The organism is Johnsonella ignava ATCC 51276 (assembly GCF_000235445.1).
In the GTDB taxonomy this organism is placed as follows: Bacteria; Bacillota; Clostridia; order Lachnospirales; family Lachnospiraceae; genus Johnsonella; species Johnsonella ignava.
In genome coordinates, this window is sequence record NZ_JH378830.1 from 214,638 (window position 1) to 272,308 (window position 57,671).

Genomic DNA, 57,671 nt, shown 5'->3' on the forward strand with positions numbered 1-57,671 from the left:
AGCACTTACAACACTTATTGTAAATAAGCTGAGAGGAACCTTCAATGTAGTTGCAGTAAAGGCACCCGGTTATGGCGACAGAAGAAAAGAAATGCTTAAAGATATCGCTATATTAACCGGTGGAGAGGTTATAAGTGAAGAGCTTGGTCTTGATCTTAAGGAAGTTACAATTGATAAGCTTGGAAGAGCAAAATCAGTTAAGGTTTCAAAGGAAAATACTATAATTGTAGACGGTGAAGGAAAGAAAGCCGATATTGATTCAAGAGTTGCGCAGATTAAAGCACAGATAGAAGAAACTACTTCTGATTTTGATAAGGAAAAGCTTCAGGAAAGACTTGCAAAGCTTTCAGGCGGAGTTGCAGTTATAAGAGTAGGTGCTGCGACAGAAACTGAGATGAAAGAAGCAAAACTTCGTATGGAGGATGCTCTTAATGCTACAAGAGCGGCAGTTGAGGAAGGTATAATAGCCGGAGGCGGCTCTGCTTATATACATGCAAGCAAGGAAGTTGAAAAACTCATTGGTACTCTTGAAGGAGATGAGAAAACCGGTGCAAGGATTGTGCTTAAAGCACTTGAATCACCGCTTTATCGCATAGTTGAAAATGCCGGACTTGAGGGCAGTGTAGTTGTAAGCAAGGTTAAAGAGTCCAAAAAAGGAGTAGGATTTGATGCTTATAAAGAAGAATATGTTGATATGATTAAGGCAGGAATACTTGATCCGGCAAAGGTTACACGTTCAGCACTCCAGAACGCTACTTCAGTAGCAAGTACACTTCTTACAACCGAGTCGGTTGTTGCAAATATCAAGGAAGATGCACCTGCTATGCCGCCGGGAGCCGGTATGGGCGGAATGATGTAATCAACTGATATATTGAAACTGTAATTTTTAATTATATGTAGTAAATAATATATATAATCATATTATCAATAAAAATATTTAAACCGACAGAGCTATGTATTTTAAAATGCATATACCTGTCGGTTTTTTATAATATATATTATAGAGATATTGTCATTTATAATATAGTATGTAGGGATTGCGAGAAGCGAAGCTGTAGCAATCCTGTATCAATAGGTGTCAAATACTTTTGAAACCTACGTCATAGTATTGCTGTACAAAATGCAGTTTTACATATGTAGAGCAGGGGGGATTTTCCTTAGATTTAAATTTATATATAATCTTTATTTCCAGATATGACAATTTTTTTAATAATTTTTCAAAAAATAATATAAAATCACTTGAGAAGAATTTAAAAATGTGGTACAATGAAATCACTCAAAGTATGGAAGTGAGGTTTAACTGTTTAAGTTAGGGCATGCTCGCCATATTCTAAGAGTATAAAGCAAATTCATTGTAGGAGGAGTGGATTAATAAATTTCCTGTTGAGGTTTTATTAATCTCTTCATAAAAATCTATAATTTTGCAGGGTATATCCTAAAAATACGCTGTTATAAAATTAGTTTATATTTTATCTGCATGTTTATAAAGGCATGCTGCTTTTGGAGGGATGTAGCCTGTAGCATTCATAAAGGGAGGAAAATGTATGCTGAGTAAAGGGGTTATTAAATGTGGATTAGTTAAAAACAGATCAGGTGCCGGAAGTTCTTTTAAAAGAAGAATGTCAAGACATATTAAAACAGTTATTGCAAACTGTCTCGTTCTTGGATTGTGCCTTGGTATAAGCGGTATTTCACATGCGGCTGAAACAAAGGTAAGTCCTAACGGTGAGACAAAGTCAAGCGTGTACAGAGAACCTAAGCCGACTTCTCCGAAAGAGACCGTTGCTAAAAAAGAAAAAGCGACAAAGGGTACAGTACAGGCTCCGACCAAGGAAAAAAAGGGTGCGACTTATCAAAATGTAAAGCATATTATTGTAATTGCCGGACATACCAATGACAAATCAAAAGTTACTCTGAATGATTATACACTTAACAGCGACGGAGTATGGCAGAAAAATTGGGCAGTAAACGGTGTATGCGGTGAAAAAGGTATTTCTGCCGAGAAAAAAGAAGGGGATATGAAAACTCCTGAAGGGTTTTTCTCACCTATTATGGCGTTTGGTATAAAGGACGATCCGGGAAGCAATATGAAGTACCACAAACTTGAAACAGGTGATTACTGGGTTGATGATTCTAAGAGCAAATATTACAATAAGCTTGTAAACAGCTATACTACAGCTAAGGACTGGAGTTCAGCTGAAGATATGCTCAATGAGGCACCATATTATAATTATGGAATTGCACTTGACTACAATAAAGAAGGTGTTCCGTACAAAGGCTCAGCCATCTTCATACACTGCATGAAGTCCGACAAGGATACAGGTTCGGCAGGCTGCATAAGGATACCTGAGGACTATATGATAAAGCTTATAAAAGAAACGGATGAAAACACAAAGTTCTTTATTATGTCAAATCAGCAGACCTGGTTTGATTACAGAGATAAAGGTAAATAATTATGCCGTCTGATGCTTTTAGTTTCCGGTACAAAGGCGTTGTTTTATAGAAATATTACGGCATTTATAATAAGCGGATAAAGTATAAGTAATATAATGTATAGTATAATAAACACACAGCTCCTTTCTGAAAAAAGGTTGATTTATTTTTGATATTTCAATTTTATTTCTAATTTCAGTAAGGAGCTTTTTTTAATATATAGACTAAGTTAAATATTGAATGTCTTGGACATAACTATATTATTGACATAAGAGTTGTCATTTGTTAATATATGAATGTTGAAACTATCTAGGGGATATGAGTAAGGTATGTATTGCGACAGGAAGCCGCATTGCATATCTTACTCATATCGTACTATATGGAGCAGTTTTTGCATAGAGTTTTATATCCTGTCGTAAAATCTGTGTTTTTAATAGACGGCATGATTTTTAAAAACATATGCAGTCATTATATTTTTTATTTTTCAGGAGGATTAATAATGGCAGTCATTATTGGCGAAGGTATTACATTTGATGATGTATTATTACAGCCCGCTTATTCAGAGGTTATAGGCAATCAGATAGATCTGTCTACCGATCTTACAAGACAGTTAAGACTCAATATACCGCTTATGAGTGCAGGCATGGATACAGTTACGGAGCATAGGATGGCAATAGCTATGTCAAGGCAGGGGGGTATAGGGATAATACATAAAAATATGTCAATTGAAGATCAGGCTGATGAAGTTGATAAGGTTAAACGTTCTGAAAATGGTGTTATAACAGATCCTTTTTCATTGGCACCGGACAATACACTTAAAGATGCCAATGAGCTTATGAGTAAATATCGTATATCAGGGGTTCCTATAACCATAGAGAAAAAACTTGTCGGTATTATAACAAACAGAGATTTAAAGTTTGAGGAAAATCCCGGCAAGAGAATTGCCGACTGTATGACAAAGTCCAATCTTGTTACCGCACTTGAGGGAACCACTATGGAGGAGGCTAAAAGAATACTTGCAAAGGCAAAGGTTGAAAAGCTTCCGATAGTAAATGAAAAGGGTGAACTTAAGGGTCTTATTACTATAAAGGATATAGAAAAGCAGATTAAATATCCAAATTCGGCAAAGGATGCTCAGGGCAGGCTTTTATGTGGAGCGGCACTTGGGATAACATCTGATGTGCTTGAAAGATGTGCCGCCCTTGTTGAGGTAAAGGTTGATGTCGTAGTAGTGGATTCGGCACATGGTCATTCTGCAAATGTTATAAAATGTGTAAGAGATATAAAAAGAAAGTTTCCAGGGCTTCAGCTTATTGCAGGTAATGTTGCGACTGCTGAGGGTACAAGAGCACTTATAGATGCGGGTGCGGACTGCATAAAGGTAGGTATAGGACCGGGTTCAATATGCACAACAAGAGTTGTTGCCGGAATCGGTGTACCTCAGATAAGTGCACTTATGGAGTGTTTTGATGCTGCAAGAGAATATAATATACCTATAATTGCAGACGGAGGCATAAAATATTCGGGTGATATAACAAAGGCGCTTGCAGTAGGTGGTAATGTATGTATGATAGGTTCGCTTTTTGCAGGCTGTGATGAATCTCCGGGAGATTATGAGCTTTATCAGGGAAGAAAGTATAAGGTTTATCGTGGTATGGGTTCAATGTCTGCCATGGAAAAGGGAAGTAAAGACAGATATTTTCAGTCGGAAGCAAAAAAACTTGTGCCTGAAGGAGTCGAAGGCAGAGTTTCATATAAAGGAAGTATTGAAGATACCGTATATCAGCTTTTAGGCGGAGTACGTTCAGGTATGGGATACTGCGGAGCTAAAAACATTCCTACACTTCAAAGAGAGGCGAGACTTATAAAAATTACCTCGGCTGCATTGAAGGAAAGTCATCCGCATGATATACATATTACTAAGGAGGCTCCTAATTATTCAATTGATGATGTATAATACTCATTATGGGTTTTTTACTGACGTAAATTAAATTAGGGATAACTATGAAGGAAAAAAATAATAACAGCGGAAGTATTAAAAATGGAGGTGTTATTGCCGCTGCAGCACTTATTATTATAATATTCGCTGCAGCACTTTTCTTTAATGGAGGGAAAAAAGGAAACAATATTTCTGAGGGTGTGTCAACAAATGCCGGGAGCGGTACGGACAGATCTGAATCCGGTAAAAATGTAAAAAAATCCGGTAAAAAAGGTAATGAACCTCTTGTAGGCAGTGAATTTGCACTTGATACGGCAATTACTGTTATGCTTTACGATTCAGATAATCAGGAGATTTTAGACGGAGCACTTGCACTTTGTTCAAAATATGAAAATATATTTTCAGCGACATTTCCGGAAAGTGAGTTGTATAAGCTTAATCATCGCACTACACAGACCGTAAAGGTTGACAGTGAACTCGCCTATGTTATAGACAGAGGACTGTATTATTCAAAGCTCAGCGGCGGGGCTTTTGATATAACTATAGAACCGGTTAAAAAACTTTGGGATTTTAAGGCAGAAAAACCAAGTTTGCCTGATGAGGGAAAACTGTCTGAAGCACTTGGTAAAGTAGGTTATGAAAATGTTGAAGTAAATCAGGATACCGTTACATTTAAAGATCCTGATACAAGTATTGATTTAGGAGCTATTGCCAAGGGATATATAGCTGACAGAATTAAGGAATATTTGGTTGAAAGGGGAGTAAAGAGTGCCATAATAAATCTTGGCGGCAATGTATTATGTATAGGCAGGAAACCGAACGGTTCGGATTTTGTTATAGGTCTTCAAAGACCCTTTTCTGAAAGTGTTTTTGAAACAATTGTTGTAAATGACATTTCCGTGGTTACTTCAGGTGTATATGAAAGGTATTTTACATATAACGGCAAAAATTATCATCATATATTAAATCCTGCTGACGGATATCCATATGATAACGGAGTTTTAGGCGTGAGTATAGTATGTAAAAATTCTATTGATGCAGATGCATTAAGCACTACATGTTTTTCACTTGGTGCAGAAAAGGGTATTGAACTGCTTGATTCAATACCTGATGCATATGGCTTTTTTATACTTGATGATTATAGTATTAAATATTCAAAGGGCACAGAGGATTTAATTGCAAAATGATTAAAAAAATTGTTGATAAGGTATGGGATTTAATAAAGAAGTTTACAAATAGAGAAACAGTTATGTACCTTATTTTTGGAGTATTAACTACGATAGCCGACTGGATTACATATCTTAAGCTTGAACCGACAGGACTTTCGGCTTCAACCAGAAGTTCACTGTCATGGTGTGTGGCAGTACTGCTTGCATTTATTACAAATAAAATTTTTGTTTTTGAAAGTATGAACTTTAAAGCAGGATTTGTTTTAAAGGAATTTATCTCATTTGTATCTTCAAGGCTTGCAACGCTTGCGTTTACATGGCTCGGAACGTTTATATTTGCAGAGAAACTTGGTATAAATGATTGGTTTGTAAAGGCTGTTTTAATGTGTATAGTTATAATACTTAATTATATTTTAAGCAAAGTCTTTATTTTCAATAAAAAGAGCCAGGATTAAAAAATTGGCAAGGGATTATTAACAATGTATAATGATAGCTCAATAAATATAAAACATCATTCTAAAAAAAATAGTAATGTATTATGGTTTGATGATACACATGGACTTATACTGTCCTTTGTCATTCCTGTTGTTATAATGCTTATAATTCTTATACAGAGAAAAATCTTTCCTTTCGGTGAAAACAGTTTTATGAGGACGGATATGTACCATCAGTATGTACCGTTCTTTTCTGAGTTCAGATATAAGCTTACCACCGGTCAGAGTCTTTTATACAGCTGGGATGTAGGCATGGGTGTAAATTTCCCGGCTTTATATGCATATTATCTTGCAAGTCCTTTAAACTGGCTTGTTGTGCTGTGCCCTGAAAACAGTATAATTGAATTTGTTACAGGTATGATAATATTTAAAATAGGATTATGCGGCTTAAGCTTTTCCTATTATTTAAAAAAACACAGCAAAAATCCGGGATTTGGAATAGTATTTTTCGGTATATTTTATGCACTTTCAGGTTATATGGCGGCATATAACTGGAATATAATGTGGCTTGACTGTATAGTTTTATTTCCTATGGTATGTCTTGGGCTTGAAAATATAGTCAACAAAAAAAGCGGGCTTTTATATGTAATAAGTCTAGGTATATGTATATGTTCAAATTATTATATATCAATAATGATATGTATGTTTATGATAATTTACTATATAATGCTGCTTATTTTAAAGGGAAAACAGAGTATATCCGATTTTATAAGGTCTGCACTGAGTTTTGGCATATATTCAATATGTGCGGGAGGTATGTCGGCAGCAATACTGCTTCCTGAGATTTATGCTCTACGGCATACAGCCTCAGGTGAGTTTGATTTTCCAGATGTATTTAACTCATATTTTTCAATATTTGATATGTTTGCGAGGCATATGGGAAATGTTGAAATAGAGATAGGGCTTGACCATTGGCCTAACATATACTGCGGTGTGGCAGTAATCATGTTTATGTTTTTGTATTTAAATAATGCAGAAATTAAACTAAAGGAAAAGGCAGTGTATATAACCGCCTCAGTTTTTATGCTTGCAGGCTTTTCAATAAATGTTCTTGACTATATGTGGCACGGACTGCATTTTCCGAATTCGCTTCCTGCAAGGCAGAGCTTTATATATATATTCCTTGTACTATTTATGTCTTACAGGGTTTATGATAAGCTTGGAGCAAATACATTAAAACAGGTAGGCAGAGCCTTTCTTATGAGTATGGCATTTATATTGCTGTGTCAGAAGCTGGTACCTGAGGAGGAAAATTTCCATTTTATGGTATACTACGGGGCGATGATTTTTACAGCACTGTATGCACTTATTATATATCTTTCAAAGCAGGGGTTTGTAAATCCGAATATAATTTTATTTGCCGCTTTTACAATAGTTTCAATTGAGGCGGCTGTTAATACGGTTATTACAAGTGTAGCAACTACAAGCAGGAGTGCATATACAGATGACAATGCCGATATAAAAAATCTTGTTAAGGAAATTAAGGCTGAGGATAAAGACTTTTACCGTTTTGATAAAACTGCAAGAAAAACAAAAAATGACGGGGCATGGCTTAATTTCCATTCTGCTTCAATATTTTCATCAACGGCAAATGCGGATTTAACTGATTTTTTAAAAAGTATGGGCTGTGAAGCTTCTACAAATGCATATTCAATTAACGGCGCAACACCTCTTGTTGACAGCCTTCTTTCAATAAAATATGCTATGTACCAGCTGCAGCCTTCAAATCCGGAGTTAAGGTATATATCAATATCGGGCACAACATATCTGTATGAAAATCCCTTTGTGCTTCCTCTTGGATATATGCTGCCTGATAATTTTGAAGAAAACTGGCTTTTAGATGCTCCAAACCCTGCGGATGTTCAAAATGATATATCTGAGGTACTTCAGGTTCCTCCTGTGCTTGATAGGGTTGACGGCGAGATTGCCGGGAATACATATACTTTTACACCGGACATTAAAGGTATCTATTATGTATATATTAATAATAAAAATATAAAAGATGTTGAGGTAAAGACCTCAGATACGGGAGAACCCAGGGAATTTAATGATGTAAACAGGGGTTATCTGATTGAGCTTGGTAACTGTGAAGCAGGTGTTGATGTAACATTAAGCACTGATGAAACCGATAAAGTTATGGATGCAATTGTATACAGGTTTAATTATAATGCTCTTAGGGAAATTTACAATATATTTTCACAAAATCCTATGACAATTGTCAGATATACTTCAAGACGTGTAACAGGCAGTATTAATGCACCGCAAGCCGGTGTTATGATGACATCAATTCCTTATGACAGCGGGTGGAAAATACATGTTGACGGAAAGCTGCAGTCTGCCAGAAAAGGATATAATGCTTTTATTTCTTTAAATCTTGCTCAAGGTGAACATACCATAGATATGGTATATGAGCCTGAGGGACTTAGGATGGGGTGGGCAGTTACGCTTGCATCACTTTTTGTAATTACATGCAGCGTAGCAGGAAGCCGTGTTATAAAATCATTTAATAAAGAAGATGCTGCACTTAAACGTTTTTTTGCAAGAAATAATATAAATCATAAATTTTTGAAAAAAGATATGATTTCGGATATTGAAAATTCCGCAAGAAAACTTGTAAATAAAGAACCGTCTATACAAAACGTCGCTACTAAAAATGCTGATGATGTCGATTCTGACTTTGAAATTCTTGATTTTGATGATTTTGATGACGGGAATTCCAATGATGACGGTGATTCCAATGATTATGACAGTAATTAGATTTACAGTTTAAATAATGGATATTTAATAAAGAGGGTTAAAAGATTTGATTAAATGAAATTTAAAAAAAATGAGATAATAGTAATACTGTGCATAGCCTGTATATCTCTTGCCTTTGTTATATATTCAAAAACAAATGCAAAAAGTGCGGCAACTGCACAGCTTACATATACATATAAATATGATGACGGAAGCGGCAGAACTGAAAAAAGAGAGGTTGATATACCCCTTAATAAAAATAAAACCTATGATTTTCAAAGCATGGATTATACTATACACATAGATGTAAAGGACGGGGCTGCCGCTTTTGTAAACAGCCCCTGTCCTGATCATAAATGTGAACATTACGGATATTTAAAACAGTCCGGAGAAAGTGCAGTATGCCTTCCGGCAAGAGCTGTTTTAGTTGTAAAATAAAATATTTGTTTATACCATTTCTTCGGGTTTAAATACCTCATCAAATCTTTCACCGCTTAAAAAACCTAGCTTTATGCATGCCGCCCTTAGTGAAATCCCTTCATTAAAGGCGGTTTTTGCAGTTGTGGCTGCATTATCATAGCCTATATATGGGCTTAAACAGGTTACAAGCATAAGTGAATTGTGAAGATTTGAGTTCATCTTTTCTTTATTTGCTTTAATTCCCGTGCAGCAGTTCCTGTCAAATGAGTCAATTGAATCGGTTAAAAGCCTTACTGACTGTAAAAAATTATAGATAATCACCGGCATGCATACATTAAGTTCAAAATTGCCCTGTGCCGCTGCAAATCCGACCGCAGTATCATTTGCCATAACTTGTATGGAAGTCATACATACCGCCTCACACTGGGTAGGATTGACTTTTCCGGGCATTATTGAGCTTCCGGGTTCGTTGGCAGGTATGGTTATCTCTCCAATACCGCATCTTGGACCGCTTGAAAGCCAGCGTATATCATTTGCTATTTTGAAAAGATCACATGCAAGTGCTTTAAGTGCTGAGTGTGTAAATACAATCTCATCTTTTGAAGTGAGTGAGTGGAATTTATTTTTTGAAGGTACAAAAGTCTTTCCGGTAAGTTTTGAAAGTTCCTGTGCTACAATTTTATCAAAAAATTTCGGAGAATTTACACCTGTACCTACTGCCGTACCGCCAAGTGCTATTTCTTTAAGATATTTGAGACTGGAGTTTATAAGCTGTTTGTCTCTTTCCAGAGAGCTCCTCCATCCGCTTATTTCCTGTGAAAATAAAATAGGTGTAGCATCTTGCAGATGTGTTCGACCTGATTTTATAATTCCGGCATTTTCCTTTTCAAGTTTTTTGAATGTTTTTATAAGATGCTCAAGCTTTAATATAAGATGGTCTTCGATTTCAAGTACTGCTGCTATATGCATTGCAGTAGGGAAAGTATCATTTGAACTTTGAGATTTATTTACATCATCATTCGGATGGAGTATATTTTTGCCTTCCTTTGAATTTACAATTATTGATATCACTTCATTAAGATTCATATTTGTCTGGGTTCCGCTGCCTGTTTGCCATACTGAAAGAGGAAAATTATCATTAAGTTTTCCTGATGCGATATCATCACATACATCAGATATACATTTACATTTAAACTTATCAATTAAACCCAGCTTGAAATTTGCAATTGCAGCTGCTTTTTTGATGTGTGAATATGCTTTTATAAATTCAACAGGCATTTTTTCACTGCCTATTCTAAAATTATCAAGACTTTTTTGAGTTTGTGTCCCCCAGTAAACATTTTGAATATCTATTTTTTTTTCATATTCTATATAATTTTTATTTTTTTTGATTTCAGCTTCTTTATTAAATGTAAAATCCGGGTTATCGTTTTTTTTCATAAAATTTATTATTTTTTATAAAATCCTTTCTGTAATTTTGAATTAATCCTCTTTAAGTATAGCAGATATTGTGATTTAGTGAAACCGTTAGTATTTAAAAGTATCGTTAAGGACTTAATATAAGATATTTTTTGCATAAATGGCATAATTATATAACATTCATTAAAAAAAGATTAAAAAAAAATTACAAAAGGATATTGCAACATGGCTTTAATTGTAGTATCATCTATATAGATGTCTGCTGAAGATTTATTGCAGGCTGACTCTTAGACTTTATTTTGGGGGTATGATATGGATGTTTTAGTACAGTTTTACTCAAACAGCAAATTGAGGAATATGATAGGAGAGATAGTGCTTAAAATCGCCGGAGGACTTATATTGCTGTTTGTACTCATGAATGTGATAAATAACAATATTCCTGCGGTTAAAGAATTAGTTGCTTACTTTAGAAATAACCAGATAACGGTACTTATAAAGCAGGAGCCCTACTGGTTGTATGACTCGGGAGCTTGGACTTTTTTGACAAGGATTATAGGTGAGGCTGGGCTTGTTGTAATTGCCTTAAAGATATTTTACTGGGTTGGTGAGTCTCATGACTGGGTATATATAAAAACTGCCGTTCCGTTCCTTATAGGTTTTAATGCAGGGCTTGAAGGGTCTGTAAATGTAAGTATAATTATATTTGCCATTATTGCGGCAGTAATCGGGGCTTTAATGCTTGATACAGGAAACGGATTTAATGTTGAAGCAATGGAAGATATGCCTATACATGCAATTATAGGCGGAACATTAATAGCACTTCACAATATTATACTGTCTATACTTTCAGGTGCAATAGCTTCAAGGGCGGTTCATCTGTTTGGAAATATGTTTGAAAAGAGAAATCTTGATACTATAAAAGCTATGCTTGGGCTGAATTTCGGCATTGTAATGCAGGTAGTTATGATTATAATTGCAGTATTTTTAAGCGCCGTAATACTTAAGGTGCCTGCCGGTCATTATGAAGCATCGGCATGGGATTATAATGATGATATAATAAAGACGGGAGTATTTGTTTTTCTTGCTTTTATTGTATATGCACTTGTTAAAGCGAGGGTGCCGCTGCTTGCCGCATCAATACCCATAGGGATATTATTTTATCTTTCAAGTCCTTTATACCTGGCAGGAGCGGTTCTTTTAAGAGTTGCTGTAAACATGGAAGGTGCAGGGCAGGATGAGATGGAACCTGATGATTATAATGTTTATCGTCGTCGGCGCTAACTGTTTATAAGTGGGCTTGTGAGGTAATTAAAGGAGGATTTATGGATACATTAAACATAGGTGTACTTGCACATGTGGATGCCGGTAAAACCAGTTTATGCGAAGCCCTTTTATTTGCCGGGAAAAGTATAAAAAGCCTTGGAAGAGTTGACCATAAAAATTCCCTGCTTGATATGTATGCTATGGAGAGGGAGAGAGGAATTACAATATTTTCTAAGCAGGCACGGATTATGCTTGAGAATCTTTGCATAAACCTTATTGACACTCCCGGTCATATGGATTTTTCAGCGGAAACTGAGAGGATACTTTCAGTTATTGATTATGCACTTATTGTAGTTAGTGCAAAGGAAGGGATACAAAGCCATACCAAAGTATTATGGGAGCTGCTTGGTCGCTATGATATTCCTACAATTGTTTTTGTTAATAAAATGGACTATACCGGCATCGATAAGATGGCGGTATTAGGTTTTTTACAGGGAATTAATGATAATATAGTTGATTTTACACAGTATAATCTTGATAAAGGTAATATGTCTTTCTTTGATGAGCTTTCGTATTGTGATGAAAAACTTATGGAGGAATATATTGAAACAGGTGGGATAAGTCCGGGAAGCATTAAAGATGCAATCTCAAAAAGGCTTGTCTTTCCCTGTTTTTTTGGTTCTGCTCTAAAATTTGAAGGGATAAGGCAGCTTCTTGAATTTATGGAGGAATACTGTCTGATTAAAGTATATGGTGATAAATTCGGACTTAAGGTGTATAAGATATCAAGAGACTCTGCAAATATAAAGCTGTGTCATGTCAAGGTAACAGGTGCAAGCCTAAGGGCAAAAATGCCTGTGGGTACTGAAAAGGTTAATGAAATCAGGCTTTACAGCGGCGATAAATATGAAACCGTAGCTGAAGTAAAGTCAGGCGGTATATGTGCCGTAACCGGTTTAAACAATTTGCAAACAGGTGATCTTGTGATAGCTGAAGACATTATAAAAAACAGATTATTTAGTAAACCGGTGCTTTCTTATGAAATGACATATCCGCAGGATATTGATAAAAACAGCTTTTTTAAATGGCTTAACGAACTGTCAGAGTCGGAACCGGAACTTGATATCAGAAAAGAATATTCTAACAATACTATAAGCCTCAAGCTTTTTGGAAATATACAGATGGAAATTTTAAAAAATAGAATCCGGGAACTGTTCGGAAGCAGGGTTTTATTTTCTGAAGGCAGGGTGGTTTATAAAGAAACTCTGGAGAATACGGTTGAAGGAGTGGGACATTACGAACCTTTAAAGAATTATGTGGAGGTACATCTTCTTCTTGAGCCTATTGAGCCTGAAACAGGGCTTGTATTTGATTCAAAGCTTTCTAAAGATATGATATCTGATAATGTTCAGAAGCATATTATATCGCATCTTTCACAGAACAAAGATATAAAAGGAGTTTTAACGGGTTCCGGACTTACAGGTATAAGAATAAGCCTGGTTGCGGTAAAATCAAATATGAAGCACCCGGAAATGGGATATTATTTACAGGCAGTATACAGGGCACTTAGGCAGGGACTTATGCAGGCAAAATGTTTACTTCTTGAACCTTTTTATAATTTTACAATAGAGGCGCCGCAGGAAAGTCTGGGAAGAATTTTATCAGACTTGCAGAACATGTATGCGGTTTTTAAATATGAATTTAAATCGGACATAGTGGAGATAAACGGCTATGCCCCAGTATCATGTATACAGAATTATTCTGAAAAGCTTATTTCATTTACAAAGGGAAATGGAAAAATTTTTTTAAATCCCAGAGGATACGGTATATGCCATAATGAAGAGGAGGTGATTGATACATATGCATATGAGCCGGAACTTGATACGGACAATCCCTCAGGTTCAATATTTTGCGAAAATGGGGACAGCTATTATGTACCATGGGATGAGGTTTTTTCGCATATGTATATCCCGCTTTATCTGGATGAGTTATTAAAGGATTCTATTAAGGATAAAGAGAATGAAGAAATTAAGACGGTAAAAAGTACATATAATGACATGGTTCTTGATGATGAGGAATTGACCGAGATATTTGAACGTACCTATGGCAGGATTAAAAGGCGTACTGCAGACAGGCAGCAAAAGAGAATTATATCTTCAAATAAAGAATATGTTTATAAAAAAATACCTGAGATCAAAGAATATATAATTATTGACGGTTATAATCTTATATTCGCCTCAAAGGAGCTTGGTGCACTTGCCGACTATAATTTGGGAGCGGCAAGAGAAAAGCTTAAAGACATGCTTGTAAACTATCGGGGATATGTACGGGCGGATATAATACTTGTATTTGATGCATATAAAGTAGAAGGGAATTATACACAAATAAATAATTACAGCAATATCTACGTTGTGTATACACAGGAAGCTGAAACTGCCGACCACTATATTGAGAGAACCGTTCATGAGATGTCGGATAAATATAATGTCTGTGTTGTAACTTCTGATTATACGGAACAGATTATAATAAGGAGCAAGGGTTGCAGACTTATGTCATCAAGAGAATTTATAGAAGATATGGAAAGGGTAAGCGTTGAGATAAGAAATGAGCTTCTGGCAGTCAGCCGGAGTAATAGAAAAAATTTTATATTTGATGCATTGCCTAAAGACATAATGGAAAAGATAAATGAAATAAGGGATACAAAGAAATAGGCAGAAAATATACAAAAATTTATTTATAAATGGTATAATAGCCGGGTAAAAATAAGAAAGGAGTTAAATATACGGCTGTTAAATTTAGTCGTATATTATGGCAGTATATACTGCTTTATCTGTATGATATCAATAGTGCTGCCGTTTATCAGGTATTTTATTGGATGAATGAAAAATTTAATATAAAAAAAATATTGAATATGACAACAAAAGAGATTATATACTCAATAATTTTAATTACAATAGGATGCGTAATATACTCATGCGGAATAAATGGCTTTATAATACCGAATAAATTTGCAACCGGGGGAATAGCCGGTGTATCGATAGTTGTAAAATATATAACACATATTCCTACCGGTAATACCAACTTTGTACTTAATACCGTGCTTTTAATAATAGGCTGGCATTTTCTTGAAAAACGTACACTTATATTTACAGGCTATACCCTTGTAGTTATAAGTATATGTCTTAATGTTGTACATCCGACTCCATTTGTGTCAGACAATATACTTATACCTGCAGTTGCGGGAGGTATACTTACAGGAACTGGCATGGGCATGGTAATTATAGGTAATGGGACTACCGCCGGCTCCGATATTATAGCAATGATTATGAAAAAGTATCTCGGCATAGGATTTGCTGCCGGAGTTATGATATGTGATGTTCTGGTAATGTTCTTTTCATGTTTTGTTATAGGTGTTGAAAAGATGATAGTAACCACAATGCTCCTTTTTATAGCAACACAGGTAATGGCATTTCTAACTGAAGGACTTAACAGGAAAAAATCTATTATTATAATAACTGATAAACCTGATGAAGTTGCAGACATAATCCTTACCGATATAAATCGTGGGGTAACTGTGCTTAAAGGCTATGGCTATTATACAAAGGAAGAAAAAAAGGTACTTTATACGGTAGTAAACAGTTATCAGATTATGACTGTACAAAGGCAGATATTACATATAGATCCGAAAGCATTTATATCTATTATGGATACTTATCAGGTTATAGGGCAGGGATTTACCTTCTTTAATCCTGATAATAAAAATAAGGATTTCTTTTTAAGATAGCAAACTGTATTATTTATGACATAAGAGGTTCAATACAGTATGTAAACCTTTGATTATATACCATTACATGAATGTAACAATTAAAATAAATTTAAATCAATATGGAGAAATAATATGGCAGTTAAAAGAATATTTTTTATAGTTCTTGACAGTTTCGGAATAGGATATGCACCTGATGCGGATAAATTTGGTGATTTTGGTTCAAATACATTAAAAAGTATAATGACTTCAAATGAATTTGAAACTCCAAATATGAAAAAAATAGGTTTTTTTAATATTGACGGTATTGATTTTGCGGAGGGGGTTTTAGAGCCCTCAGGAGCTTTCGGAAGGATGCAGGAGGCTTCAAATGGAAAGGATACTACAACAGGGCATTGGGAAATAGCGGGTATTGTATCACCTGAGCCTATGCCCACATATCCTGACGGATTTCCTGATGAAGTGATTGATGTTTTATGCAGACAGACCGGCAGGGGATATTTATGTAATAAACCGTATTCAGGTACGGAGGTTATAAATGATTATGGTCAGGAGCATATGGAAACCGGAAAACTTATAATTTATACTTCTGCTGATTCCGTGTTCCAGATTGCGGCACATGAGGATATAGTTCCTGTTGAAACGCTTTATAAATATTGTGAGATTGCAAGAGATATTTTAAAGGGCAGACATGCGGTAGGCAGGGTTATTGCAAGACCGTTTACAGGCAGTGAAGGAAACTTTACCAGAACTGCAAACCGTCATGATTTTTCTCTGACTCCTCCAAAACCCACTATGCTTGATGCACTTAGTGAAGCAGGTTTTGATACGCTTGGAGTAGGCAAGATTTATGATATATTTGCAGGCAAAGGGGTAAGTTACAGTGTAAGGACAAAGGATAATGATGACGGCATGAAAAAGACGCTTGAGCTTGCCGGCAGGGATTTTAACGGAATATGTTTTGTTAATTTAGTTGACTGTGATATGATTTACGGGCATAGGCGTGATATAGACGGATATGCACGCAGTATAAGTGCTTTTGACAGATGGCTTGGAGATTTTCTAAATATTATAAAAGAAGATGATATAGTTATGATAAGTGCAGATCATGGCTGTGATCCGGGATTTAAAGGAACGGACCATACAAGGGAATATGTTTTATTCCTTGCCTGCGGAGGCATGGTAAAACCCGGAGTTAATCTCGGCACACATAAAACTTTTTCAGATATGGCAGCTACGGTTCTTGATATATTCGGTGTAAAAAATATAACTGACGGTACAAGCTTTAAAGATTGTATTATAGGATAGGCAGGTTTTAGGGCGATACTGTTATAATTCTCAGGAAAACACTGTATAAGTGTTTCTCTTTCTAAAATCGTATTCTCTTTATGCAGTTTATATATGATTTTAGGAATATTCAATTACTTTAAAAACAGAGCTATATAATAAGTTTAAGTTAAGGTCAGGGGGAGATACCGTGGATTATATCATTGAAATGAATCATATAACTAAACAGTTCGGTGATTTTAAGGCAAATGATGACATAACACTTAAGGTAAAAAAAGGTGAGATACACGCACTTTTGGGTGAGAACGGTGCAGGTAAATCAACACTTATGAGTGTACTTTTCGGGCTTTATCGTCCGGAGCAGGGTGAAATAAAAATCAATGGGAAAAAGGTTGATATAAATAATCCAAATGATGCAAATAAGCTTGGAATAGGTATGGTACACCAGCATTTTAAGCTGGTGCATAATTTTACAGTGCTTGAGAGTATAATTTTAGGAAGAGAGGATACCTCTTTATTTGGTATACTTAAAACCGACAAAGCCAGAAAGAAAATCCTTGATTTAAGTCAAAAGTATAATTTCAAAATAGATCTTGATGCATATATATCTGATATAACAGTAGGTATGCAGCAGAGGGTTGAGATACTTAAGATGCTTTACTGCGACAATGACATTTTAATCTTTGATGAGCCTACTGCTGTGCTTACTCCGCAAGAGATAGAGCAGCTGATAAAGGTTATGAAGCAGCTTGCCGATGAAGGTAAATCAATTATATTTATAACCCATAAGCTTAATGAAATAAAGGCGGCTGCCGACAGGTGCAGCGTACTTAGAAAGGGAAAATATATAGGTACGATAGATGTAAAGACAACTACAAAGGAAGTCATGTCTGAGATGATGGTTGGAAGGAAAGTCAGCTTTACAGTAAAAAAGAAGGATATAAAGCCGGGAGCCTCAATACTTGAAGTAAAAAATCTTATATTAAAATCAAAACATTCAGGAAAAAATATACTAAATGATGTCTCATTTCAGGTTAGAGAAGGTGAGATAGTATGTATAGCGGGGATTGACGGCAACGGTCAGTCCGAGCTTATATACAGTATAACAGGTCTCAGGCAGCCTGATAGCGGACAGGTGTTTTTAAACGGCAGGGATATAACTAAGGAAAGTATAAGAAAAAAATCTGACAGCGGTATGGCACATATACCTGAAGACAGACATAAGCACGGTCTTGTACTGGATTTTAATCTTCAGGAGAATCTTATACTTAAGACATATTATTCAAAAAGATTTCAAAAAAATGGATTTTTAAAATTTGATGCTATTAATGAATATGCAGATGAGTTGATTAAAAATTTTGATATACGTTCAGGAAAAGGTGCATATAGTATAGTCAGGGGTATGTCGGGAGGAAATCAGCAGAAAGCCGTAATAGCAAGAGAACTTGACAGAAATCCGGAAGTTATAATAGCAGTGCAGCCGGTAAGAGGGCTTGACGTAGGTGCTGTTGAATATATTCATCATCGCCTTATAGAACAGCGTGATTCAGAAAAAGCCGTACTTTTGGTATCATTTGAACTTGATGAGGTAATGGATATAAGCGACAGAATAATTGTTATGTATGAAGGAGAAATAGTTGGTAACTTCAAACCTGGCGATATTACCGTGGAAGAGTTGGGGCTTTATATGTCAGGTGCGAAAAGAAGCGGTGGAAACGGGGAAAATAAAGTATGAAAAGGGCATTGAAAAATAAAGGAGCCAAAAAGAAGAGTATATTTGAAAATGAAAATACAGTTAATTTCATATCATCTGTGATGGCTGTAATTTGTGGACTCTTATTTGGTTTCATAATACTTTTTATAAGCAGTCCGTCCCAGGCGTATGGCGGATTTTCAATGATAATACAGGGGGGATTTGCAGACGGCATAAGCGGAATAGGAAGGATGCTTTATATAGCAGCACCTATAATAATGACAGGACTTTCAGTAGGATTTGCTTTTAAAACAGGGCTTTTTAATATAGGTGCTTCAGGTCAGTTTACTGCCGGTGCATTTGCTGCTGTATTTGTAGGTGTAAAATGTAATTTTCTTCCGTCAGGTATGCACTGTATTGCAGCACTTTTTGCCGCAATGGCTGCAGGAGCACTTTGGGGAAGTGTGCCGGGGCTTTTGAAGGCTTTTTTTAATGTAAATGAGGTTATTTCATCAATTATGATGAACTACATAGGCATGTATGGTGTAAATATGCTTATTAGGAGATATGTTTACGATAGGATAAAAAATCAGAGTATGCCTGTGAAATCAGCTGCAAATTTAAGCAAGGCAGGGCTTGATAAAATATTTCCGGGTTCAAATATAAATGTCGGTATACTTATAGCGGCAGTTTCCGTTATAGCGGTACATATAATACTGCATAAAACTGTATTTGGCTATGAATTAAAAGCCTGCGGAAAAAATAAAGATGCAAGCCGCTATGCCGGAATAAATGAAAAAAAGAATATAGTTCTTTCAATGGTGATAGCAGGCATGCTTTCAGGGCTTGGAGGTGCTCTCTTATATCTTTCGGACTCAGGCAAATATATGCAGGTACTTGATATTATAGCACCTGAAGGATTTCTGGGCATTTCAGTTGCGCTGCTTGGGCTTTCCGAACCTCTCGGTATATTTCTTTCAGGACTTTTTATAGGTCATATAACGGTCGGCGGAAGCAATATGCAGCTTTTTGATTTTGCACCTGAGGCGATAGATATGATAATTGCCGCCATAGTTTACTGCGGTGCTCTTTCACTTTTATTTAAAGAAATAATCAATAGATTTTATAAAAGAAGTCTTAAAAAAACGAAAACAAAGCAGGAGGATAAAGAAAAACTATGAATGTATTCTATTTTATTATACAACAGACTATGTACTTTGCTATTCCTCTGCTTATAGTTGCACTTGGCGGTATGTACAGTGAAAGAAGCGGTATTGTAAACATAGCACTTGAAGGAATTATGGTAATTGGTGCATTTGCAGGAATATTTTTTATAAATATGGCACAGGCAGGGCGTATAGCAAATTTACATGGAAATACACTGCTTTTGGCAGCGATTTTTGTAGCAGGTGTGGCAGGAGGTTTGTTCTCACTGCTTCATGCATTTGCAGCGGTAAATATGAAAGCTGATCAGACTATAAGCGGTACCGCCCTTAATATGTTTGCACCTGCTTTTGTAATTTTTTCAGCAAGGACTTTTCAGAGAGTGCAGCAGATACCTTTTAATGATGAGTTTCATATCAATAATGTGCCGGTGTTATCAAAAATACCTTGTTTAGGACATATGTTTTTTGAAAACTGTTATATAACAACCTATATAGGTATATTGATTTTTATATTTGCAGCCTTTATAATTCAATATACACGGTTTGGATTAAGGCTGAGATCTTGTGGAGAACATCCCGGTGCTGCGGATTCGGTCGGAGTAAATATTTATATAATACGCTATCTGGGTGTTATAATTTCAGGAATACTTGCAGGTATAGGAGGGCTTGTGTTTGTAGTGCCTACTTCAACAAACTTTAACGCAAGTGTTGCAGGATATGGATTTTTGGCACTGGCAGTTCTTATATTCGGGCAATGGAGAAGCAGAAATATATTTTTTGCTGCATTTTTCTTCGGTATAATGAAAACTTTGGCAAGTGCATATTCAATAATTCCGGTAATAAAGAATCTTTCTGTACCGAATGAAGTCTATAAGATGATTCCTTATATAGCGACGCTTATAGTGCTTGCATTTTCATCCGGAAATTCACAGGCACCTAAAGCTGAAGGCATACCATATGATCAGGGAGACAGGTAATTAAAATGAGAATGTATGATTTGATAATGAAAAAAAGAAATGGAGGCATACTTTCGGGAGATGAAATAAATGAGATTATAAAGGGTTTTGTTGAAGGAAGCATACCTGATTATCAGATGTCGGCACTTTTAATGGCAATATATTTTCAAGGAATGGATCAAAATGAAACCCTTGATCTTACACTTGCACTTGCCGCTTCAGGTGATATGACTGATCTGTCGGGAATTGAAGGTATTAAGGCTGATAAACATTCTACCGGAGGTGTAGGAGATAAAACTACTCTTATAGTTGCACCTATTGTTGCAGCCTGCGGTTTAAAGATTGCAAAGATGAGCGGGAGAGGGCTTGGACATACAGGAGGTACTGTTGATAAACTTGAATCCATACCCGGACTGAGGACTGAATTTACATCTGCAGAGTTTGCCGGTATAGTAAACAAAACAGGGTTATGCATCGCAGGGCAGTCAAAAAATCTTGCTCCCGGAGATAAAAAACTTTATGCCCTTCGTGATGTTACCGCAACTGTTGACAGCATACCCCTTATAGCAGCATCTATTATGAGCAAGAAGCTTGCATCAGGCAGCGATTGTATAGTGCTTGATGTAAAGACCGGAAGCGGTGCTTTTATGAAATCACTTAAAGACTCTTTGGAACTTGCAAAAGAGATGGTTGCAATAGGAACAAATGCCGGACGAAAGGTTGCTGCACTTATAACAGATATGGATATACCGCTTGGATTTAAAATAGGAAACAGTCTTGAGGTGATAGAGGCGGTTGACGTACTTAATAAAAAAGGTCCTGATGATCTTTATACCGTGTGTGAGGCATTGTCTGTCCGCTTACTTGAACTTGCAGGCAAAGGCAGCTATAAAGAATGCACCTGTATGGTAAAAGAAACCCTGGATACCGGAGCTGCACTTGAAAAGCTTATTGAAATGGTTAAGGCTCAGGGAGGAGATGCTTCATATATAAAAGACACATCAAAGTTCAAAAAGGCTCCCTATATGTATGAGGTGAAATCGGCAAAGTCAGGATATATAGCTTTTATGGATACGGAAAAAATAGGAACGGCTTCAACGATGCTCGGTGCGGGAAGGAAGACCAGAGAAAGTCTGATAGATTACAGTGCAGGAATAGTCTTAAAAAAGAAATATGCAGATAAGGTGGCTGAGGGTGAGACTGTGGCAGTATTATATGCTTCAGATGATAAATTGTTTAAAGAAGCTGAGGAAAAATTTATTTCATCAATAATTATAGAGTCCCAAAAGCCTGAAAAAAGACCGTTAATTGCCGCAAGTATAAGCGGTAACAAAGAGGAGGAAATTTATTTATGACGCAGAAGGAAATATTAAGCCATGTTGACCATACTCTTTTAAAGCCATATGCAACATGGGATGATATTCAAAATTTATGCAGGGAAGCTGTAAAGCATAAGACAGCTGCGGTATGTATAGCACCGAATTATATAAAAAGGGTAAGGGCAAAATTTAAAAAAAAGCTTAAAATCTGTACTGTTGTAGGATTTCCACTTGGATTCAGCTCAAAAGAGGCGAAACTTGTAGAAGTAATACAGGCACTTGAGGACGGTGCCGATGAGATAGACATGGTTATAAATATAAGCGATGTGAAAAACGGTGATTTTGATAAAGTGAGTCAGGAAATATCATTGCTAAAGAATGCTGTTGATGATAAAATATTAAAAGTGATTATAGAAACCTGTTACTTAAATGAGGATGAAAAAATCAAGCTGTGTGAGATAATCAAAAAACTTGGGGCTCATTATATAAAAACTTCCACGGGTTTCGGCACTGCAGGTGCCGTTATGGAAGATATACTGCTGTTTAAAAAACATATAGGAAAAGATGTAAAGATAAAAGCGGCAGGAGGTATAAAAACTAGAGAAGATATGGAAGCCTTTTTAAAAGCCGGCTGCGACCGTATAGGCACCAGTTGGGCAGTAAAAAATTTAAAAATGGAATAAATGCTTAGTTTTATATTTAAGTGATGATTTAAGTATCGTTTAAATAGTATAACGTACGGTGTATATTCGTATATAATTATATATATTATATTTAATATATATTTATATAATACAAAATCTGAATTATTCGTATCGTTTACCGGGCTATAATTCAGGCAAATTTTTTAAAATATGGAGGAAAGTTATATGAAAAAGAAAATCTCAGCTGTTATCGTAACGGCAGTACTGGCACTGGGTCTACTTGCAGGTTGTGCTTCAAAACCGTCAGGAGATGCTTCACAGCAGGGAGGAAGCAGTGCACAAGCTTCACAGCAGGAAAACGGTGGTAATGAATCTTCAGGAGGCAACTATGAGCTTGCACTTATAACCGATGTGGGGACTATTGATGACAAGTCTTTTAACCAGGGTTCATGGGAAGGTCTTGAAAAATATGCAAAAGAGCATAATATAACACATAAGTACTATAAGCCGGCTGAAAAATCGGATCAGGCATGTCTTGATGCTATTGATCTTGCAGTCAAGGGAGGAGCAAAGGTTATAGTAACACCGGGATTTCTTTTTGAAAGCCCTGTTTACAATGCACAGACAAAGTATCCAAATATTAAATTTATACTTATAGATGCAGAACCTAAGACTGCAGATTCTGCAGAAATAAAAGATAATGTGCTGTCTATATTTTATGCGGAAGAACAGGCAGGCTATCTTGCAGGTTATGCGGCTGTAACTGAGGGCTATCGTGAGCTTGGATTTATGGGAGGTTTGGCAGTTCCGGCAGTTGTGCGCTTTGGCTACGGTTATGTACAGGGAGCTGATGCCGCTGCAAAAAATCTTGGACTTGATAAGGGAGCAGTTAAAATAAAATATACTTATGTAGGAAATTTTGATGCTTCACCTGAGAATCAAACTAAGGCGGCAGCCTGGTATAATGAAGGTACCGAATGTATATTCGCATGCGGCGGCGGAGTAGGCAATTCGGTTATGAAAGCTGCTGAAACCGCACAAAAGGTTGTTATAGGTGTCGATGTTGACCAATCTGTGGAATCTGAAACGGTTATAACTTCTGCGATGAAAAATCTCGGCGATTCAGTATACAGTGCGATTGCAGACTATTATGACGGAAAATTTGAAGGCGGAAAGAAATTAACTCTTACAGCAAAGGAAAACGGAATTGAACTTCCTATGGAAACATCAAAATTTAAAAAATTTACAAAAGATGATTATGATAAGCTTTATAAGGGGCTTCAGGATGGTCTTATTGAGGTGAAGAAAGATACTGATATAAGTGATTTAAAATCATTAAATACGGAAGTTGTAGAAATTAATGAGATTAAATAACAGTTTAAGCTGAAGCCGGCAGCATACAGCAGCGGCTTATTATAAAGGAAGGCAGGTATATAATGCAGTCTCAAAAATGGTCCAATAATATAATGTCTTCCGGTGAAGTTTATGAAGATATGAAAAAAAGGATTGTAAATCTTGAGCTTGAGCCTAATCAGGTTATAAGTGAAAATCAGATGTGCTATGAATATGGTGTATCAAGATCAGTTATAAGAACGGTATTTTCAAAACTTCAGCAGATTAATTTTATAGATATATATCCGCAGAGGGGAACTTGCATATCACCTATGGATTTAAGCCATATATCGGATCTCTTGATGCTGCGTACAGCGGTTGAAAAAGAGGTTATATATGAGGTCTTTACCAATCTGGATAATTATGCAAAAAGTGCACTTGTAGAAAAGCTTTATGAAAATATTAAAAAACAGGAGCATTGCAGAAATGAAAAAAATTATAAAGGTGATTTTCCTAAATATGACACTGAATTTCATGATATTATGATAAATAGTGTAAACAGGTCCTCTTTATTTGAAATAATAAGTGATGGTATGCTGCATATAGCAAGGTGGAGAAATTTTGTAGTTCCGTATAATAACAGAATTCCTAAACTTATAGATGAACATAAGATGATATTTGAATCTATAAAGGAAGGTGATCTTGCAAAAGCCCAGCGTGCTATGGCGAATCATCTTGAAACTGTCTCGGAAATAGCAAGCAGAGCTACTTCGGAGTATCCCGGGTATTTTAAGATAAAGTAAAGTGCCTGTGTGGTATCTTAATTCTTTTAAACTTCGGGTTTATAAAATTAATTATTATAAAATATGAAGTAGGCAGGTTAATAAACGGTGGAAATCGGAATTATAGGTGCTGGCGCTTCCGGTCTTATGGCGGCTGTAAATGCAGCCGCCTCAGGTATAAGGGTAAGACTGCTTGAGCATAATGATCTTCCCGGCAGGAAGATTTTAGCTACAGGCAATGGTAAATGTAATTTTACAAACATGAACTTATCGCCACAAAACTATTACTCAAAAAAAGGCTCATTTGTTTCAAAAGTTATTGATATATTTTCAAATATTGATAGTATAAATTTTTTTAAAAACCTTGGAATAGAGCCTTTTGATAAAAACGGCTATGTATACCCGACTTCACAGCAGGCATCCAGTATACAGCAGGCTTTGCTGTATGAATGCAGGAGACTCGGTGCGGAGATAATAAATGAATGTAGTATAAATGATATAATGATTAACAAATATAGAGTAGAAAGTACAGCTAAAGTTAAAGATATCTCTGAGTCAAAAACTGTAATCAAAAATACTCCGCTAAAAAAATATAATTTTACACTCTCAACAAATAGAGGTTCATTTTATTTTGACAGGCTTATAATCGCTGCCGGTTTGAAGGCAGCTCCGGTTACAGGCTCTGACGGTTCAATACTTGAGATTATTAAAAGACTCGGCTATAAAATCATAACTCCGCTGCCTGCACTCTGTCCGTTGTTTTGCGAGAATAAGAGGTTTTTTAAAAAAGTGAGCGGTGTTCGTGTGAGAGCGGAGCTTAACCTTTTTATCAATGATAAATTTGTATTTTCAGATATAGGAGAGGTTCAGCTCACTGATTACGGTATTTCCGGCATACCGGCATTTCAGCTTGCAAGATTTGTTTCAAAGGCGCTCTCAAAAGGGGAAAAGACCGAGCTTTCAATGAATTTTCTGTATTTTGTTAAAAATCAGAAGGAATATTTTAAAAAGCGTGTAAACATGGAAACTTTAGAAGAGCTGGCGATGCTCGGAAACGGTCTTTTAAATAAAAAACTGTGGCTTGCACTATTGTCCGAGGCGAAATTAAGTCCTTCTTTAAAAACTGCTGATTTAAGCAGCGGGGCATTTAATGCACTGTTTCATATGCTTGTAGGTTTTAAATTTCGTGTTGTACGGACAGCTGATTTTGATAAGGCTCAGGTCTGCTGCGGCGGGGTGGATTTGTCGCAGATAGAGCCTTGCAGCATGGAGTCAAGACTCCATAAAGATCTGTATTTTGCAGGTGAGATAATGGATATTGACGGCATGTGCGGAGGATATAATCTCCAGTGGGCGTGGGCAAGCGGTTATATTGCAGGTAAAAGTGCAGGCGGTGCTTTAAAAAAAGTTTAATTTAAATAGTATTTTATTTTTTAATTAAAATAATTTAAATGATTTTAATACAATAAATACTGCAAGGTTGTATTGTTTATTATGATAAGAATTAACGAACTTGAACTTGAAGTAGGGCATAGTGAAGATGACCTTATAAATAAGATTTCAAAAATACTTGCCATACAAAGAACAGGTATTTTACATTATAATATTATTAAAAAATCAATAGATGCACGGGATAAATCCCGTGTAAAATTTTCTTATAAGATAGATGTAAAAGCAGATAATGAGGATTATGTGCTTAAACGACTGTATAATTCAAATAAAAAATATAAAAAGAAACTCAAAGACAGTACCGGTTTAAAAGGTTTTGATCTAAAGAGCAATGTATATAAGACTGAACAAATGTCTTATATATCCGATATATTATCTAAAGAGAAAATTATAAAAAATATTTCTGATATTCAAAATACATTCCATAGTGCCGGCAGGCTTAAATATCGCCCTGTTATAGCCGGTTTTGGACCGGCAGGCATATTCTGTGCTCTTATACTTTCAAGAGCCGGATTTTCACCACTAATAATTGAAAGAGGGGACGAGGTTGATAAAAGAGCTGCTGTCGTAGATGATTTCTGGAATGGAGAGACGGTTGATACAGATTCAAATGTTTCATTCGGGGAAGGTGGTGCTGGAACTTTCAGCGATGGTAAGTTAAATACTATGGTTAAGGATTATATGGGGAGAAGCGGTGCAGTTTTAAAGACGCTGGTTGATTTCGGTGCCGATACGGATATCCTTTATATAAATAATCCGCATATAGGAACTGACAAACTTAGAGGTATTATTAAAAATATAAGGAATGAAATAATAAGACTTGGCGGAGAGTTCAGGTTTTTGACAAGACTTGAAAAAATAAACTTTTTTGAAAATGATTTGGAAAATAATTCAAAAGATGTTTTTAAAAATTTACCATATAAAAAAAGACTTAAATCAGTTACGGTATCTTATGAAATTCCACAGGAAAAAAAAGGGCAGGACAAAAAAAGAAGGTATGAGGAGATTGATACCGACTGTCTTGTAGCAGCTATAGGTCATAGTGCAAGGGATACTTTTAAGATGCTTTATGAAAATCATGTATATATTGAACAAAAACCTTTTGCAGTAGGTATACGCATGGCACATAAGCAGGATTTTATAAGTGATTCACAATATGGACCTAAATATGCAAGGCTTCTGCCTCCGGCATCATATAAGCTTACCGCAAAAACATCAGGAAACAGGGGAGTATATTCTTTTTGTATGTGCCCTGGTGGATATATAGTAAACGCCTCTACTGAAAAGGGCATGCTTGCTATAAACGGTATGAGCTATCACGCAAGAGACGGTGAATATGCCAACTCCGCAATCATAGTTACAGTAAATCCTCAGGATTTTTTATCTGAACATCCGCTTGCCGGTATAGAATTCCAGAGAAAACTTGAGAAAAAAGCTTATGAAGCGGGAGAAGGAATGATTCCTGTACAGCTTTTAGGCGATTTTTTGAATAAAAAATCATATATGCGAGGCGGCATAGCGGATTTTGACTGTTTTAGGGGCAGGGCATGTTTTGCATCTGTAAATGAAATACTGCCGGATTTTATTTATAATGCAATCTGTGAGGCTGTTCCTATATTTGAAAGAAAAATCAAAGGCTTCGGTGCAAAAGATGTTATAACTGCCGGAATTGAAAGCAGAACTTCATCACCTGTGAGAATTTTAAGAGATAAATTATGTATATCATCTGTAAAAGGACTTTTCCCGTGCGGTGAGGGTGCAGGCTATGCGGGAGGTATTACCAGCGCTGCCATGGATGGTATAAAAGTGGCAGAGAGTATAATAAAAGATTTTTATTCTATTGATAATATATAGTTAGTCAAATACTTTTGATACCCACATCATACTATAATAAAAATCTCACATAGCTATTTTTTACTGTTACACCATTCAAATATAAAATCTCCCATTATTTTCATAAAATTAATAAGTTCCTTTTTATCTGCCGATTCATTATTTGAATGTGCTTCTTTTAATTCTCCGGGACCGAAACATGCCGCAGGTATATTGAAGCTGCTGAACCATCCGCTGTCATTAACCGTTGTTGACATGTTTACAACCGGATTTTTACCTGTAACATTATAATATGAAGCTGCAAGTGTTTTAAACCCCGGGTGATTTGTATCAAGTTCAAGAGAAGGAAATATCTCGCCTTTATCAGCAATCATGGAACGTCCGCCCCATTTTATGGAGGGAGGATTTTTTCTAAGCCACGGGTCCGCCATAGCTATAGCGTTTATATAACTGTCAATTTCAGATGTTATATCATCGACCTTTTCATCAGGATAAAAATGAACTGTGATCCATAGTGAACATTCATCTGCCATAAATGCGGGATTGGTGCCTCCTTTTATAAATGCAGGATTGATAGTATTTGTACCGCTTGGGAATCCGGGGTAGCTTTTTGTAACAGCCCAGTGCCTTTCAAGGCTTTGAAGCCCCTGTATTATATTTACCATCTTTTCCACTGCACCTGCTGAAAATATGCCGCCTCCTGCATGAACTATATTTCTTCTGTTTCCGTCATGATAGGTAACAGGACTTTTTATCGTGATCAAGCCTGTTATACAACCGCCCTGACCTTGGATTTCAAGTGATGAGGTATCTGATACAAGTGCGTAGTCGGCAGTATAGCCTTTTTCTAAAAGCTCACGTGTACCTGCTTCACCGGCTTCTTCTCCGACTGCACTTTGAAACAGTATATCGCCTTTAAGTACTATATTATTTTGATGAAACAGTTTTAGTAAAAGCAGGTTTGCCGCTATGGCGGATTTCATATCACTTGTTCCCCTGCCGTACAGTCTGCCGTTTTTTTCATGAAGCTTAAACGGATTGGTATTCCATTCATTTATATCTGTAATTGCAGCGACATCAACATGCCCGTTTAATATTAAACTGTTATATTTATCAGATTCACTGCCTTTTTTGATACCTGCCAGAAGTACATCATCCTTAAAAAAATCATAGGTATCAACATTAAAATCTATTTTTTCCAAATATCTTTTAATATATTCCTGTATATTTCGGGTATTTCTGGCAGGAGGGCTTACTGTTTCAAATTGTATCAGATCATCCAGCAGTTTAAGAAGTTCATCTTCACTGTTTTCTATAATTAAATGCAATTCCTTTTTATCCATGAATTTCACCGCCTTTTTATTATTAAAGATATATTATTATTTGGTGATATAATTTATCAGCAATATAATTTAATATATATAAATTAAAATAGTTTATATGCTATATATAGCATTTGTATATTAAATATATAATATATTAAAATGATTGACAGCAGCTTATTGCAAAATCAATCTGCCTTTTAACTTCATCAGGTGCAGGTCCTCCGGTTACATTACGGTTATTTACACATTCTATAAGTGAAACTGCCTTATATATGTCAGCATCAAAATAAGGGCTTGCCGCTTTATACTCATCAATATCCAGTGTCTCAAGAACTTTTGAATTTTTTATACAGTATTTTACAAGCTGCCCGACTATCCGGTACGCCTCTCTAAATGGAATACCTTTTTTAACAAGGTAATCCGCACAGTCGGTAGCATTTATAAATCCCTCTGCAGCTGCCGAATTCATATTATCCTCAAGTACCTTCATACTCTCAAGCATAGGAGCAGCCGCCTTAAGACAGGCACATACCGTATCAAAACAGTCAAAAAGTGCCTCTTTATCCTCCTGCATGTCTTTGTTGTAAGCAAGAGGAAGCCCTTTCATCATACATAATAATCCTTGGAGATTTCCAAAAACCCTACCGCTTTTGCCACGAATAAGCTCACATATATCAGGATTTTTTTTCTGAGGCATAATTGAACTTCCTGTCGCAAAGGCATCATCAAGCTCTATAAAATTAAATTCACGACTGCTCCACAATATAATTTCCTCACTAAAACGTGAAAGATGTACCATTATAATGCTTAATGCAGATGCCGCTTCAATTACAAAATCACGATCGCTGACTCCGTCAAGACTGTTTTGTGAAATTTGTAAAAAACCAAGCCGTTCCTTTACAAATTCACGATCTATATTATGTGTTGTAGCAGCTAAGGCTCCACTTCCCAGCGGCATAACGCTACACCTTTTTTGTGCATCATCAAGTCTTGAGATATCCCTTATAAACATTTGTACATATGCCATAAGGTGGTGTGCAAATGTGATTGGCTGTGCAGGCTGAAGATGTGTATAGCCGGGCATAATACTGTAAACATGTTTCTGTGCTTTATTGCATAAAATTTTTATGAAATCTTTAAGGAGGTCTTTTATACTGCCAAGCCTCTTTATAGTGTACATCCTTGTATCAAGTGCCACCTGATCGTTTCTGCTCCTTGCGGTATGCAGCCTTTTTCCAGCATCGCCGCATCTTTTAGTAAGCTCCTCTTCTATAAACATATGTATGTCTTCAGCATTTTCATCTATTATAAGAGTACCGTTTGCGATCTCATTTTTTATATCTGAAAGGTTTTTTACTATATCATCTAAATCTTTTTCGCTTATTATGCCCTGTGCACAAAGCATCTGTGCATGTGCCGTACTTCCGTCTATATCTTCTTCATACATACGGCTGTCAATATTTATTGAAGAATTAAAATCATTCAGCCTTTTATCAGCCTCTTTTTCAAATCTTGCTCCCCATAATTTCATTATTTAATTAAAAGATCCGGATGTATAGGCTAAAAATACAGTATATAAGTATAAATATATAAAATAAATACATAAAATATTATACTGTATTAATAGCCTGCATCAGGATCGTCCTTTCAAAATATATTTAAATTTTTTATAGTTCTATTTAATATCTTTATTTTTTAACTGTATTGCCCTTATTTTTATAGGCAGTCCAAAGAGGCTTATAAATCCTGCCGAATCATTATGATTAAATGAATCATCCTCACCGAAGCTTGCAATCTGTTCGGAGTAGAGTGAAGTAGGCGATGTAATGCCTGCCGGTATTATATTTCCTTTATAAAGCTTAAGTTTAACTTCACCGTTCACATTTTGACTTGCACTGTCAGCAAAGGCACTTAATGCCTCTCTTAATGGTGTAAACCATTGTCCGTTATATACAAGCTCACCGAATCTTACAGCTATAAGCTGTTTATAATGCATTGTATCTTTATCAAGTGTTATGCTTTCAATAAGCTCATGTGCTTTATATAATATTGTGCCTCCCGGAGTTTCATAAATCCCCCTGCTTTTCATACCTACAAGGCGATTTTCGACCATATCAACTATACCTATGCCGTTTTCTCCGCCTATTTTATTAAGTTCTAAAATAAGATCTACCGGCTCCATTTTCTTTTTATTAATTGATACCGGTATTCCTTTTTCAAAACCTATACTGATATAGCATTCTTTATCAGGTGCTTTCTGTGGAGTTACCCCAAGTTCAAGTATTTTATCGTATTCAGGTTCATTTTCCGGATTTTCAAGATCAAGCCCTTCATGTGAAAGATGCCATATATTCTTGTCTTTTGAATAATTTGTTTCTTTACTAATCTTTAAAGGTATATTATGACGTTTTGCATATTCTATCTCATCTTCACGGGATTTAAGCTCCCAGTTTCTCCAAGGTGCTATAACTTTCATTTCAGGAGCAAATGCCTTTATTGCAAGTTCAAATCTTACCTGATCATTTCCTTTTCCCGTGCAGCCATGGCATATAGCATCGGCACCTTCTTTTACAGCTATATCAACAATAGCTTTTCCAAGTGCCGGACGTGCAAATGAAGTACCAAGCAAATATACATCTTCATACTTTGCACCTGCCTTTAAGCACGGGAATATATAATCCTTTACAAAAGTTTCCTTAAGGTCTACTATATAACATTTTGAAGCTCCGGTTTTTTTTGCTTTTTCCTCCAGACCCTCAAGTTCATCTTCCTGTCCAACATCGCCTGATACAGCTATAATTTCAGCATTATTATAATTTTCTTTAAGCCATGGTATCATAACTGAAGTATCAAGTCCTCCTGAATAAGCAAGCACAATTTTTTTTATTGATTCATCATTTGATTTTTTCATAAACTTAAGCCTTTCTTTTATACTACTTTTTTAAATCTTATTGATTTATGTATATTTATAAACATAATAAACCTAAAACAGCGGATTGTCAAGGTATTTATTCAAAAATATGTATAAATATTCAATGGAGTTTTCATTAAAACCTTAGGTATCCAAAGTTGTAGGATCTTAAAAATAAATCATATATAAACCTAAAATCTCATAAAAATGGTGAAAAGAAATAGTGCCGGGCAGCTGCAATTATTGACTGTTTTTTAATTTTTATTAATATGAAAAAACTTAATCAATACTTATATAAATTTTATTAAAGTATATTATATTTAATATTCAATTATAGTATCATACCTGATTAGTTGCCATATATTCAATTATAGTATCATACCTGATTAGTTGCCATATATTCCATTATAATATCATAACTGTCATAGGGAATGTCGTATATCTGGAAATCAAATGCAATACCTACAAGTACTACATTGTTAAAATCACATGCTCCTTCAAAATATTTATCATAATAACCTGCACCATAACCCATTCTATGACCGTTTTTTGAAAATCCGACACCGGGAACAAGAACTATTACCGTATTGTTTTTATCTGCTGCAAGTGCCTTAAAGTCAATTTTATGTACATTATCATTTTGGATTACGGGTTCAAGTATGCCGAAATGCCCGGGAGCGAAATCATCTTCTGAGGCGGCAGTATAAAACTCCATCTTTTTATTTTCTATTTTAGGAAAGGCAAGTTGTATATCCGTATATCCGCTTTCTGAAAATATCTCCTTATTCCAAAGCTTCTTGATAAGCTGTATAAGATCAACCTCATTGCCCTTTGCCCTATATGCGAATATATAAAGATTTCTGATGTATTTTTTGCCGGAAAAATCGTTAATTACATTATTTTGATAAATTGTATCGTTGCCGGTGTTTTTGTTATCGATGTTTTTATTATAAGAGTTTTTATCTAAGATATTTTTAATAATATTTTCTGCTTTATTTATTATATTCAGTTCTTTTTCAGATTTCTTTGATATATCCATTCCGTCTCTTAAAGCTATAAGTTTTTTTCTTATTTTCTTTTTTAAATCATCTGATGGTATGTCATTTATTTTAGCATTATTATGATTTATCATCCTTTATACCTCCATGTTTTTTGCCAAGATCGGTGATACTGCCGTCGGGTTCAAGTATAGATATATTATTTAGGCTTGCCGTCAGGTTGGCTCTGATCGCTGCAAGATACTCCTGTCTAAGGAAAGCCTGTTCCTTTTTCTCATCTTCAGTAAGCCCCGTTTCTCTTTGTTTTCTTGCAAGTTCATTTATTCTGTTTATGTCTTCCTGTTTCATATTGTTTAATCCTCGTTTTTAATATAGGATACTCTATTACAATGTATTATGCAATGAGCTGTTTTAAAAACTTGAAATTAATTTATACTGTAAGTTAAGATATTTTTATTTATGCTTTTTATGATATTATCATAAACGGTTCATATTAAAATTTTTGAAGACAGTATTGACAGTGTAAAAATTTTATGATATTCTTAAAAAAATATTAAGAATATCAGCTAAAACTTATAGATTAACAGTTCATCAAAACAGTCGGATATTTATATATTTATGTACGTTTAAATAATTAGATATATTGATATAAGTCTGTATAAATTGATGAATGTTTGGATAAGCCCATATACATAGCTGATAGGTTCTGATATATTTTTATGATTTGCGCAGTTTTACAGCTATTAAATTAAAAATGATTTATCGAAGCGTATCCCTGAACTGGCATTAAAAACAGCCGGGAAAACACATGTCATGTTATATAGAAGGAGGGAATACATGATGAAGAAAAAGGGTAATTCAGCTATTTCAATTAACGTGTTAAAGCACGAAAAGAATCACCTGCACAGGTACAGGTCGAACTTTGCTTTTTAAAGAGAATCACAGCACTTTTTATGTCATTTTTAATGGCATTTAATAGTGCTGTTTTTTTATACCCTGCTTCCCTGCAGGGTGTAATGGCAGCACCTTTGGACGGCGCAGAAGGGGGAAGCGGCAATTTTAAAATTGCTACTCCCTCGCAAGCCGGAAAAAATCATTACTTTAAAGAACCGGATAGGAATTCGCCAAATACCGATAATGAGGACTTATCGGCTAAAGAAAATATTGCCGAAACAAATAAATCGGAAACGTCAACTTTTTATATTGATAAAGGTGATGTAGAGATAAAGGACGGCAGTTTAGATGTACAGGGAGACTGGCACTCATCCAATACAACAGCCGCAGGAAGTTTTATAATGGATGAGGGAAAAGTAAGTATAAAAGGTGAAGGTATAGGGCTTGACATCTTAAATGAAACGGTAAAAAACGGCGGAGAAGCGGATATTGAAACTTACGTGCACAGGTCGGGTGTCGCATCATCCGACTTTACAGTAAATGACGGTAAAATCAAGGCAAAAGTTTCAGGAAATAATGACGGTATCGAAAACTGCCATGCCATAAGTGCTTCATGCATAAAAATATCGAGAGGCAGTCTTTTGCTTACTAAAAATAGGAGACAAAGAATGTGATTATCACTGGTATGTATATGATAAGGAGGAAGAGGTATGGGGTAATAAGAACGGTAGATGGCGTGCAACTGATAAAGCATTAGACTCTAACGGGAAAGAAGGAGATACTATTACTGATTATAAAACAGCAGCAGAGTTATTAGGATATACCACTATGCTTGGAGAGTATTATATTACAAGAAAGAACGGAGAGGCATTTTAATGAAAAAGATTATAAAACCTGTGTTTGCACTTGTATTAATAACAATGGGAGTAATTGTATTGATGAAAATGAATAAAATATGGGCATTGAACCATGAACAAAATCCGAATGAAGCATCGGAGCTGAAATCTGAACAAAATCTGAATGAAGCATCGGAGCTGAAATCTGAACAAAATCCGAATGAAACATCGGCACTGAACTCTAAGAAAAATCTGAATGTGGAATATTTTATCAGTGGCATTGATTCCGATACAACATATAAAGATCTGGAACGGGAAATAGGTCCGGTTACCGGTTTTATAGGTTCCGGAGTTATCAGAAAATATTATGAGACAGAAGGTCTGATTTTTCTGGATTATTGGAGTCATGCACTATCGGAAGAAGGTACAGTTATCAAGTTTATGGTGCAAGACACTTCCAGAAATTACAAGGGATTAATTATGTATGTTGAAAAATATTTTAAAAGTACTGAATATATAAAGAAACTTTTTGCTGAGGGGAAAATCATTTCAGATGTAGATAAAATAGAAATAAATCCAAGACAATTTTTTGATTTAAATTATGAATATACATATGAAGATATAGTAAATTTATATGGTAAACCTCATGGTATAACTGATAATAATAGAATATACTATCATATCAATTCATACTATGTATTTTTCCAGGTTAATTTTTCTTCTAATTCGGAAAGTAAGCTGAATTATATAGATTTATACTCAGAGGATGGAAAGTTCAAATGTCGTATACAATATGCACCTCAATTTATAAACGGTTCATTGAATATATTTTATGATTAAGACTCAGTGTGCCGTGATGTAAATGATGGTATAGCAGATCATTACTGTAATAATCAGTAAAGCTGAAGGTGGATATTTGAAATATGCCGAAAATACTGAAAATAGATTTGACAAAGATCGTTATAAGCATTTCCTGTATGAAAATTGCGGGGGTTTATGTTATTACTATATGGTTTTGATTTGATTTATGTAGGATTCTCTAAGGAAACGATGATTCAATCATCATTTCCTTAGAGATGATGCAGATGTAATAGAATTAAAATCTGAAAAGTATCATACAACTTATCGGGTAAATATGCAGTTTTACCGGTAGTTAATCCTGATGATGACTATCATTGGTATCGGCAGGATATTGATGGAACATGGTCTCATAAACCGGGTTTAACAAAGGTTATTACAGGGGTTGAAAATCCTAAAAAAGATGCGAGAAAAAGGGGGTATACACATGACTTGGGATTTTACTATATCAGCAAAAAATAGATATCTGAAAGGAAAGAATATAAAAATATTATTACTAAGCTTATTGCTTATATTGCTATTTATGTTAATATTTATATATAAAAAGAATGATATGTATGAAATTGATGCCGCAACAAAGTATAAATTTGAATCACTAATGGGAAAATCAGAATATGAAATAACATTAGTACTGGGAAAAGAAGATAAATATGAAGGTTCAGGATATCCTCATCCGGTATATATTTTAGATAATGGTATAGAGGTAAAGCTTATTTTTGTACATGCCTATGATTTAGAGTATGGAAGTAAGTTGTGGAGAATAGTGTATAAAAAAGACGGAAAGATTATTCGTGATGTAAGGACAAAATTAAATAATTTTAAAAGTACATATACTGCGGCAGGAAAACTTGATAGCGTAACCGACTCGACAGGGGCAAAGATACTTTATGAATATAACGGAAACGGGCTTCTTACAGGTATAACGGATGCAAACGGTCATAAAAGCAGCTTTGAATACAGTATACTTGGAAATCCGCTCCATATGTTGGACGGCTCAGGTGCAGGAGTTTCATACAGCTACAATGAAGCCGGACAGCTTACAGGCATAATAAATGATGGAGCACAAAAGGGAATATCATATGAGTATGACAGTCTTGGAAGGTGTATAAAAGAAACCGATGCAAGAGGATATTCGATATCATATGAGTACGATCCTGCAGGCAATCTGATAAAAACAACCGATGCTTTCAAAAGAGCTGAAATAATAAAAAGAGATCCTATGGGAAGGATGACAGGCATAGAAAATAAAGGCATACAAAACGATACCTTTAAATTTTCCTATGAGTATAATGCAGCCGGAGATATAACCGGGATTACAAAGCCCGATAAAAGTGTTGAGCAAAGAAGCTATGATTCTATGGAAAGGCTTGTAAAAGTTGATATGGACGGGATACAGTCGGGTATATATACATATGACAGCACAGGCAATCTTAAAAATAAGACTGAGAATTTAAGCGGTGTAAAAATCGAATCCGAATATAAGTATGATAAAAACAACAGGTTTATAGAGGAATATATACCTCGAACCAGCCCTAGAAGAAGCAGATATTCTTATGACGGATTTGGAAATATAGTAAATGAATATAAGGAGGGATCCGGAAAAAGTGCACCTGTAAATACATGCTACGAATATAAAAGCTTAAAATAAGTAGGAGGGTTTTAAGGCAGATGTCTAAAGGAAAGGGCATGGGATATGAATTGTTTGAAGGTGATACGGGTGATACCGGAAATGACAATGCAAGAAAAGAACGTAATAAGATATACGATTCTGTTCTTATTGAAAGTTTAAATTTAAGATAAAGTCAGGTAAAAATAACATGAAATATTTAAAAAAATTTTAAACAAGGTTTTAAAAAGGATATCTTCAGGAACAAAACTTGAGAAATTTATATTAATAATGGCTTCTATTGCATTTTTATTTCATTTTATTAATTTAATACTTTACAGCAATGCACACAGCATGGAGGTTAAGCATTTTCTGCAGACAAATTTCAAAATATCATTTTCAGAAAACAAGTCGGCAGTTCCCTTTTTACAGGGGAACTGCTACGAACTTACTCCGGGATGGAACTGTGAAGTATATGCAATGAATTGTGAAAAAGTTCTGTACCATAACAACGCTTTATGTATTCCGTTTTCCAAGGATACCTATGATATACCCGGAATGAAATACGGATATTTTGAATATAAGGGTAGTGATGAAGCTGTAAAAGAAATGCTGCAGATTACATGCAACTGGTTTGAAGAAATGCAAAAATTTGAAGGAATTGATTACTGGATAATGCCGGGACTTGGTTATGCTACTGAGGATGCAGCCCTTTTAAATGATCCGACTGTGGATTTGATTATAGGACATAAAGGAAATATAAAGACCGACATTGACTTATATACAGAAACTTATACAGACTCATCCATGACAAGGCATCCGATTTGTGATGTCGCAGTAACAGAAAAAGAAGGAGGAAAACAGGATGTAATACTGGTTTATTATGACCTCAAAGTTCCGGGATATTGGTATGATATAAGCGATACCGGTTCCGGGATATGGTATCGATATTTTGTGGGAAAAGCTGAACTTGTGCTTAGTTCGTATGAAAAGCGGGAAGATGAATTTATAAAATATATAAAGGATAAAATAAAGGCAGGCGGCGGAAAGAGCGGCTTTTATTGCGGAATAACAGATAAGGAACTGATTTTTGGACTTAAAATAAACGGAAAATCTCCTGACAGCATAGAAAATGTGAGATACAATGAAGAGGATTTATATTTTTGGTGCTATGATAATCTTGTTATTGATAAAGATGTTGAATCACTTGATATAAGTACAGTGGGGATAAAGAATGAATAATATAGAAAATAAAAATTCGTCAAAAAAGAAAAATAAAACAACTCCTTTTATATTAAGATTATTATGTAAATGTCTCTTTATATTTGTATTAATTACATCTGTTTTTTTAGCTATACATAATGTAAGAGAAACAGTATTGTATATAATGGAAGATCAAAAAGCGGTTATAGAAATGGATAAGGTAAATGACTTTATATTTGGTAAATATGATTGCAGATTAAAGGAGATAAGAAAATATAAATATTTTATTATCCCTATACTAAATGATAACGATTTTATAACTTTAAGAGACTGTATCGTGAAGTTGAAAAATGGGAAAAAAATCAATCTTAAATATGTTTTAACAGTAGATGATTTTCCGGATAAATTTAAATATACTGATGCATATGATTTGAGGGCAGATTACTATTTGCCATTTAGAGATAGAAGAAGGGCTGAAAAAGAGTGTGATTTATTATTAAAGGAAGAGGGCATGGAATACAATATAGTAAATTCGGGAATTTTTTATTGTCCTTCAGCGGACGGTTCGGAGGAATCTAATTTAATAGTGCTTGATGCCAAGGAATATTTTTCAAAGGTTCATAACAGTGATGAATATTTTGTCAGTATAGAAGAGGCTTTAAAAGAATGCCATGATTTAAGATATGCACCTGATATAATAAAAAATATATATCTGGTTTTAAAAAAAGATGAGTATGAAGGGGGATATAGACTGTGTTATATGACTGCTCCCCAAGGGATAGAAGGATACCTTGTAGAAGCGGATGTTAAAGTAAATACTGACGGTATGTTTTGTGTTAAATCGGCAAAGGTATTCAAATATGAGAAAGACTGGGTAAACAATGCGAGGTATTCATTTGACAAATCAGAGGCGGAAAATAAATCCGGCGGTTTTACGGGAGATGACAGGCTTAATGAAGTTCTGAAAGAATATGACCCGGAGGCAGCGCTGAGGATAACGGAAATACCTATGGATGATAGAATTATATATTTTTGGCAAATGTATTATCCGAATAGGAAATACGGTATCCCGTAAATATGGTTCTGTAGGTAATGTAATCAGGGTTGACGGTTTTATGCTGAAAACACTCTATACATATGATAGATAGTATAGGAAGAATCTTATGTACTGTCTTACAAAGGATAGACTTGGCAGTACAGTTATGGCAAAGGATACTGAAGGTGAAGTCGTATCCGGAATATACTATAATGCCTGGGGTGAGCCTGTAAGTACATATACAAGAACCGAATTTGAAAAAAGTGTACTCAAGAATGGAGAGGTATTTAAATGAAAAAGATTATAAAGCCTATGCTTGCTCTTTTACTAATAGTAATAGGAGTAATTGTATTAGTGAAGATAAATAGAACATGGACATTGAATCCCGAACAAAATATGAATGAAGCATCGGAGCTGAAATACGAACAAAATCTGAGTGAAACATCAGCACTGAATTCTAAGAAAAATCTGAATGTGGAATATTTTATCAATAACATTGATTCAGATACGACCTATGAAGATCTGGAACGGGAGATAGGTCCATTTACCGGTTCTATAGGATCTGGAATTGTCAGAGACTATTATAAGGCGGAAGATCTGGTTTTTTTAGATAATTGGTTACTTGGAAGTTCAACTAAAGGTCCTGTTATTTTTGAAGTGGAAGATATTTCTGAAAATTATAAGGGTTTGATTATGTATATTGAAAAAAATTTTAAAAGTACTGAATATATAAAGAAACTTTTTGCTGAGAAAAAAATTATTTCAGATGTAGATAAAATAGAAATAAAGCCAAGACAATTTTTTGATTTAAATGATGAATATACATATGAAGACATAGAAAATTTATATGGGAAACCTCATGGTATAACTGATAATAACAGAATATACTATCATATTAATTCATACTATGTATTTTTCCCGGTTGATTTCTTTTCTAATCCTGAAAGTAAGCTGAATTATATAGATTTATATTCAGAGGATGGAAAGTTCAAATGTCGTATACAATATGCACCTAGATTTCTAAATAACTCATCGAATTTATTTTTAGATTAAGACTTAATGTGTCGGGATGTAAATGATGGTATAGCAGATCATTACTGTAATAACATGCCTAAAATACTGAAAATAGATTTGATAAAGATCATTATAAGTATTTCCTGTGTGAAATTGCATGGGGTTTATGTTATTACTATATGGTTTTGAACAGATGTAATAGGAATAAAATCTGAAAAGTATCATCCGAACTTATCGGGTGAATATGCGGTTTTACCGGTAGTTAATCCTGATGATGAGTATTATCGGTATCGGCAAAATAGTGATGGAACATGGTCTCATAAACCGGGTTCGATAAAGGTTATTAAAGGAGTAAAAAATCCTAAAAAAGATGCAAAGAAAAGAGGGTATAAATATGACTTGGGATTTTATTATATCAACAAAAAATAAATACCTGAAAAGAAAGAGTATAAAAATATTATCATTAATTTTATTTATTGTATTATTATTTATGTTAATATTTTTATATAAAAGGTATGATATGTATAAAATTGATGCTGCAACAAAGCATAAATTTGAATCACTGATGGGGAAGCCACGTGATGAAGTATTATTAACACTAGGCGATCCGGATGACTGGGAAGGATATGGAATGTTACATCCTGTGTATATTTTAGATAATGGTACAAAGATAGAACTTTTTTTCGGATATAACAGTGAAGTACAAAATAACATGCTATGTGAAATAACGTATAAAAAAAATGAAAAGATTATTCGTGATGTAGAGGTAGAAGATTATTAGAAAATTAAATATTAAAAAATAGTTAATTTAGATATAGAGGAGAGGTATTTAAATTAAAAAAATGATAAAGCTAAAGCATATGCTTGCTCTTTTATTAATAATAATAGGAGTAATTGTACTGATGAATATAAATAGAACCTGGACATTTAACCCTGAAAAAAAATCTGAATGAAGTATCGGAGCTGCAATCCGAACAAAATTTGAATAAAACATCGGCACTTGACCTTAAGAAAAATCTGAATGTGGAATATTTTATCAATGACATTGATTCAGATACTACATTTGAGGATTTGGAACGGGAAATAGGACATCCTAGCGGAATGTGGGGGTCAGGCGTATCAATATTATACTATAATGTTGGTGATTTGATTATTTCAGAAGACATGAGTACAGTATTTAGCGAGGATGCTAGAATAAGAATATTAATTATAAGAGATAAAGATAGAAAATATAAATGTAAACTTGTATATAAAACTCCTGATACAAGCAATACGCAAGATATAAAAAAATTTTTTGAAGAAAAAGAAGATATTAATTCTGTTGATAAAAAAGAAATAGAGATAAGTCAGTTATTTAATTTAAATAATAAATATGCGTATAAAGATATAGTGAACTTATATGGAGAACCTAATGGTATAATAGATTGTAACAGAATATTTTATCATATAAATTCGTATTATATATTTTTTCCGATGAAATTTTTGCCCGATTCAAAAGTTTATTTAAAATATATATTGATATATAATGAAAACGGAGACTTCAAATGTTCAGTGTATTATGACAACTGATTATCAATATTATTAATAATAAATAATAGAAATAATTGTATTAATGTTGAGTATATTTTATGATTAAAACTTAGTGTGTCGGGATGTAAATGATGATATAGCATATCATCACTGTAATAATCAATAAAGCTGAAGATGGATATTTGAGATATGCTGTAAAGTACCGATTGATTTTGCAATAAACTGCTTGACATTAAAGACCTTTTAACTTATACTACTTGAGGCGGTTGAGAAAAGCGAAAAGTTTTAACCTCAACAGCATATGTGTGCAGAAGCACAGGTATCGAGGCGTGGCTCAGTTTGGTAGAGCGCAGCGTTCGGGACGCTGAGGCCGCAAGTTCAAATCTTGTCGCCTCGATTTATTTTAAGGCCAATTGGTCAAGCGGCTAAGACGGCGCCCTCTCACGGCGCAAACCCGGGTTCGATTCCCGGATTGGTCATGTAGATGCTTTGGGTTTATTCCCAGAGCATTTTGTGCTTATGTGGCGCAGCTGGTAGCGCAACTCATTCGTAATGAGTAGGTCGCCGGTTCGAATCCGGCCATGAGCTTTAGGATGTCAACAGATTGGAGATTTTGTATGGCACCGCACATTATACTATTCAAACTCCTGGTCATTACAGTGCGGACCGGGAGTTTATTTTTTAGGTTTTTAAAATGATATACTGCTTTATAATAATAAATGAAAGGGAAAATCTAATTTAAGTTTTAATAAGGAATCAGCATATGAAAAAAATTGATGAAGGCTGGATTGCCGCTCTTGCACCAAATGCAAATGCCGTTTCAAATGCCAAAAAGATATCTTTACAGGGCGGATTTATAAAAAGGATGAGAGCCGGGGATGATTCATTATACTTGGGGGAGTGTAAAGGAAGCGGAAAGTCGGCTTATACAGTTTCAGCGGATTTTATAGATGAATCGGCACCGGTTTTCAGGTGCAGCTGTCCAAGCAGACAGCTGCCGTGTAAGCATAGTATTGCCCTTCTGTTTGAAATTAATTCGGGTCGTGAGTTTGAAATAACTGAAATACCCGAGGATATAATTCAAAAAAGGCAAAAACTTGAAACAAGGCGAAAAAAGAAAGAGGCAACTTCAGATAATGAACAAAAAGGCGATATGTCTGAAGTATCGGATTTGGCAGATGTAAAGGAAAAGACTTCAAAAAAAACAGTATCAAAGGCTGCAAGAACAAAAAAGATAAAAAAACAGCTTGAGGGACTTGAGCTTATAAGAAAACTAATGAATAGCCTTATGCAGAATGGATTAGGATCTATGGGAAGTGTGTCATTAAAGGATTATAAATCACTTTCAAAGCAGTTAGGTGATTATTATCTGCCGGGACCGGCAATTTTATTTAACAGGCTTATACTTGAGATTGAAAATTTCCATAGAGATAGTGATGTTATACATTATACAAATGCGGTTGAAGTGCTGAAAAGACTCAGATCCCTTGAAAAAAAATCGGAAGAATACCTTAAAGAAATGCTTGAAAATGATGATATAAGGAAAGATAATGATATATTATATGAGGCATTGGGAGGTGTCTGGAAGCTTGAACAGTTAAATACTCTTGGACTTAAAAAAGAAAATGTCAGGTTAATTCAGCTTTCATTTGAAGTTGTTTTTGATGAGGCAAGAAGGGAATTTATAGATATAGGCTATTGGATGGATCTTGAAAGAGGCGATATATCATTTACTGCAAACTATCGCCCTGTAAAGGCACTTAAATATGTAAAGCAGGAGGATTCATGTTTTTCAGTTCTGGATATATCCGTTTTAAGCTGCTACCCCGGAGGTATAAATAAAAGGATAAGATGGGACAGTGTAAAATTTAATGAGCCTGTTAATGAGGATTTTAAGACAGTAAAAAGCTTTGCATACAAGGATTTTGATACTGCCATGAAATCGGTTAAAAATGAAATTAAAAATATTTTATCAGAAAATGAATGTGCGGTATGTATTCATTTTGATGAAATTCTTTTACTAAAAAGGGCAGATTCGGAAAATACCGTACTTCTTAAAGATTACAGCGGTAAATATATAGAGCTTAAAGACAGTAAAAAAGGTGCAAATTCGGTACTTTCTCTTTATATGCTTCCTGACAGAACTTTTTTACATGATCAGGTTATTTTTGGAAAAGTATCTTATGATAAGTCAAGCAGGAGAATGTACATGGTGCCGTGCAGCATAATTACTGATCAGGGCATACTTAGACTTGAGTATTAGTATAATATTTGCTGATTGATTAGACAGTATTTTTAAAATAAAATTATTTCAGGAGGATAATATATGAATTTAGAAGCTTTGTATGAGCTTCGTACAAGGCTTGAAGACTCCGCCGTTGCAGGAATTAAACTTCTGGCTGAGGACTTCAGGCTAAAACGTGCAGTTGATAAAATAGAGTCTTATACAGCGGTTGCACCTGTATTTAAGCAGATCTATGACATGTGCTTAAAACTTACAGGCAGTGCAGATAATGACGGTGAAAGCAAAGCGGAGCTTCTTCTTGATGTACTTGCTCTTGTAGATGCGGTGCTTTGTACACAGGGCGGATTTTACTCTATTGATGAAAAAGATAATTTATCGTATATTGATACCTCATTAAACAGCGGTGAAACATTTAGGCAGTTTCCTTACAGCCGTCTAAAGCCTGTGATTGATGCTTTTTCTTCAGAAGGTTCAGGCAGATATGCTATTATTGCAAATGCACATGAGAAAGAACCTGAGATTTTTAAAGATTTCAGGATGAAATACTGGATGGTATATGCACTTGGAGACAGTTACAGTGAAACCGCACAGATGGTTGAGGGCTGGCTTAAAAACGAAGGAAAAGGTATATGTCCGCTTTTAAAAAAAGACTTTGACCCTAAGGGGAAGAAAGATATGGTAAGGCGGCTTGAGATCATTTCAGAGATTTCAGGAGAGGAAGAAAATGATTTTTACAAATCACTTGTTCATGATGCCGATGCTGCTAAAGAAGTGCGTGAAGCTGCGATACATGCACTTAGATATGACCCTGCAAATGAAGAACTTTTAATTGCTCTTACAGGGAGTGAAAAAGGGAAATGCAAAGAGGCGGCACTGGCTTCACTTTCACATATGAACGGAGAAGAAGCCATGCAATGCTGGAAAAAGGCAATTTCAAAAAAGCCTGAGGTTTTATCGGCACTTCTTCATAGTTCTACCCGGACGTGGGTAGGTGTGCTTCTTGGTGAACAGATTAAAAAGCAGCTTGAAAAGCTTGACAGTTATAAAAATATTGCTGATAATAAGGAAACTGCCGGGTTAAAAAAGAAAGACATTGAGATACTTGATGCACTGTGGGATGCTTTTACAGGCAAGGCTGTGACTGAAACGGCGGATTATGCTCTTATAGCATATAAATATATTCCTCAAAGAGTTGTAAACTCATTAAATATTTCAATGATTGTAAATCCTGATAAGTTATTTTTTGATACGGCAGAAAGACTTTATAAAGAATACAAAGATGCCTGCGTTGAGTCTGCATTTGCTGCCGATTTGCTTACCATGCCTGCCGTGGATGTATATGAAAAGTATAAGGAATACTTTAATAAGTCAATTATAAATCATATAATTGCGGTTAAAAAAGATGAAACAGGTATTATAAATTGTTTTATAAGGCTTAAATATGATGAAGATAAAAAATGCTATATGTTGGCATGTTCAAAACGTAAGCATTATATTAAAACTGTTGAGAAACCTATATTTGAAGCTCTTGATATACGCTGGTATGATTTACTGCTTAATTATAAAAATACAGAAGCAAAAAGATATACCAATGGTTGGAATCTGTATGGAAATGCTTTTTATGAAATGGCGGCACAGCTTTATAATCCGTTTTATGAGGGGCTTAATGAAATGTATGGAAAATTTTTTTATAACCATGCTTTGGGAAAACATGCCACTCCAGAACATGTACGTTTGCTGAAACGATGTGATTGGAAGGAATATAAAAATATACTTTCAAGTCTTGACGTTAGTAAAAACAGCAAAACTGCAAACTCATATTATGTATCCGAGCTGTTAAAAGAACTTCCGATGTCCTCACAAGAGCTTGCACAGGAGCTTGACAAGCTTCTTGAAAAGGGCAGGGATATTTATGTAGGATATAGGGCAGCATGGAGAGAATGGAGCGACAAACTTAAAAACGGTGCCGGACTTGATGAAATATTAGGGTAATATATTAATTTTTATTTATAATATATCAAATGCAGAATATCTCTTGCATGGGTTATATAAGACAAAGTATATAAATGTATATTTACTATATATTTTATGTGTTTTATACTTTATAATTAATAATATAGCATATAAAATAAAACAAATATAAATTATTATAGAATTATGAAGAAAGAATTGGATTATTTTTATATAGGGCACTCATATGGAGGCAATCAGAGCTGGTTTTTGGATTTTTGGATGCATATAGGAGGATGTGCGGCACTTTGTGCCTGCGACAGTATAATATTGCTTGAAAAAAATAAAATTAAGACCGGACTGTATCCTTTTAGTATAGAAAAGCTTACAAAAGGGGACTATATCAGATTCGGAAAGATGATGAAACCTTATATAAGACCCCGACTTGGAGGTGTTGACAGGCTTGATTTATTTATTGAAGGTATAAATAATTACTTTAAGGATTTGAATTATACGGAACTTGAAGTTGAAAAATTGGAATCTGAAAATGAACAAAATTATTTTCAGGCGGCTTTCTTTTTAAAAAACTCTATAAACAAAGGTTTTCCGGTATCATTTCTGCTTCTTAAACATAAAAGCAGGGAATTTAGTCCGATTTTATGGCACTGGTTTATGATTGTCGGTTATAATGAATATGATGATGAATTATATGTTAAGGTGGCAACTTACGGAAATTGGAAATATTACTCATTTAGGAAGATGTGGAATTCAGGTTTTGATAATAATGGTGGAATGATTTTATATAAATAAAAAAAATTTGATAACTTTAAAGATTTTTAAAAAAATACTTTAAAGAAAAATACATGTATTGTAATATTTTATTAAATTATTATTAAAACTATATTTCTTTTTTTATAGTGGTGATAGTGGTACAATTTCATACATATACCGTATATATGGAGATAAAACATATATTTTCTTAACATACTCTTAACATTTGTTTTTGTAGAATTAATTGTATAGTTAGGTTTGATATAACGGTATAACAGGTATTGCAGTAATTATTTAAATTTTAGATTCGGTGGCAAAAAAGGCTTTGTTTTTGCTTTTATATTATGACGTAGGTGTCAAAAGTATTTGACACCTATTGATACAGGATTGCTACAGCCTCGCTTCTGGCAATCCCTACAAAAATATTCGTAATTCGCTCATTTTTTTACAAAAAATGGCTACTTACTCATATTTTTTGTGTGTCAAAAGTATATAAATTCTATTGCAAGCAGGCTTGCATCGAATTTATATACTTTTGACACTTGTATCATATTATAACTGCTGCCGTATTATAAAAAATAGGAGGTTAATATATGGGCAAAAATGTTGAGTCCGAAGTGGAAAAAATCATGAGTGAAAATAATAATGCAGGTACTGCGAAAAAAAGAAAGAAAGGCCTTGGAAAGTTAAAGATATTTTTTATAATACTCGGTTTGATTATAGTTATTTTTATTGTTAAAGGGCTTTTAGGCGGCAAAAAGGCTGCGGCAGTTCCAGTTGAATCATCAGTCCTTGAAAAGGGTCATATAGAAGATGCATTAAATGTTACAGGACCTGTTGAGGGAACAGACAGTGTTACAATAACTTCAGGAATACACGGAAAGATAACTGAGATTAATGTAAAAGAGGGTGATGAGGTTGTAGCGGGTGAGACTATTCTTGCAAAGATAGACACCCAGGAGCTTCAAAGCAGGCTTGAAACTGCAAGAGGCAACTATGAGCTTGCAATAGCAAATAAAGACGAAAAAATTAAAAATGATCAAAGTTCATATAACAAAGCGGCACAGGCTTTAAATGCCGCACAAAACGAGTACAACAGAAAGGCGGAGCTTGTTGCCGCCGGAGCTTCACCTCAGTCCGAACTTGATTCCGCAGCCAATGCATTAAACAGTGCAAGGGCTGATATGGCACAGTACAGAACAAAAGATGGTAAGCTGGATCCCGGAGAATCATATGACATACAGATAAGCAATGCGAAGCTTGAGGTTGAAAGGCTTGAAAAGCAGCTTGAAGATGCAACGCTTATAGCACCTATAAGCGGCACTGTTACAAGAGTTTTCGCAAAAGTGGGCAGATTTGCTGATCAGGCTGTTGACAATAACCCGACTTTAATTACTATTGAAAAACTTGACAAACTTCAGTTAAGACTTTCTGTAAGTGAATATAGTATAGGCAAAGTAAAGCTTGGACAGAAAGTTGATATCTCCGCCGATATGCTTGGCAGCGAAAATACAGTACAGGGTACTGTTGAAAAGATAAGTCCTTCAGGTGAGGAAAGGCAGGGCAACTCAGGTGAGAGGGTTATACCGGTAAATGTAGGTATAGCTGACGGCAGCGGTCTTATTTCAGGTATAAATGCGAAGGCAAAGATAGTAATTCAGGAAAAAGATGATGTATACACAGTTCCGATAGGAGCCATAGGAGATGATGGAAACGGTCAGAGTATGATGCAGTTTATTGAAGAAACCGGAGACGGGAAAACAGGGGTTATAAAGGCGGTGCCTGTAGAGACAGGTATCGAGGGCGAGCTTAATGTTGAACTTCTTGAGGATTCGCTAAAGAGCCTTGATACATCAAAGCCTTTAAGATATATGTCAAAGTACGATCCTTTGATTGCAGACGGCACAATGGTTGATTATATGATGCTGACAATGATGCCTGACGCTCAGTCAGGTGCTCAGTCAGCACCTGCACAAAGTCAGTAATAAATATAGTTTTTGTTTATTCCTGTTATAAAATATAATTAATCTGTGATTATTATAAACTTATTTTTGATAGAAAGGATAGCTTGACATATATGGATGAAATAATAATTCTTGAAGATCTTGTCAAGATATATGATACCGGGGCTATAAAGGTGCTTGGACTTAACAGGATAAACCTGAGCATTAAACGGGGGGAATTTGTAGCCATAATGGGACATTCGGGTTCCGGTAAATCCACACTGTTAAATATACTTGGCTGTTTGGATCGACCTACACTGGGACATTACTATCTTGACGGTGTGGATGTTGCGGATATGACACAGGATGAATTAAGCAGGGTCAGGAACAAAAAAATAGGATTTGTTTTTCAGTCATTTAACCTTATAAGCCGTATGACAGTATTAAAAAATGTTGAAGTTCCTATGATTTATGCTAAGCTCGGACCTGCTAAAAGAAGGCAGAAAGCTGCCGAACTTCTTGAACAGGTGGGGCTTGGGGCGAGGATCAACCATGAACCGAATGAGCTTTCAGGCGGACAGAGACAAAGAGTGGCAATAGCAAGAGCGCTTGCAAACGACCCTCCGCTTATACTTGCTGACGAGCCTACCGGAAATCTTGATTCTCAGGCATCGGTTGAAATAATGGAGCTTTTTGCCAAGCTGCATCAAAACGGTTCAACAGTTGTAGTTGTAACGCATGAGGATAATATAGCCGAATATACACACAGGATACTTACATTTAAGGACGGTGTACTTGAAAGTGATCGTATAAATGAATCCCCTACTCCTGTAAGCGATAATGTCGGTTTAGGTTCCAGAAAGAGTTAAGGGAGGGATAATATGGTAGTAGAAAATCTTAAGATGGCAATTGCGGCACTTGTTGCAAATAAGATGAGATCATTTCTTACAATGCTTGGAATAATAATAGGTATAGGCTCAGTTATAGCTATTGTTGCAATAGGTGATACGGTAAGGCGTATAGTTTCAAGTATTTATGAAAACTTTGGTGCAACTCAGTCTATTATATATCCTAATTTTCAGGACGATAGCGGTTATAGACTTAGCGACGATTTTACAAAGGATGATATTGAAACACTTAAAAAGGTGTTTGGAAATCAGCTTGCATATATAGATACAAATGGCTCTGCAAGCGGAGATGTTAAGACCAGGATGGGCATAAATAAGGTTACATTAACCGGTGCCGATTATAATTTTATAGATTTTCAGTCGTTTAAAATCACAAGCGGCAGATTCTTTTCACAAAGTGATATAAAACAGCAAAGATATGTAGCAGTAATTGAGGATACGGCAGCTCTTAAAATGTTTGGCACTGAGAATGCTACAGGCAGAACTTTCAGACAGAAGCTTAACGGTGCATTAAGAGAATTTCTTGTAATAGGAATTTATCATCTGGATATATCTCCTGTACAGAAACTGTTTATGGGAAATAATCAGAGTGTAAGTGCCTACATACCGTCATCTTTCTTTTATGGAAATGATGAAAGTACCGCTTTCAGTTTGCGTATATTTGCAGATAAGAGCTTTAAAGGAGAAAAGCTTGCAAGATTTAATAATGATTTTATAGAATATCTGGCAAAGATGAAAAACAGAAAAAAGGAAGATTACTACATAGTTGATGTCGGAGCACAAATGTCGCAGGTAGACCAGTTTTTAGGCGGAGTGTCGGTAGCTATGGGAGGCATTGCGGCAATATCGCTTTTAGTAGGCGGTATAGGCATTATGAATATAATGCTTGTATCCGTTACTGAAAGAACAAGGGAGATAGGAACAAGGAAGGCACTAGGTGCAACTACCGGAGATATACTTACTCAGTTTCTTATAGAATCGGCAGTTATTTCTGCCATAGGAGGGACGATAGGCATTATAATAGCTTCTGCAGGCATGTCTATAGTAGGTGCACTGCTTAAACAAAGTGTGGTTATAAAACCTGTTGCCGTATTGCTTGCAGTAGGATTTTCAGCAGTTGTAGGTATATTTTTCGGTATTTATCCGGCACAAAAAGCTGCAAAGAGAGATCCTATTGAATGTCTTAGATATGAGTAGAAATAATTTTTTTATAGGATTTCAAAAAGTGTAAAATATAAAGTATTTAGGCATATTATATTATTTATAATATGCCTTGCTTTTTGTAGAAATTTGGAGGTTTAAATGGCTGGATTGGCAGACAGGGCATATAATGCAGACAGTATAAATGTTTTGGAGGGACTTGAGGCTGTACGCAAGAGACCGGGGATGTATATAGGAGGGGTAGGTGCAAAGGGACTTAACCATCTTATATATGAACTTGTGGATAATTCGGTTGATGAGCATCTTGCGGGATATTGCAGCCGAATAAATATAATTCTTGAAAAAGACGGTTCATGTACTGTATCCGATAATGGCAGGGGAGTACCTGTTGAAATGCATAAGAAAGGGGTTTCAGCAGCCAGAATAGTATTTTCGACTCTTCATGCCGGAGGCAAATTTGACAGCCGTGTCTATAAAACAAGCGGAGGACTGCATGGAGTAGGTTCTTCGGTGGTGAATGCACTTTCATCAAAATTTAATGTCAAAATTTCAAGAAACGGATTTATATATCAGGATACTTATAAAAAGGGTGTGCCTACAACTAAGCTGATTGACGGACTTTTACCGGTTATCGGAAAAAGCAGGCAAAGCGGAACAAATATAAATTTCATACCTGATGATGAAATATTTGAAAAAATAAAATTTAGGGCTGACTGGCTTAAATCAAGGCTTCATGAGACGGCATATTTAAATCCGGAGCTTACTATAGAGTATGAGAATAAAAGAGAGGGCGAGGAAGAAAAGCTTACCTATCATGAACCTGAAGGTCTTGTTGCATATATTAAAGAATTAAATAAGGGCAGACAGGCTCTACATGCACCTGTTTATTTTAAAGGCAGCATTGAAAATATTGAGGCACAGATTTGTATACAGTTTGTTGATGCTTTTGAAGAAAATATTTTAGGATTCTGCAATAATATATTTACGCAGGAGGGCGGTTCACATATAGTAGGCTTTAAAACAAGATTCACTCAGCTTATAAATTCATATGCCAGAGAACTTGGAGTTTTAAAAGAAAAAGATGCAAACTTTACAGGTGCCGATACCAGAAACGGTATGACTGCACTTGTTTCTATAAAACACCCTGATCCTATGTTTGAAGGTCAGACCAAGACAAAACTTGCAAATGCGGATGCTGCAAAAGCAATAGGAAATATTACAGGAGAATGTCTTACAAGATATTTTGACAGGAATCTTGAAGTTCTAAAGACAGTTATAGCCTGTGCCGAAAAATCGGCTAAAATAAGAAAGGCTGAAGAAAAGGCAAGAACCAACCTGCTTTCAAAAGCGAAATTTTCATTTGATTCAAACGGAAAGCTTGCGAATTGTGAGTCGAGGGATCCTAAAAAATGTGAGATATTTATAGTTGAGGGAGACTCTGCAGGAGGGTCGGCAAAAACCGCAAGAGACCGCAGATATCAGGCGATACTTCCTATAAGGGGAAAGATACTTAATGTGGAAAAGGCGTCTATTGATAAAGTTCTTGCAAATGCAGAGATAAGAACTATGATAAATGCTTTCGGCTGCGGATTTTCAGAAGGATATGGCAATGATTTTGATATAAGCAGATTAAAATATGATAAAATAATTCTTATGACTGATGCAGATGTTGACGGAAGTCATATAGATACTCTTCTCCTCACATTTTTGTATAGATTTATGCCTGAGCTTATATATGACGGTCATGTTTATATAGCCATGCCGCCGTTATATAAAGTGGTTTCTAAAAAGGGGGAAGGCGTATATCTGTACAATGACGGAGAACTTGACGAGTATAAAAAAAGACATAAGGCTCCGTTTGTACTGCAAAGATATAAGGGGCTTGGAGAGATGGATGCTTCACAGCTTTGGGAAACTACTCTTGATCCCCAAAGACGTGTGCTTAAAAGGATTGAAATAGAGGATGTAAGGCTTGCAGGAGAACTGACACAGATTCTTATGGGATCGGAGGTGGCTCCGAGGCGTGAATTTATTTACAACCATGCCAGAGAGGCTGTTATAGATGCATGATAATATAATTAAAATTTAAATTTTGGAGAAGAGATGCCTGAAACAATAATTAGAACTGAATATTCAGAGGAGATGCAAAAGTCCTACCTGGATTATTCAATGAGTGTAATTACGGCACGTGCAATACCTGATGCAAGGGACGGTCTTAAACCGGTGCAAAGGCGTGTATTGTATGATATGTCAGAGCTTAAGTTAAATTCAGATAAACCGCACAGGAAATCTGCCCGTATAGTCGGTGATACTATGGGTAAATATCATCCTCATGGAGATTCATCAATCTATGAAACCCTTGTAGTTTTAAGTCAGGAATGGAAAAAAGGTATGCCTCTTGTTGACGGGCATGGAAATTTCGGTTCTATAGAGGGTGATGGTGCGGCAGCTATGCGATATACCGAAGCAAAGCTTAAAAAATTTACAGAGGATGTGTATCTGAGAGATCTTGATAAAACTGTTGAATTTATATCAAATTATGATGAAACGGAAAAAGAGCCCGAAGTGCTTCCGGTAAGAGTTCCAAACCTGCTTATAAACGGTGCTGAGGGAATTGCCGTGGGCATGTCAACCTCAATTCCCACACATAATCTCTCTGAGGTATGTGATGCCTGCATTGCATATATTAAAAATCCGGATATAAGCACAGCGGAGCTTATGTGTTATATTAAAGGACCTGACTTTCCGACAGGAGGTATAGTTGCAAATAAAAGTGAACTTCAGGAAATATATGAGACCGGAAGCGGTAAGCTTAAGCTTAGGGGAAAAGTAGAGGTTGAGCTTGGCAGGAAAAAGGCTGATCGTGATAGATTGATAATATCACAGATTCCCTATACCATGATCGGTTCGGGTATTAACAAGTTTCTTCAGGACAGTGCCGCACTTGTTGAAACAAAAAAGCTTCCCGAGGTGGTTGATATAAGCAACCAGTCGGATAAGGACGGTACAAGGATAGTATTTGAGTTAAAAAGAGATGCTGATATAGACAGAGTCAAGTCGATACTTTTTCAAAAGACAAGGCTTGAAGACAGTTTCGGTATAAATATGCTTGCAATAGTTGACGGAAGACCGGAGACTTTAAGTCTTAAACTTATACTTAAGCATTATCTTAAGTTCCAATATGAAAATACAAATAAAAAATACAGTATACTTTTAAGCAGGGAGCTTGAGAAAAAAGAGATACAGGAAGGACTTATCACTGCCTGCGATTGTATAGATTTAATTATTGCGATATTAAGGGGTTCACGTTCTCTTGCAGATGCGAGGGAGTGTCTTATAAACGGCGATATATCCAATATAAAGTTTAAGTCGGATACTTTCAGGAAACAGGCACAAAAGCTCAGATTCACAAAAAATCAGGCACAGGCAATACTTGAAATGAGACTTTATAAACTTATAGGTCTTGAGATAGATGCTCTTTTAAAGGAACATAAAACCGTGCTTAAAAATATAAAAAATTATGAAAAAATATTATCATCAAAAAAAAGCATGGACAATGTAATTATAGCGGATCTTAAAAAAATCAAAGAAGAATACGGTTTCACGAGAAAAACCCGGATAGAGGATTCGTCATCCGCAGTTTATGAAGATGAAGCGGCTGAACCTGAAAAAGTGGTTTTTTTAATGGATAGATTCGGATACTGTAAAACTGCAGACAAGGCTGTATTTGAAAAAAATTATACTTATGAAACCGCATTAAATGATTATAAATATGTGTTTGATGCAATGAGCGATGAGATGCTTTGTATATTCACCGATAAAGGAGTTATGCATCAGGCAAGGCTGTCTGATATACCTTTTAAAAAACTTAAAGATAAAGGTGTTCCTATAGATAATGTATGCAGGTATAATGCTGACGAAGAACATATTCTTTTTATAAAAAATTCAGGAAGTCTTAGAGAAAGAGAGATTTTATTTGTAACAGTAAATGGATATATAAAAAAGACCTCGTTTGGAGAATTTATTACGAATAACAGACATATATCAGCGACAAAACTTTCAGATAAAGACAGATTGGCAGCAGTTGAACTTATAGAGCCTGATGATGCGGAGATCATTATAGTATCAGATAAGGGATATGTACTTAGATTCTTAATTGATGAGATCAATCTTTTAAAGAAAACAGCAAAAGGTGAAAAGGCTATGAAGCTTTCACAGGGAGAAGCTTTAGATAATATATATCTTATAAGATATAATGAAAATAAAGATAGATATATAAGAGTAAAAGATGGTAAATTGCCGCTAAGCCGTATAAAATCAGGGCACAGAAATGAGAGAGGAAGCAGATATAAGCTTTGATACCTGAAAGATGAAATAGTATATAAAATACATATGAGTGCAATTATTATAATAACAATATAATTATAATAATATAATAATCAATAAAAAACACCGGATTTTAAAATTCAAAAGAATGTTAAAATCCGGTGTTTTTTTAATTGACAAATATATACACTTTATAATATAATCGATATACATACATTTGGTACGAATGTATATTTTAATAAAGATATAGTAATACAAAAAAATTATGGAAACGCCGGACAAGTGTTTCCTAAGGACTAAACAATTCAGGAGGTGGAGACTTTGGCAAGAAATAAATATCCTGAAAAGACTGTTGAGAAAATTTTGGAAGTATCTTACAGGCTTTTTGTAACAAAGGGTTATGAAAATGTAGTTATACAGGATATAGTTAATGAACTTGGAGGGCTTACAAAGGGGGCTTTATATCACCACTTTAAGTCAAAGGAAGCGATACTTAAGGCTTTATTTGAAAAGATGTGCAGTGAGCATAATATTGTAGAAAGAGCCGCCAAGTATCCGGAGCTTAATGTGGCTGAAAAGATAAAGGCAGTATATATGGATTCATGTTATGATGAAAAAATAAGAGAATTTGATATAGATACTTTGCCTCTTGTATTGAATCCGCATTTTTTTGCGAATTTTTATAAATTTAGTATGAAGATGTGTGCAAAACAGTTTATGATACTTATTGAAGAAGGTATAAAAGACGGTTCGCTTTCGGTAGATCCTTTATATATTAAAGAAAGTGCGGAACTTTTTACACTTTTAACTAAGATCTGGCTGCTGCCGAACCTGTTAGATGAAAGTCTTGAGGAGCAGCAGAAAAAGATAGATGTAGTTAAGATGGTGCTTGATGCTATCGGCCTGCCTCTTTTTGATGAAAAAACAATGTATATGGTAAGACATTATATGGAATTATTTTATAAGGCAGATGAAAAACGGGGTAATACCGTATAATATATATAAAGTATGTGAGATGACGGGGTATTAATATATGATAAATAATGCAAAAAAAGGTAGAGAAAAAGAAAGTGATGCCGTGGATTTTACAAGTCAATATAATACCGGAGGTGCAGATATAAGTTTGACAGATAAAAAATCGTATAATAAATCAGCAGGAAAGTTTGAACATAAGCTTATCACCGCAAGAAATATATATAAAGAGTTTACACTTGGGGAAGTAAAGGTTAAAGCGCTTAATGATGTCAGTTTTGATGTATATGAGGGTGAGCTTATAGTTATCTTAGGCCCTTCAGGTTCCGGAAAGTCAACACTTTTAAATATACTTGGAGGTATTGAAACTGTAAGTTCAGGTTATATAACATATATGGATATTGATATAAGCAGTATGAATGAAAAAGAGCTTACTGATTTCAGGCGTTCAAATATAGGTTTTATTTTTCAGTTTTATAACCTGATGCCGAATCTTACCGCCCTTGAAAATGTTGAGCTTGCTGCAGAGATGTCGCCGGATCCGCTTGATCCGGATGAGCTGTTAAAGCAGGTTGATCTCTGGGAAAGAAGAGAACATTATCCGGGAAAAATGAGCGGAGGACAGCAGCAGAGAGTTGCAATAGCAAGGGCTATATGTAAAAATCCTGATCTTCTTTTATGTGATGAACCTACAGGAGCACTTGATATCGCTACGGGGGTACAGATTTTAAAATTACTTGTGGATTTTAATAAAAAATATAATAAAACTATAATGATAATCACACATAATGAAAATGTAGCAAAAATAGCTGACAGGGTATTTTATATTAAGGACGGTATGATAAGGAAAATAGTTGAAAATGAAAATCCGGCAGACCCTGATGAGGTAGTATGGTAAAAGAGGTGTAAATATTTTAAGAGTTTTTACAGCCACATAAAATAAATATTTAAAAATGTAATTGATTAATAAATTCCGTATTATATAAATTTGCAGGCGAAAGGAAATACCCAGATGGAAAAAAAGAAGGCACTAAAAGGGAGTTTAAACAAAAAGATAAAATTTATTGCAGCAGTATTATTAATAATA

Annotated in this window: 47 protein-coding genes and 3 tRNA genes (2 of these 50 cut by a window edge); 44 read left to right on the plus strand and 6 right to left on the minus strand. The window is 35.2% G+C overall.

Features of this window, described 5'->3' with window-relative positions; all coding sequences use genetic code 11:
- From groL to HMPREF9333_RS03480, 7 genes are all read left to right on the plus strand, one after another.
- Positions 1–859 carry the 3' portion of a chaperonin GroEL gene (gene groL / locus HMPREF9333_RS03450; protein WP_005539821.1) on the plus strand. 764 nt of this gene lie to the left of the window's left edge, so only the last 859 of its 1,623 coding nucleotides appear in the window; its start codon lies beyond the left edge, outside the window; it ends in the stop codon at positions 857–859.
- 685 nt (positions 860–1,544) lie between these two features.
- The gene (locus HMPREF9333_RS12155) at positions 1,545–2,453 is read left to right on the plus strand and encodes a L,D-transpeptidase family protein (protein ID WP_005539823.1); all 909 of its coding nucleotides are present in this window, start codon (positions 1,545–1,547) and stop codon (positions 2,451–2,453) included.
- Between the two features lie 479 nt (positions 2,454–2,932).
- On the plus strand, positions 2,933–4,390 hold the full coding sequence (gene guaB, locus HMPREF9333_RS03460; protein WP_005539825.1) for an IMP dehydrogenase: 1,458 nt from the start codon (positions 2,933–2,935) through the stop codon (positions 4,388–4,390).
- Positions 4,391–4,437: 47 nt separating this feature from the next.
- Entirely contained in the window at positions 4,438–5,559 is a 1,122-nt protein-coding gene (locus HMPREF9333_RS03465) for an FAD:protein FMN transferase (RefSeq protein ID WP_005539827.1), read from the plus strand.
- Positions 5,556–5,996, plus strand: coding sequence for a GtrA family protein (locus HMPREF9333_RS03470; protein WP_005539829.1), 441 nt, complete (start codon positions 5,556–5,558; stop codon positions 5,994–5,996). The genes HMPREF9333_RS03465 and HMPREF9333_RS03470 overlap by 4 nt, the downstream gene beginning before the upstream one ends.
- Positions 5,997–6,020: 24 nt before the next feature.
- The gene (locus HMPREF9333_RS03475) at positions 6,021–8,792 is read left to right on the plus strand and encodes a YfhO family protein (RefSeq protein WP_005539830.1); all 2,772 of its coding nucleotides are present in this window, start codon (positions 6,021–6,023) and stop codon (positions 8,790–8,792) included.
- Between the two features lie 54 nt (positions 8,793–8,846).
- Positions 8,847–9,209 carry a NusG domain II-containing protein gene (locus HMPREF9333_RS03480; protein WP_005539831.1) on the plus strand — a complete coding sequence of 121 codons (363 nt, stop codon included), beginning with the start codon at positions 8,847–8,849 and terminating at the stop codon, positions 9,207–9,209.
- A gap of 9 nt (positions 9,210–9,218) precedes the next feature.
- Here HMPREF9333_RS03480 and HMPREF9333_RS03485 read toward each other — a convergent pair whose 3' ends face one another.
- A complete protein-coding gene (locus tag HMPREF9333_RS03485; protein WP_005539832.1) occupies positions 9,219–10,631 on the minus strand; it encodes a class II fumarate hydratase in 1,413 nt (470 codons plus the stop codon).
- Between the two features lie 291 nt (positions 10,632–10,922).
- On the opposite strand from HMPREF9333_RS03485, the gene HMPREF9333_RS03490 reads away from it, so the two are divergent.
- From HMPREF9333_RS03490 to HMPREF9333_RS03550, 13 genes are all read left to right on the plus strand, one after another.
- The gene (locus HMPREF9333_RS03490; RefSeq protein WP_040882141.1) at positions 10,923–11,891 is read left to right on the plus strand and encodes a hypothetical protein; all 969 of its coding nucleotides are present in this window, start codon (positions 10,923–10,925) and stop codon (positions 11,889–11,891) included.
- Between the two features lie 41 nt (positions 11,892–11,932).
- Positions 11,933–14,584, plus strand: a complete 2,652-nt coding sequence (locus HMPREF9333_RS03495) for a translation factor GTPase family protein (RefSeq protein ID WP_005539835.1) — start codon at positions 11,933–11,935, stop codon at positions 14,582–14,584.
- Between the two features lie 164 nt (positions 14,585–14,748).
- Complete coding sequence (locus tag HMPREF9333_RS03500) at positions 14,749–15,657, plus strand: YitT family protein (RefSeq protein ID WP_005539837.1); 909 nt, start codon at positions 14,749–14,751, stop codon at positions 15,655–15,657.
- Positions 15,658–15,771: 114 nt separating this feature from the next.
- A complete protein-coding gene (locus HMPREF9333_RS03505) occupies positions 15,772–16,944 on the plus strand; it encodes a phosphopentomutase (RefSeq protein ID WP_005539838.1) in 1,173 nt (390 codons plus the stop codon).
- Between the two features lie 169 nt (positions 16,945–17,113).
- Positions 17,114–18,658, plus strand: a complete 1,545-nt coding sequence (locus HMPREF9333_RS03510; protein ID WP_005539840.1) for an ABC transporter ATP-binding protein — start codon at positions 17,114–17,116, stop codon at positions 18,656–18,658.
- A complete protein-coding gene (locus HMPREF9333_RS03515) occupies positions 18,655–19,797 on the plus strand; it encodes an ABC transporter permease (protein ID WP_005539842.1) in 1,143 nt (380 codons plus the stop codon). Before HMPREF9333_RS03510 ends, HMPREF9333_RS03515 begins: the two co-directional genes overlap by 4 nt.
- Entirely contained in the window at positions 19,794–20,759 is a 966-nt protein-coding gene (locus tag HMPREF9333_RS03520) for an ABC transporter permease (RefSeq protein ID WP_005539844.1), read from the plus strand. The genes HMPREF9333_RS03515 and HMPREF9333_RS03520 overlap by 4 nt, the downstream gene beginning before the upstream one ends.
- A 5-nt stretch (positions 20,760–20,764) precedes the next feature.
- Complete coding sequence (locus tag HMPREF9333_RS03525; protein WP_005539846.1) at positions 20,765–22,093, plus strand: thymidine phosphorylase; 1,329 nt, start codon at positions 20,765–20,767, stop codon at positions 22,091–22,093.
- On the plus strand, positions 22,090–22,740 hold the full coding sequence (gene deoC, locus HMPREF9333_RS03530; protein WP_005539849.1) for a deoxyribose-phosphate aldolase: 651 nt from the start codon (positions 22,090–22,092) through the stop codon (positions 22,738–22,740). The genes HMPREF9333_RS03525 and deoC overlap by 4 nt, the downstream gene beginning before the upstream one ends.
- 186 nt (positions 22,741–22,926) lie before the next feature.
- The gene (locus HMPREF9333_RS03535) at positions 22,927–24,075 is read left to right on the plus strand and encodes a BMP family lipoprotein (protein ID WP_005539851.1); all 1,149 of its coding nucleotides are present in this window, start codon (positions 22,927–22,929) and stop codon (positions 24,073–24,075) included.
- A 62-nt stretch (positions 24,076–24,137) separates the two neighbouring features.
- The gene (locus tag HMPREF9333_RS03540; protein WP_040882142.1) at positions 24,138–24,836 is read left to right on the plus strand and encodes a GntR family transcriptional regulator; all 699 of its coding nucleotides are present in this window, start codon (positions 24,138–24,140) and stop codon (positions 24,834–24,836) included.
- Positions 24,837–24,923: 87 nt separating this feature from the next.
- Positions 24,924–26,228 (plus strand): aminoacetone oxidase family FAD-binding enzyme, encoded by a 1,305-nt coding sequence (locus HMPREF9333_RS03545; protein WP_005539853.1) that lies wholly within the window; start codon positions 24,924–24,926, stop codon positions 26,226–26,228.
- Positions 26,229–26,309: 81 nt separating this feature from the next.
- On the plus strand, positions 26,310–28,118 hold the full coding sequence (locus HMPREF9333_RS03550) for an NAD(P)/FAD-dependent oxidoreductase (protein ID WP_005539854.1): 1,809 nt from the start codon (positions 26,310–26,312) through the stop codon (positions 28,116–28,118).
- Between the two features lie 53 nt (positions 28,119–28,171).
- Here HMPREF9333_RS03550 and HMPREF9333_RS03555 read toward each other — a convergent pair whose 3' ends face one another.
- The 5 genes from HMPREF9333_RS03555 to HMPREF9333_RS03575 form a co-directional block, all read right to left on the minus strand.
- Positions 28,172–29,440 carry an acetylornithine deacetylase gene (locus HMPREF9333_RS03555; RefSeq protein WP_040882143.1) on the minus strand — a complete coding sequence of 423 codons (1,269 nt, stop codon included), beginning with the start codon at positions 29,438–29,440 and terminating at the stop codon, positions 28,172–28,174.
- Between the two features lie 136 nt (positions 29,441–29,576).
- On the minus strand, positions 29,577–30,953 hold the full coding sequence (gene argH, locus HMPREF9333_RS03560; protein ID WP_005539856.1) for an argininosuccinate lyase: 1,377 nt from the start codon (positions 30,951–30,953) through the stop codon (positions 29,577–29,579).
- Positions 30,954–31,097: 144 nt separating this feature from the next.
- Complete coding sequence (locus HMPREF9333_RS03565) at positions 31,098–32,333, minus strand: argininosuccinate synthase (RefSeq protein WP_005539857.1); 1,236 nt, start codon at positions 32,331–32,333, stop codon at positions 31,098–31,100.
- A gap of 376 nt (positions 32,334–32,709) precedes the next feature.
- Positions 32,710–33,465 carry a 5-formyltetrahydrofolate cyclo-ligase gene (locus HMPREF9333_RS12160; protein WP_005539858.1) on the minus strand — a complete coding sequence of 252 codons (756 nt, stop codon included), beginning with the start codon at positions 33,463–33,465 and terminating at the stop codon, positions 32,710–32,712.
- Positions 33,452–33,679 carry a DUF896 domain-containing protein gene (locus tag HMPREF9333_RS03575; RefSeq protein ID WP_005539859.1) on the minus strand — a complete coding sequence of 76 codons (228 nt, stop codon included), beginning with the start codon at positions 33,677–33,679 and terminating at the stop codon, positions 33,452–33,454. The genes HMPREF9333_RS12160 and HMPREF9333_RS03575 overlap by 14 nt, the downstream gene beginning before the upstream one ends.
- A 668-nt stretch (positions 33,680–34,347) precedes the next feature.
- Here HMPREF9333_RS03575 and HMPREF9333_RS03580 point away from each other — a divergent pair.
- The 24 genes from HMPREF9333_RS03580 to HMPREF9333_RS03685 all read left to right on the plus strand — a co-directional run.
- Positions 34,348–34,899: a hypothetical protein gene (locus tag HMPREF9333_RS03580; RefSeq protein ID WP_005539860.1), complete on the plus strand. Its 552-nt coding sequence runs from the start codon at positions 34,348–34,350 to the stop codon at positions 34,897–34,899.
- A 201-nt stretch (positions 34,900–35,100) separates the two neighbouring features.
- Positions 35,101–35,901, plus strand: a complete 801-nt coding sequence (locus HMPREF9333_RS03585; RefSeq protein WP_005539861.1) for a hypothetical protein — start codon at positions 35,101–35,103, stop codon at positions 35,899–35,901.
- A 445-nt stretch (positions 35,902–36,346) separates the two neighbouring features.
- Positions 36,347–37,567, plus strand: a complete 1,221-nt coding sequence (locus tag HMPREF9333_RS03590; protein WP_005539862.1) for an RHS repeat domain-containing protein — start codon at positions 36,347–36,349, stop codon at positions 37,565–37,567.
- 20 nt (positions 37,568–37,587) lie between these two features.
- Entirely contained in the window at positions 37,588–37,719 is a 132-nt protein-coding gene (locus tag HMPREF9333_RS13470) for a hypothetical protein (RefSeq protein WP_277352356.1), read from the plus strand.
- A 97-nt stretch (positions 37,720–37,816) separates the two neighbouring features.
- Positions 37,817–38,767: a hypothetical protein gene (locus HMPREF9333_RS03595; RefSeq protein ID WP_005539863.1), complete on the plus strand. Its 951-nt coding sequence runs from the start codon at positions 37,817–37,819 to the stop codon at positions 38,765–38,767.
- Positions 38,760–39,803 (plus strand): hypothetical protein, encoded by a 1,044-nt coding sequence (locus HMPREF9333_RS03600; protein ID WP_005539864.1) that lies wholly within the window; start codon positions 38,760–38,762, stop codon positions 39,801–39,803. Before HMPREF9333_RS03595 ends, HMPREF9333_RS03600 begins: the two co-directional genes overlap by 8 nt.
- A gap of 88 nt (positions 39,804–39,891) precedes the next feature.
- Complete coding sequence (locus HMPREF9333_RS12850) at positions 39,892–40,059, plus strand: hypothetical protein (RefSeq protein WP_005539865.1); 168 nt, start codon at positions 39,892–39,894, stop codon at positions 40,057–40,059.
- Positions 40,056–40,817: a hypothetical protein gene (locus HMPREF9333_RS03605; RefSeq protein WP_005539866.1), complete on the plus strand. Its 762-nt coding sequence runs from the start codon at positions 40,056–40,058 to the stop codon at positions 40,815–40,817. The genes HMPREF9333_RS12850 and HMPREF9333_RS03605 overlap by 4 nt, the downstream gene beginning before the upstream one ends.
- Before the next feature lie 355 nt (positions 40,818–41,172).
- Entirely contained in the window at positions 41,173–41,559 is a 387-nt protein-coding gene (locus HMPREF9333_RS03610; protein WP_040882147.1) for a hypothetical protein, read from the plus strand.
- A 200-nt stretch (positions 41,560–41,759) separates the two neighbouring features.
- Positions 41,760–42,347 carry a hypothetical protein gene (locus tag HMPREF9333_RS03615; RefSeq protein ID WP_005539867.1) on the plus strand — a complete coding sequence of 196 codons (588 nt, stop codon included), beginning with the start codon at positions 41,760–41,762 and terminating at the stop codon, positions 42,345–42,347.
- 284 nt (positions 42,348–42,631) lie between these two features.
- Positions 42,632–42,705, plus strand: a tRNA-Pro gene (locus HMPREF9333_RS03620).
- A gap of 10 nt (positions 42,706–42,715) precedes the next feature.
- Positions 42,716–42,787: transfer RNA gene (locus HMPREF9333_RS03625), tRNA-Glu, on the plus strand.
- Between the two features lie 36 nt (positions 42,788–42,823).
- A tRNA-Thr gene (locus tag HMPREF9333_RS03630) sits at positions 42,824–42,896 on the plus strand.
- A 175-nt stretch (positions 42,897–43,071) separates the two neighbouring features.
- Complete coding sequence (locus tag HMPREF9333_RS03635; RefSeq protein WP_005539868.1) at positions 43,072–44,571, plus strand: SWIM zinc finger family protein; 1,500 nt, start codon at positions 43,072–43,074, stop codon at positions 44,569–44,571.
- Between the two features lie 63 nt (positions 44,572–44,634).
- Entirely contained in the window at positions 44,635–46,545 is a 1,911-nt protein-coding gene (locus tag HMPREF9333_RS12165) for a HEAT repeat domain-containing protein (RefSeq protein ID WP_005539869.1), read from the plus strand.
- A 177-nt stretch (positions 46,546–46,722) separates the two neighbouring features.
- On the plus strand, positions 46,723–47,313 hold the full coding sequence (locus tag HMPREF9333_RS03645) for a hypothetical protein (protein ID WP_083816568.1): 591 nt from the start codon (positions 46,723–46,725) through the stop codon (positions 47,311–47,313).
- Positions 47,314–47,867: 554 nt separating this feature from the next.
- Positions 47,868–49,259 carry an efflux RND transporter periplasmic adaptor subunit gene (locus HMPREF9333_RS03650; protein ID WP_005539871.1) on the plus strand — a complete coding sequence of 464 codons (1,392 nt, stop codon included), beginning with the start codon at positions 47,868–47,870 and terminating at the stop codon, positions 49,257–49,259.
- A gap of 92 nt (positions 49,260–49,351) precedes the next feature.
- A complete protein-coding gene (locus HMPREF9333_RS03655) occupies positions 49,352–50,086 on the plus strand; it encodes an ABC transporter ATP-binding protein (RefSeq protein ID WP_005539873.1) in 735 nt (244 codons plus the stop codon).
- Positions 50,087–50,098: 12 nt separating this feature from the next.
- Positions 50,099–51,322 (plus strand): ABC transporter permease, encoded by a 1,224-nt coding sequence (locus HMPREF9333_RS03660; RefSeq protein WP_005539874.1) that lies wholly within the window; start codon positions 50,099–50,101, stop codon positions 51,320–51,322.
- A gap of 114 nt (positions 51,323–51,436) precedes the next feature.
- Positions 51,437–53,356, plus strand: a complete 1,920-nt coding sequence (locus HMPREF9333_RS03665) for a DNA gyrase/topoisomerase IV subunit B (protein WP_277352357.1) — start codon at positions 51,437–51,439, stop codon at positions 53,354–53,356.
- Positions 53,357–53,389: 33 nt separating this feature from the next.
- The gene (locus tag HMPREF9333_RS03670) at positions 53,390–55,645 is read left to right on the plus strand and encodes a DNA gyrase/topoisomerase IV subunit A (RefSeq protein ID WP_005539878.1); all 2,256 of its coding nucleotides are present in this window, start codon (positions 53,390–53,392) and stop codon (positions 55,643–55,645) included.
- 279 nt (positions 55,646–55,924) lie between these two features.
- Positions 55,925–56,608 carry a TetR/AcrR family transcriptional regulator gene (locus tag HMPREF9333_RS03675; protein WP_408611216.1) on the plus strand — a complete coding sequence of 228 codons (684 nt, stop codon included), beginning with the start codon at positions 55,925–55,927 and terminating at the stop codon, positions 56,606–56,608.
- 37 nt (positions 56,609–56,645) lie between these two features.
- Positions 56,646–57,482 carry an ABC transporter ATP-binding protein gene (locus HMPREF9333_RS03680; protein ID WP_005539882.1) on the plus strand — a complete coding sequence of 279 codons (837 nt, stop codon included), beginning with the start codon at positions 56,646–56,648 and terminating at the stop codon, positions 57,480–57,482.
- 114 nt (positions 57,483–57,596) lie between these two features.
- On the plus strand, positions 57,597–57,671 hold the 5' portion of the coding sequence (locus HMPREF9333_RS03685; protein ID WP_005539884.1) for an efflux RND transporter periplasmic adaptor subunit. It continues 1,281 nt past the right edge of the window; 75 of the gene's 1,356 nt are visible here — the first part of the coding sequence; its start codon is at positions 57,597–57,599; its stop codon lies off the right edge, out of view.

Bases quoted from the DNA above. Each gene is read 5' to 3' on its own strand.
- HMPREF9333_RS03535 (WP_005539851.1), top strand. From the start codon at position 22,927: ATGAAAAAGAAAATCTCAGCTGTTATCGTAACGGCAGTACTGGCACTG.
- HMPREF9333_RS03585 (WP_005539861.1), top strand. From the start codon at position 35,101: ATGAAAAAGATTATAAAACCTGTGTTTGCACTTGTATTAATAACAATG.
- HMPREF9333_RS03605 (WP_005539866.1), top strand. From the start codon at position 40,056: ATGAAAAAGATTATAAAGCCTATGCTTGCTCTTTTACTAATAGTAATA.
- HMPREF9333_RS03635 (WP_005539868.1), top strand. From the start codon at position 43,072: ATGAAAAAAATTGATGAAGGCTGGATTGCCGCTCTTGCACCAAATGCA.
- HMPREF9333_RS03540 (WP_040882142.1), top strand. From the start codon at position 24,138: ATGCAGTCTCAAAAATGGTCCAATAATATAATGTCTTCCGGTGAAGTT.
- deoC (WP_005539849.1), top strand. From the start codon at position 22,090: ATGACGCAGAAGGAAATATTAAGCCATGTTGACCATACTCTTTTAAAG.
- argH (WP_005539856.1), bottom strand. From the start codon at position 30,953: ATGAAATTATGGGGAGCAAGATTTGAAAAAGAGGCTGATAAAAGGCTG.
- HMPREF9333_RS03670 (WP_005539878.1), top strand. From the start codon at position 53,390: ATGCCTGAAACAATAATTAGAACTGAATATTCAGAGGAGATGCAAAAG.
- HMPREF9333_RS03525 (WP_005539846.1), top strand. From the start codon at position 20,765: ATGAGAATGTATGATTTGATAATGAAAAAAAGAAATGGAGGCATACTT.
- HMPREF9333_RS03680 (WP_005539882.1), top strand. From the start codon at position 56,646: ATGATAAATAATGCAAAAAAAGGTAGAGAAAAAGAAAGTGATGCCGTG.
- HMPREF9333_RS03575 (WP_005539859.1), bottom strand. From the start codon at position 33,679: ATGAAACAGGAAGACATAAACAGAATAAATGAACTTGCAAGAAAACAA.
- guaB (WP_005539825.1), top strand. From the start codon at position 2,933: ATGGCAGTCATTATTGGCGAAGGTATTACATTTGATGATGTATTATTA.
- HMPREF9333_RS03550 (WP_005539854.1), top strand. From the start codon at position 26,310: ATGATAAGAATTAACGAACTTGAACTTGAAGTAGGGCATAGTGAAGAT.
- HMPREF9333_RS12850 (WP_005539865.1), top strand. From the start codon at position 39,892: ATGTACTGTCTTACAAAGGATAGACTTGGCAGTACAGTTATGGCAAAG.
- HMPREF9333_RS03480 (WP_005539831.1), top strand. From the start codon at position 8,847: ATGAAATTTAAAAAAAATGAGATAATAGTAATACTGTGCATAGCCTGT.
- HMPREF9333_RS12165 (WP_005539869.1), top strand. From the start codon at position 44,635: ATGAATTTAGAAGCTTTGTATGAGCTTCGTACAAGGCTTGAAGACTCC.
- HMPREF9333_RS03600 (WP_005539864.1), top strand. From the start codon at position 38,760: ATGAATAATATAGAAAATAAAAATTCGTCAAAAAAGAAAAATAAAACA.
- HMPREF9333_RS03470 (WP_005539829.1), top strand. From the start codon at position 5,556: ATGATTAAAAAAATTGTTGATAAGGTATGGGATTTAATAAAGAAGTTT.
- HMPREF9333_RS03465 (WP_005539827.1), top strand. From the start codon at position 4,438: ATGAAGGAAAAAAATAATAACAGCGGAAGTATTAAAAATGGAGGTGTT.
- HMPREF9333_RS12160 (WP_005539858.1), bottom strand. From the start codon at position 33,465: ATGATAAATCATAATAATGCTAAAATAAATGACATACCATCAGATGAT.
- HMPREF9333_RS03505 (WP_005539838.1), top strand. From the start codon at position 15,772: ATGGCAGTTAAAAGAATATTTTTTATAGTTCTTGACAGTTTCGGAATA.
- HMPREF9333_RS03610 (WP_040882147.1), top strand. From the start codon at position 41,173: ATGACTTGGGATTTTATTATATCAACAAAAAATAAATACCTGAAAAGA.
- HMPREF9333_RS03520 (WP_005539844.1), top strand. From the start codon at position 19,794: ATGAATGTATTCTATTTTATTATACAACAGACTATGTACTTTGCTATT.
- HMPREF9333_RS03650 (WP_005539871.1), top strand. From the start codon at position 47,868: ATGGGCAAAAATGTTGAGTCCGAAGTGGAAAAAATCATGAGTGAAAAT.
- HMPREF9333_RS03660 (WP_005539874.1), top strand. From the start codon at position 50,099: ATGGTAGTAGAAAATCTTAAGATGGCAATTGCGGCACTTGTTGCAAAT.
- HMPREF9333_RS03580 (WP_005539860.1), top strand. From the start codon at position 34,348: ATGGCAGCACCTTTGGACGGCGCAGAAGGGGGAAGCGGCAATTTTAAA.
- HMPREF9333_RS03500 (WP_005539837.1), top strand. From the start codon at position 14,749: ATGAATGAAAAATTTAATATAAAAAAAATATTGAATATGACAACAAAA.
- HMPREF9333_RS03555 (WP_040882143.1), bottom strand. From the start codon at position 29,440: ATGGATAAAAAGGAATTGCATTTAATTATAGAAAACAGTGAAGATGAA.
- HMPREF9333_RS03515 (WP_005539842.1), top strand. From the start codon at position 18,655: ATGAAAAGGGCATTGAAAAATAAAGGAGCCAAAAAGAAGAGTATATTT.
- HMPREF9333_RS03655 (WP_005539873.1), top strand. From the start codon at position 49,352: ATGGATGAAATAATAATTCTTGAAGATCTTGTCAAGATATATGATACC.
- HMPREF9333_RS03485 (WP_005539832.1), bottom strand. From the start codon at position 10,631: ATGAAAAAAAACGATAACCCGGATTTTACATTTAATAAAGAAGCTGAA.
- HMPREF9333_RS03475 (WP_005539830.1), top strand. From the start codon at position 6,021: ATGTATAATGATAGCTCAATAAATATAAAACATCATTCTAAAAAAAAT.
- HMPREF9333_RS13470 (WP_277352356.1), top strand. From the start codon at position 37,588: ATGTCTAAAGGAAAGGGCATGGGATATGAATTGTTTGAAGGTGATACG.
- HMPREF9333_RS03595 (WP_005539863.1), top strand. From the start codon at position 37,817: ATGGCTTCTATTGCATTTTTATTTCATTTTATTAATTTAATACTTTAC.
- HMPREF9333_RS12155 (WP_005539823.1), top strand. From the start codon at position 1,545: ATGCTGAGTAAAGGGGTTATTAAATGTGGATTAGTTAAAAACAGATCA.
- HMPREF9333_RS03495 (WP_005539835.1), top strand. From the start codon at position 11,933: ATGGATACATTAAACATAGGTGTACTTGCACATGTGGATGCCGGTAAA.
- HMPREF9333_RS03590 (WP_005539862.1), top strand. From the start codon at position 36,347: ATGACTTGGGATTTTACTATATCAGCAAAAAATAGATATCTGAAAGGA.
- HMPREF9333_RS03490 (WP_040882141.1), top strand. From the start codon at position 10,923: ATGGATGTTTTAGTACAGTTTTACTCAAACAGCAAATTGAGGAATATG.
- HMPREF9333_RS03565 (WP_005539857.1), bottom strand. From the start codon at position 32,333: ATGAAAAAATCAAATGATGAATCAATAAAAAAAATTGTGCTTGCTTAT.